Consider the following 56099-nt stretch of genomic DNA (forward strand, 5'->3'; position numbering starts at 1 on the left):
CGCGCGAGATCGCCGATGCCGCGACCGAGGTGGAGATCTCGGTGGTCGTCGGCGGCGGCAACTTCTTCCGCGGAGCCGAGCTCTCGCAGCGCGGCATGGACCGCGGCCGGGCCGACTACATGGGCATGCTGGGCACGGTGATGAACGCCCTCGCCCTCCAGGACTTCCTCGAGCAGGCGGGCGCCGAGACGCGCGTGCAGTCCGCGATCGCGATGACGCAGGTCGCGGAGCCCTACATCCCCCGCCGGGCGATCCGGCACATGGAGAAGGGCCGCGTCGTCATCTTCGGCGCCGGCGCCGGACTCCCTTACTTCTCGACCGACACGGTCGCCGCGCAGCGCGCGCTCGAGACGCACGCCGACGTGGTCCTCGTCGCCAAGAACGGCGTGGACGGCGTGTACGACGCCGACCCGCGGACGAACCCCGACGCGAAGAAGCTCGACGCGCTGACCTACCAGGAGGCGCTCCAGCGGGGCCTCAAGGTGGTCGACTCCACCGCGTTCAGCCTCTGCATGGACAACGGCATGCCGATGCAGGTCTTCGGCATGGAGCCCTCGGGCAACGTCGCGAAGGCCATCCGCGGCGCCGAGCTCGGCACGCTCGTCTCGAACTAGACTGACCACTTCCCTCTCTTAAGGAGCTCCCTGTGATCTCGGATGTACTGGCCGACGCGAAGACCAAGATGGGCAAGGCCGTCGAGGTCGCCAAGGAGGACTTCTCCACGGTCCGCACCGGACGCGCGAACCCCGGCATGTTCCAGAAGGTGCTGGTGAGCTACTACGGCACCCCGACGCCGCTGTCCCAGCTCGCCTCGATGCAGAACCAGGAGGCCCGCACGCTCGTCCTGACGCCCTACGACAAGGGCTCGCTGCGCGACATCGAGCAGGCCATCCGGGACATGCCGAACCTCGGCGCCAACCCGACCAACGACGGCACGATCATCCGCGTGACTCTGCCCGAGCTCACCGCCGAGCGCCGCAAGGAGTTCGTCAAGATCGTCCGCACCAAGGCCGAGGACGCCAAGATCGCGGTGCGCAACATCCGCCGCAAGGGCAAGGACGACCTCGACGCGCTGAAGGGCGACGTCGGAGACGACGAGCTCGCCCGCGGCGAGAAGGAGCTCGAGGCGCTCACGAAGCAGCACGTCGACGCGATCGACGAGGCGCTCAAGCGCAAGGAATCCGAACTGCTCGAGGTGTAGCGGTGCCCGAGATCCCCGAAGGACCCGAGGGCGGCGAGAAGAGACCGTCTCCGCACGTCCCGGGTGCCCGGGGATCCCGGATGGTCACCCGCGACGCGCTGCGTGCGCGTGCCCAGCAGGGCCGGGCCGACGTCGAGCGCCAGCTCGAGGCGACCCGCGCCCAGCTCGAGGCGACGAACGACCGTCTGACCGCGCGCAGCGGCCGGAACCTCGTGTCCGCGACCGCGATCGGCCTGCTCGGCGGCGGCGCGATGGTCGTCAGCCTGCTGCTGGTCAAGGAGCTCTTCATGGTGCTCGCGGGGGTGGTGGTGCTGCTCGCGGCGCTGGAGCTCTCGAACGCCCTGCGTCACGCCGGCCGCGACATCCCGCGCATCCCGACCGGGATCGTCGCGGTCGTCGCCGTTCCCGCCGCCTATTACGGCGGCCTGGGCGCCGCGTGGGCCACGGTCCTCGGCGGATCCGTCCTCGTCGGCCTCTGGCGCCTGGGCGAGCAGCTCTTCCGGCGCACGGCCTCCAGCCGCAGAGACCTCGCCCTCGACATCGGCCTCGGCGCGTTCGTCCAGGGCTACACGACCTTCCTCGGCGCCTTCGCGATCCGCCTCGTCGCCGAGCCCGGCGGCCAGCTCTGGGCGTTCGCGTTCCTGGTGCTCGTGATCGTCGTCGACACCGGCGCCTACGTGAGCGGACTCACCTGGGGCAAGCACCCGATGGCACCTCGGATCAGCCCGAAGAAGACCTGGGAGGGCTTCGCCGGTGCGGCCGTCGCGGGGATCGTCGTCGGGGTCCTGCTCGCCCTGCTGATGCTGGGCCAGCCCTGGTGGGTCGGCGCGGTGTTCGGGGTCGTGGTGCTGCTCACCGCGACGCTCGGCGACCTCGCGGAGTCGCTGATCAAGCGCGACATCGGCATCAAGGACATGAGCTCCTGGCTGCCCGGCCACGGGGGAGTCCTCGACCGGCTGGACTCGATCCTGCCGTCGGCCGCCGCGGCCTACGTGCTCTACTTCCTCTTCGCCCACTGAGCAGGCGCCTCCCGGGGCGTGCCGATTCCGCTCCCGGCGCGCGGCTTGGCATGATGTCGGGATGACCGCTCCCTTCCCCCGAGCCCGCGAGTCCCGTCCCGGCTACGACACCGCCGAGGTCGACTCCTTCCTCGCGTCGGCGCGCGAGGCCTACTCGCAGCTCTCCGGGGGGCCGGCGGACCTGCGCGCCGCCGACCTGCGTCACACCGCCTTCACCCTGCGCAAGGGCGGCTACTCCGCGCCCCACGTCGATGCGGCGCTCGAGCGCCTCGAGGACGCCTTCGCCCTGCGGGAGCGCCAGTACGCGATCGCGGCCCGGGGCGAGGAGGCGTGGCTCGCCGACGCGCGGGCGACCGCCCAGGAGATCGTGAACCGGCTGGCCCGTGCTCCCCGCGAGCGCTTCACCCGGGCCGGCGCTCTCACGACGGGCTACAACATCCGCCAGGTCGACGCCTTCGCCGACAGGATCTCGGGCTACTTCCGCGACGGATCAGTGCTGACCGTCGACGACGTGCGGACCGTCTCCTTCGCCCCGCAGCGCGGAGGCTACGCCGAGGCGCAGGTCGACCTGCTGCTCGACACGGTCGTCGACGTCATGCTGGCGGTCCGCTGACCGGAGCCGGATCTGCTGGCCGATCAGGTCATCGTCCGTTATGCTTTCGTAATCGTGGCTCAGCATCCTCAGACCTCCGTCGCCCACACGCCCGCGAACCGCACCAGCGGTCGCCCGGCGGTCCCGCACCAGACCCCGGTGCGGCGCTCCTGGGCTCGGATCCCGGTGACGGTGCTGGCCTTCACGGCCTCGATCGCGTTCGCCATGGTGAACGTCGTCGATCCCTCCAGCGGCGCTGTCGCGTCCCCGTACTACCAGGCGCCGGCGCGCTTCAACGGCGACTCCGCACAGCGGCTCGTGGTCGCGGACGCCGTCGAGCGGACCGTCCAGCGCGACTCGTTCGGCGCCGAGGCGAAGCCGACGCCCACTCCCACCCCGACGCCCACCCCCACCGAGACGCAGACCGCCTCCGCAACGGCCGACGAGGTGGAGTCGGGCTCCGCCGAGGCCGAGACCGCCGCTCCCGTCCAGCGCGCCGCTGCTCCGGATCCCGGCTCGGCGAAGGCCATCGCGTACGACATGATCGTGCAGCGCGGCTGGGCCGACAGCGAGTACGACTGCCTCGTCCTGCTCTGGAACCGCGAGTCCGGCTGGAACGTCTACGCCGAGAACAAGTCCAGCGGCGCGTACGGCATCCCGCAGGCGCTCCCCGGCAGCAAGATGGCCACGGCCGGCGCCGACTGGGCGACCAACGCGAGCACTCAGATCACCTGGGGCCTCGGCTACATCTCCGGCCGCTACGGTTCGCCCTGCGGCGCTTGGGCGCACTCCGAGTCGGTCGGCTGGTACTGATCGGTCCCCTCCGCTCGGCACCGCGTCCGGCGGGCTGAGCGTCTCGCTACCCTGGTGCCGTGGATTACGCGCTGCTCGGGGTCGTCGGGATCATCACTGTCGTCACCGTCGCGCGGTTCTCGAGCCGCCTCGGGATCGCCGCACCGCTCCTCCTCGTCGTCATCGGGATCGGCGCGTCGTATCTTCCCGGTGTCCCGGACATCGAGGTCGAGCCGGAGCTGATCCTCGCGGGCGTGCTGCCGCCGCTGCTCTACTCGGCGGCCATCCAGGTGCCGCTCACCGACTTCCGTCGGAACCTGCGCTCGATCTTCGGGCTCTCGGTGCTGCTGGTCGTGGTGACCGCGCTCGTGGTCGGCGGCTTCCTCTACCTCGTGTTCCCCGATCTGAGCCTGCCCGCGGCGATCGCCCTGGGCGCCGTCGTGAGTCCGACCGACGCGGTGGCGGCGACCTCGATCGGCAAGAAGCTCGGACTCCCGCCCCGCCTGGTGACGGTGCTCGAGGGCGAGAGCCTCGTGAACGACGCGTCGGCGCTGGTGCTGCTGCGGGCCGCGACGGCCGCGGCGGCCGTGGTCGGCGCCACCGTCACGACCGACGCGATCGACGTGGGCGAGGTGGGCGTCCTCTTCGTCTACTCCGTCCTGATGGCGATCGCCCTCGGACTGGTGATGGGCGTGCTCACCGTCTTCGTGCGCTCGAAGCTGCGGGATCCGGTGCTGGACACCGCCGTGTCCTTCGCCGTGCCGTTCCTGGCCTACATCCCGGCCGAGGAGCTGGGCGCGTCCGGAGTGCTCGCCGTCGTGGTCACCGGGATCTACACGGGGCACAACAGCGCGCGCTTCCTCTCGCCGCAGTCGCGGATCAGCGAGCGGGTGAACTGGCGGACGGCGCAGTTCCTGCTCGAGAACGGCGTCTTCCTGCTGATGGGCGCCGAGATCAAGGCGATCGTCTCGGGGGTCGTGGACCCGGGCGAGTTCGGAGTGGGCACCGCCGTGCTGCTGGGTCTGGCGACGGTGGTCATCCTGATCGTGCTGCGGACCCTCTTCGTGTGGCCGCTGCTCCTGTGGCTGCGCAGCTCCGGTCGGCGGGCGGAGCGGATCAACCGGCGGCTGGCGGTGGGGCTCATGCGACTGCGCAACAGCGCCACCAGCGACGAGCGCTTCCGGCGGCGGCAGGTGCGAGCGGAGCGGCTCTACCTCCGGCGCGAGACCGATCTGGCCGCGACCACGAGCGAGGCGTTCGGCTGGCGCGGCGGAGTCGTCCTGTCCTGGTCGGGGATGCGCGGCGTGGTCACGCTCGCCGCGGCCCAGTCGCTGCCGGACGAGACTCCCTACCGCTCCCAGCTGATCCTGATCGCCTTCACCGTCGCCGTCGTGACGCTGCTCCTCCAGGGTGCGACGCTCCCCGCCCTGATCCGGCTCACCGGCATCCAGGGCACCGACGGCGAGGCCGACCGCCGCGAGCTCGCGACGCTGCTCGACGAGGTCGCGGCCACGGGCATCCAGGCCCTCCCCGAGGCGGTGGCGGAGCTGCCCGACGGCGAGGCGGGCGAGCGCGTCCTCGAGCGCGTGCGCCGCGACACTCTGACGCGCTCGCAGGTGGCGTGGGAGCAGGTCGGGCGCGCGGAGGACGCGCCCCTCGGCCCGCACGCGCAGTACCTGCGGCTGCGCCGGGCGGTCCTGCTCGCCGAGCGGGAGGCGCTGCTGGACGCCCGCGGGCGCGGCGTCTACTCCTCGCGGACGCTCCGGCGGGCACAGCTGATGCTCGACGCCGAGGAGACCCGGCTCGAGATGGACGACAGCTCCCACTGACGGGAGGGGCCCGGCGGCGGCCTCCTAGACTGGGGGGATGCCGCGCAGCAACAGACCCCGGGGCAGCCGCCGAGACGACGACGACGAGCAGCGCGACCTCTCGCAGATGCTCGCCGGCTTCCGGCGCACCGAGTCCCACGCCGGCCGGGAGTGGAACGTCCAGCCCGTCTCCGCCGCACGGGCCGTGAAGAACTACCTCTGCCCGGGCTGCGGGCTCACCATCGACATCGGCCAGCCGCACCTGGTCACCTGGCGCGCCGACGGCGCCCTCGGCGACGCGGCCGACCTGGCCGGCCGCCGCCACTGGCACACGCACTGCTGGAGAATCCGAGGAGCACGATGACCCACGAGATCCGCGGAGGCGTCGTCCTCCCCGCCCGCCGCGAGGACGTCGAGCTGCACACCTCCGACGGGCTGACCCTGGTGGGGGAGCTCGCGCTGCCGCTGGAGCGCGAGCCCGTCGCGACGCTGGTGACTCTGCATCCGCTGCCCACCCACGGCGGCTTCATGGACTCGCACATCCTGAGGAAGGCCGCCGCTCGGCTGCCCGCCCTCGCCGATCTGGCGGTCCTGCGCTTCAACACCCGCGGGACCGCGTCCCCGCGTGGGACGAGCGAGGGCGCGTTCGGGCACGGCACCGACGAGCGCGCGGACGTCGCCGCCGCGATGACGCTGGTCGCGGAGCGCGGGCTGCCGCACCCGTGGCTGGTCGGCTGGTCCTTCGGGACGGAGCTGGCGCTGAAGTGGGGGAGGGAGCACCCGGTCGAGGGAGCGATCCTGCTCTCACCGCCCCTGCACCGCACGAGCGCGGAGGAGGTCGCCGCCTGGGGCGAGGACGGCCGCCCGCTCGTGGCGCTCGTCCCGGAGTTCGACGACTACCTGCGTCCCGAGGCGGCCGCCGAGCGCTTCGCGAGCGTGCCGCAGCTGGACCTCGTGGCCGTGGAGGGCGGGAAGCACCTCTGGGTCGGCGAGGCGCAGACCCGCCGGGTCCTCGACGAGATCGTGCGCGTGGTCGCGCCCGCCTCGTCCCCGCTGCCGACGGAGTGGGCGGGCGAGCTCGGCTGAGCCCGACCGCCCAGCGACCGCCTAGCGACCGCCTAGCGACCGCCTAGCGGCCGGACGAGTCGCCGTCGGATCCGCTGCCGCCGTCCGAGCCGCTGCCGTCGGAGTCGTCGCCGTCGCTGTCGTCCGCGAGCCCGTCGATGTGGCCGATGAGCCCACGCAGTCCGGACACGTAGCCGGCGATCGCGTCGCGCTCGGTGCGGATCTCGTCGAGGCGCCGCTCGGCGGTGTCCATCAGCTCTCGGCTGCGGCGCTCCGCGTCCGCGACCAGCTTCTGCGCCTGGTCGCGCGCGTCGTCGAGGAGGGCGTCGGAGTCGTCCTGGGCCTTCCGGCGCAGTCGCGTGGTGTCGTCGAGGGCGTCGCTGCGGAGCGCGTCCGCCTCGAGGCGCTTGTCGTTCGCGCGTCGGATGGCGTCGGCGAGCTGCAGGTTCGACTCGTCGAGGTAGCGCTGCGTCTGCGCGACGGCCTCCTGGTGGCGGAGCAGGTCGTCGCGGTCGGCCTCCTCGCGGCGCGCGGCGAGCTCGACCACCAGGTCGATCCGGGCCTGCTCGACCTCGCGCGAGAGCGCAGCGGCCTCGTCGGCGGACGCGGCGCGCAGGCCCGCCAGCTCGGCGTCGAGCACGGCGACGGCCTCGGCGCGCTCCTGGGTGAGCCGCGTGCGCTGGTCGGCGATCTCGCGCGCGCCCTCGGCGCGGACGGCGGCGACCTCGGCGTCGAGCGCGGCGCGGGTCGAGAGCACCTCGGCCTCGACCGCAGCGCGGGCCTGGGCGACCTCGGCCTCGACGGCCGCCCGGAGCCGGTCGACCTCGGAGGCGACCTCGGCCCGCAGGAGCTCGTTGGCCTGAGCGAGACGGGCGGCCTCGGCACGGGCGACCTCGATCTCGCGGGCGGCGACGGCGCGCATCTCCGCGGCCTCGCGCTCGGCCTCGGAGCGGATCGCGGCGGCCTCGCGCTTGGCGGTGGCGCGGGTCTCGGCGGCCTCGGTCGCCACCGTTCCGCGGATCGCGGCGGCCTCGCGGACGGCGTCCTGGGTCATCACGTCGCGGTCGTCGGCGGCCTTGCCGAGCGTCGCCGCGGCCTGCGCCTCGGACTCGTCGCGGGTCCGGTCCGCACGGCGGCGCGCCTCGGTCACCAGGCGCTCGGCCTCGTCGCGCGCCTCCTGGAGCAGGCGGTCGCCGTCGTCGCGGGTGGAGCGGCGCAGGGCGGAGGCGTCGTTCTCGGCCTGGGCGATGATCCGCTCGGACTGCTCCTCGGCCACGCGCAGGGTGTGCTCGAGCTTGGCGCCCAGGCCCGCGTAGGTGGGAGTGCCGACCTGCTGGAGCTCCTTCTCGAGTCCCTCGATCCGGGAGGAGAGGCGCTTCACCTCGCGGCCGCTCTCGGCCGCCTGGGTGTTCGAGTGGATGAGCTCGCGGCGCAGGCCCTGGACGGCCTTGTCGACCTCGTCCCGGTCGTAGCCACGGAACACCTGGGTGAATTCGGCCTCGTCGTTCGCCACGTCGTCTCCTTCAGAGCAGGACCGCGGTGGGGCTCGCGGCACTCGGAAAGTGTATTCAGCGCGGAGGCCGCGGCCGGGGCGACACCCGCACCGCGCGCCTCTCGGCCCGCACTCTCGGCTTCTCCCGGGCATCGGAGCGAGGGCATCGGCTATCGTTGATTGTCTTTGTCTGTTGCCGTCGCGCCCCGGTCCGGCTGCGTACCCCGAGCCGGCCCCGGCCGTCACCCCGATCCGGCAACGCAGGAGGAGTTCTTTCGTGCGGTTCGTCTTCGCCATCATCGCCACCGTCATCGCTGCCGCGATGATCGTGCTCGGCATCGGTCAGCGGACGGTCTGGGCTCCTCCGGAGTCCCTCACCGCCGAGACCGCGCTCGACTCGTCCGCTCCCTACGCGGTGATCGACGGCAGCACCCTGGGCGCCAACCCGGGCCGCCAGACGATCACGGTCGAGGGCGGCGGCGACCTCGTCGTCGCCTACGCCCCCACCTCCGACGTGCTGGGCTGGGTGGGCGGTTCGAGCTACGACGCCATCGGCTACGAGCGCGCCGACGACACCCTCACCTCCGCGGAGGAGACGGGGGAGCGCGTCCAGCTCTCCTCGGACGTCGAGACCGCCGATGCGGCCGTCGTCGACCCCCGCGGCTCCGACCTCTGGCTCGAGCAGTTCGAGGGCAGCGGCAGCGTGACCCTGGCGCTCGACGTGCCGGAGGACGTCTCCATCCTCATCGCGAGCGACGGCACCGCGCCGGCCGCCGACTCCGTCCGGGTCAGCTGGCCCGTGGACACGGCGACGCCCCTCGCCGGCCCGCTGCTCCTCGGAGGCGCCGTGTTCCTCCTGCTCGGACTCGTCCTCTACATCTGGGCCTTCGTCCACCTGCGCCGCCAGCACGGCCCGCGTCGGAAGGGACCGCAGGGCCGGATCCCGCGCGGGGCCCGCCGCCCCCGGCCGCGAGCCGGGATCCAGGCCTCCACGGCGTCGCCGGCACCCTCGCGGCGCAGGGCGGCCCTGGTGCTGCCCGTCGTCCTCGGGACGACCGTCCTCCTCTCCGGCTGCAGCTCCGACTACTGGCCGGATCTGGCCGCGGGCGCGAGCGAGGCGCCGACGGCGTCCGCCACGGCGACCGCGGGGGCCGAGCCGGTCTCGGCCGAGCCGACGCCCGTGGTCACCACGCAGCAGGCGGAGGCCATCGTCGCCGAGGTCGCCGACGTCGCGTCGCGTGCCGACGCCGCCCGGGACGCCGGGATCCTGGCCGAGCGCTTCCAGGGCGAGGCGCTGACGGAGCGCACCACCAACTACGACGTCGTCACCAAGGGCGGGACGATCGACCCGCCGCAGACGATCCCGGCCTCCCCGGTGAGCCTGGTGCTCCCGCAGGACACGGAGTCGTGGCCGCGCCTCGTGACCGCCGTCGTGCAGAACTCGTCGGACACCACCCAGGCCCCGATCGCGCTGATGATGAGCCAGGCGAGCCCGCGCGTCGACTACAAGGTCGACTACGCCATCTCGCTCGAGGCCAACGCGCGCATCCCCGATGTCGCGCCGGTCACCGTCGGCACGTCGATCGTCGCGCCGGACTCGCGCCTGATGAAGCTCGCCCCGCAGACGGTCGGCTCCGCGTACGCGGACGTGCTCGCCAACGGCGACTCGAGCCAGTACGCCGAGCTCTTCGCGGCCGACGGCGACACCCTCCGGGGCCAGGTCGGCGTCGACAAGAAGAACGCCGACCGCGAGGCGCTGCCGGACACCGCCTCGATCGAGTTCTCGAACGCCGCCGGCACGTCGCCGACGATCGCGCTCGCGACGAACGACTCGGGGGCCCTCGTCGCGGCGAGCATCGCCGAGACGTCGACCGTCCGCCCCACCGCCGAGGGCTCGACCGTCTCGACCTCCGGCGCCTCGCAGACCCTGCTGGGCACGGACAAGTCGACGACCGGCATCGAGACCACCTACGGCTACCAACTGCTGTTCTACGTACCGCCCGTCGGATCGGAGGAGAAGATCGTGATGCTCGGATGGAGCCAGGGACTCGTCTCGGTGGTGCAGCTGCCGTGAGCACCGTCCCGCCCCTGCCCGGAAACCTCCGCGGCGCCGTCGACCTCTCGTCGCTGGTGAACCGCCGGACCCCGCCTGCCGCCGGGGCCGGCGCGTCTGCCGCACCCGCCGCTCCCGGAGGCGCGCCCGGCGCGAATCCGCTGCTGCTGACCGCCGGCGACGCCGAGTTCGACCAGGTGGTCCAGCTCTCCTCGCGCGTGCCGGTGCTCGTCGACCTGCGCGGCTCCTGGTCGGACCAGAGCCAGAGCATGACCGCGCTGCTCGAGAAGGTCGTCGTCTCGTACGCCGGCGCGTTCGTGCTCGTCGGGGTCGACGTGGAGTCGAGTCCGCAGCTGGCGCAGGCGTTCCAGGTGCAGTCCGTGCCGACGGTCGCCGCGATCATCGGCGGCCGCCCGGTGCCCCTGTTCAGCGGTCTCGTCGCCGAGGAGCAGCTGCGCGACCTGCTCGAGCAGGTCCTCCAGCTCGCCGCTCAGAACGGCGTCACGGGCACGGTCCCGGTGGAGGGAGCCGCTGCCGCCGAGGGCGCGGAGCCCGAGCCGGAGCCGCTGCCGCCGCACCACCAGGAGGCCTACGACGCGATCGACCGGGGCGACTACGCCGCGGCGATCACCGAGTACGAGACCGCCATCGCGCAGAACCCGCGCGACGACCTCGCCGTCGCCGGGCTCGCCCAGGTGCGGCTGCTGGCCCGCCTCCAGGGCCGCACGCTCGACGACATCCGCTCGACCGCCGCGGCCGAGCCGTCGAACCTCGACGCGCAGCTCGCCGTCGCCGATCTGGACGTCTCGGGCGGACACGTCGAGGACGCCTTCGATCGGCTGCTCTCGATGTTCCCGCGACTGGACGCGGACGGGAAGGCCGCTGTCCGGGCGCGACTCCTGGAGCTCTTCGAGATCGTCGGCCAGACCGACCCGCGCGTGAACAAGGCGCGGGCGCGCCTCACCGGCCTGCTCTACTGAGCCCGGCCGGAACGCCGAGAGGCCGCCCGCTCGCGACGATCGTCGCGGCGGGCGGCCTCTTCCGTGCAGGGACCGGTCAGTCGGCGGGGCGCAGATAGAGCACGGCGAGCGGCGGGAGCACCAGCTCGGCGGACGCGGGGCGGCCCGCCCACGGCTCCTCGCGCGCCTCGACCGCTCCGAAGTTCCCCACTCCGCTGCCGCCGTAGATCTCGGCGTCCGTGTTGACGAGCTCCTCCCAGCGGCCGGCCGTGGGCAGGCTCACGCGGTAGCCGTGCACGGGCGATCCCGAGAAGTTGGCGATGACGGCGATGGGGCGCCCCTCGCTGTCCTTCCGCAGGAACGAGACGACGTTGGCCGCCGCCGCGCCGCCGTCGATCCACTCGAAGCCCGACTGCTCGTGGTCGAGCTCCCAGAGCGACGGGGAGTCGCGGTACACGCGGTTCAGCTGCCCGACGAGGCTCCAGAGGCCGCGGTGGCTCGGCTGGTCGAGGATCCACCAGTCCAGACCCCGCTCCTCGCTCCACTCGGAGTACTGGCCGAACTCCTGGCCCATGAAGAGCAGCTGCTTGCCGGGGTGCGCCCACATGAAGGCGAGGTAGGCGCGCACGTTGGCGAGCTGCTGCCAGTGGTCGCCCGGCATCTTCTGGATCAGCGAGCCCTTGCCGTGCACGACCTCGTCGTGGCTGATCGGCAGGACGAACTTCTCGCTGAAGGCGTAGACGAACGAGAAGGTGATCTCGCCCAGGTGGTACTGGCGCCAGAGCGGGTCGTTCGCCATGTAGTCGAGCGAGTCGTGCATCCAGCCCATGTTCCACTTGAGCCCGAAGCCGAGGCCGCCGGAGCTGGTGGGCTGGGTGACGCCGGGCCAGCTCGTCGACTCCTCGGCGATCATCATGATGCCCGGGTGGAGCTTGTAGGCCGTGGCGTTGACCTCCTGGAGGAAGCTGATCGCCTCGAGGTGCTCGCGTCCGCCGTACTGGTTCGGCAGCCACTCGCCCTCCTTGCGGGAGTAGTCGAGGTACAGCATCGAGGCGACGGCGTCCACGCGCAGGGCGTCGACGTGGAACTCCTCGAGCCAGAACAGGGCGTTCGCGACGAGGAAGTTGCGCACCTGGGTGTGCCCGAAGTCGAAGACGTAGGTGCCCCAGTCCATCTGCTCGCCGCGCCGCCAGTCCGGGTGCTCGTAGAGCGGCTCGCCGTCGAAGCGGGCGAGGGCGAAGTCGTCCTTGGGGAAGTGCCCGGGCACCCAGTCGACGATGACGCCGATGCCGGCCTGGTGCAGGCGGTCGATCAGGTACTTGAGGTCGTCGGCCGTGCCGAAGCGGCTCGAGGCGGCGTAGTAGCCGGTGACCTGGTAGCCCCAGGACCCGCCGAACGGGTGCTCGGCGAGCGGCATGAACTCGACGTGCGTGAAGCCGAGCTCGGTGACGTACTCGATCAGCGGGTCCGCGAGGTCGCGGTAGCCCAGTCCGGGACGCCAGGAGCCGAGGTGCATCTCGTAGACGCTGAGCGGCTGTGTGTGCGGATCGACGGAGGCGCGCTTCTCCATCCAGCCGGAGTCGCCCCACTGGTGGTGCGAGACGGGGACCTTCGAGGCGGTCGCGGGCGGCACCTCTGTGGCGCGGGCCATCGGGTCGGCCTTGCGGACCCAGTGGCCGTCGCGCGACAGCAGGTCGAACTTGTAGGAGGCTCCGGGCTCGACGCCCGGCACGAAGATCTCCCAGACCCCGGTCGTGCCGAGGTTGCGGAGGGAGTGGCCCTCGCCGTTCCAGTCGTTGAAGTCGCCGACGACCCGAGCGGCCTGGGCGTGCGGGGCCCAGACGGCGAAGCTCGTGCCCCAGACCCCCTCGTGCTCGCGGTGGCGGGCGCCGAGCGCCTCCCAGAGCCGCTCGTGGCGGCCCTCTCCGATGAGGTAGAGGTCGAAGTCGCCGACCGTCTTCGAGAAGCGGAAGGGGTCCTCCGCGGTCCACTCGCCGCCGCCGTCGTAGCGGGCCTCGACGGTGTAGGCCTGCGGACCGAGGACGTGGAAGCCCTGCCAGATCCCGTCGCTGAGGTGGCTCAGCTCGACGCGCGCGCCGGTGGAGAGCACCACGGCGACCTTCTCGGCGAGCGGGCGGCGCACGCGGACGACCGTCACCGGGTCGGAGACCCCGGGGGCTGCGACGAGGTGCTGGCCCAGGACGTCGTGGGGGAGCGCGTTGCTACCGGTGGCGAGCTGCTGGAGCACCCACTCGGGGATGTCGGGCAGCGCGATCGCCGCGGTGCCGTCGACGGGGCCCCAGGCGGACGCGGGATCCGCGGTCGACTCGACGCTGCCGGCGGTCCTCTCGACGGGAGCGGCGCTGTCGGCGGCGACGGAGTTCGTGTCGTCGTGGACCGCGTCCTCGGCGGCGCTGCCGACCGGAGCGGAGACCGCGTCCTCGTCGGCGTCGGGCTCCTCGCCCTCGGCGTCGTCGGCCGCGACCGGCTGCGGCGCCTCCGGGACCGTCTCGACCGCGTAGCTCCGCGCGTTCTCGCCGTCCGCTCCGGGGTGCTGAGGAGCGTCCGGCGCCGCATCGGCGACGTGCGCGCCGTGGCCGGAGGTGGTCGCCGAGCTGGTGCCCGTCGTCGGGACCGTCTCGGCGTGCGCGCCGAGGCCCGCCTCCTCGGCGGGGTTCGTGCCCTCGGGAGTGTTTCCGCTCATCGCTCGTCCGCCTTCACGCTCAGGATGTGCACGGGCTCGACGAACGAGTCGAGCCGCACGTAGTCGTCGCTGCCCCAGGTCCAGACGGCGCCGGTGATCAGGTCCTCGACCTCGAAGGTCGCGCTCCAGTCGAGGCCGATCGCGGGCAGGTCGAGGTGGACCGTGGTCTCGCGCGCCGAGTGCGGGTCGGTGTTGACGACGACGATGATCGTGTCGTCGGTCCCGGTGCCCGTGAACGCGGCCTGCAGGTGCTTGGAGTAGACGAGGATCGCGTCGTCGTCGCTGCCGTGCACGTGCAGGTTCCGCAGCTGCCCGAGCGCGGGGTGCGAGCGCCGGATCTCGTTGAGGCGCGTGATGTACGGCGCCAGCGAGCGGCCCGACTCCTCGGCGCCGGCCCAGTCGCGCGTCTTGTACTCGTACTTCTCGTTGTCGATGTTCTCCTCGGCGCCGGGCCGAGCGACGTTCTCGACCAGCTCGTAGCCGGCGTAGACCCCCCACAGCGGGGACGCGGTCGCGGCCAGGGCCGCCCTCACCTTGTAGGCCGAGCGGCCGCCGTACTGGAGGTACTCGGTGAGGATGTCCGGGGTGTTCACGAAGAGGTTCGGCCGCATGTAGTCGGCCGTCTCGTGGGAGATGCTCGTGAAGAACTCGCCGAGCTCCTCCTTCGTGTTGCGCCAGGTGAAGTACGAGTACGACTGCTGGAAGCCGACCTTGCCGAGCGCGCGCATGATCGCGGGGCGCGTGAACGCCTCCGCGAGGAAGACGACCTCGGGGTGCTCGGCGTTGACCTCGTGGATGATCCACTCCCAGAAGTCGAGCGGCTTCGTGTGGGGGTTGTCGACGCGGAAGATGCGCACGCCCAGGTCGATCCAGTGGCGCAGGACCCGCAGCGACTCCTGGCGGATGCCCTCCGGGTCGTTGTCGAAGTTGATCGGGTAGATGTCCTGGTACTTCTTCGGCGGGTTCTCGGCGTAGGCGATCGAGCCGTCGGGGAGTGTCGTGAACCACTCGGGGTGGCTGGTCACCCAGGGGTGGTCGGGCGAGGCCTGCAGGGCGAAGTCGAGGGCGAGCTCGAGGCCCGCGTCCTCGACCGCGGCGTGGAAGGCGCGGAAGTCGTCCTCGGTGCCGAGGTCCGGGTGGATCGCGTCGTGCCCGCCCTCGGCCGAGCCGATCGCCCACGGCGAACCGGGGTCGCTCTCGCCGGCGTCGAGGGTGTTGTTCGGGCCCTTGCGGAAGGAGCGGCCGATGGGGTGGATCGGCGGCAGGTAGAGCACGTCGAAGCCCATCGCGGCCACGGCGGGGAGGCGGTCGATCGCGGTGCGGAAGGATCCGCTGGTCACGGTCCCGTCCTCGTGGCGCACCGCGCCCTCGGAGCGGGGGAAGAACTCGTACCAGGCGCCGACGCCGGCGCGGGTGCGCTCCACGTGCACGGTGCGCGGCTCCGAGACGCTGCTGAGGCTCATCACCGGGCGGGCGTCGAGCGCGCCGTGGACGGCGGGATCGGTCGCCGCAGCGAGGCGCTCCTCGGCGCTCAGGGAGTTGTCGCCGACGCGGGCGGCGGTGTCGGAGAGCAGGCCGCGCTCGCCGTCGGGCCGCGAGGCGTCGTCGGCGCCGCTGCGCAGCAGGCCCTCGCCGATGGCGAAGGTGACGTCGATGTCCAGGCCGGCCGGGATCTTGACCTCGGCGGTGTGCAGCCAGGTCGCCCAGTCGTCGGCGTAGGCGCGGATCCGGTAGCTCCAATCGCCCTCCTCGTCGAGGGCCACGAGACGCCCGTAGCGGTCGGTGCCGGTCGCGAGGAGCGACATGCGGTGCTCCGACTCGGCCCCGGACGGCGAGCTCAGCAGGAGGTCGACACCGATGAGGTCGTGCCCCTCCCGGAAGGCCGTGGCGGCGAACGGGACGACCTCGCCGACGAACGCCTTCGCGGGCCAGCGGTCGTCCTCGAGCCGCGGCTGCGGGTCGATGATCGGCAGGCGCTCGGCGCGGACGCGGTAGCCGCTGCCGGTCGTCGCGGGCGCCGGCGACGCGTCGGGTGCGTCGGCGGTCACCGGGGCGGCCGGTGCGCTGTCGGCCGCCGGGGGAGCAGGAGTCGCCTCGGGGGCGGCAGCGGGGGCCGGAGCGGCCGTCTCGGGAGGCGCCGACGCCTCCTGGGGTACGCGTCCGCGACCCGCTCGCCGTGCGTCCTTGCCGTTCTGAGCCTTGCCGAAAGGTATCTGAGCCACGTCACGACAGTAGCGACCGGCGGCGGCTCGCACACGACGCTTGCGCCCGCGCTCGGGCCTGTGCGAACGGACCAGGGGAGCGCGTCCCGGAGCGTCGGGGCGGGTCCGCGTCCCGCCGATCCGCGGTGGCCGGGGTCCGCTAGGGTGACCGAGCGCGACCGCCCCGGTGCTCCGCGACCGGGCGCTCCGGGGTCCGCAGAGAGTCGAGGGGTGCCGTGAAGGCGATCCGCCGCTTCATCGTCCGCTCCGTCCTCCCGCCCGAGCTCTCGGCTCTGGGCGATCTGGCGGGCAATCTGCGCTGGGCCTGGCACGAGCCCGCCCGGCGGCTGTTCGAGCGGGTCGATCCCGAGCTGTGGCGGCGCGGGGGAGCGGACCCCACTGCTCTGCTCGGAGCGGTGAGCCCGGAGCGCCTCTCCGAGCTGGCGGGGGACCAGGGCTTCGTCGACGAGGCGTGGCGCCTCCGCGACGAGCTGGAGCGCTATCGCACCGAGTCGCGGTGGTATCAGTCGCTCGCGGAGTCGGCCCCGCGCTCGATCGCCTACTTCTCGCCGGAGTTCGGCATCGCGGCGGCGCTGCCGCAGTACTCCGGCGGACTCGGCATCCTCGCCGGCGACCACCTGAAGGCCTCCTCGGACCTGGGCGTGCCGCTCACCGGCGTGGGCCTCTTCTACCGGTCGGGCTACTTCTCGCAGAAGCTCTCCGCCGACGGCTGGCAGCTCGAGTCCTACCCCTCGCTCGACCCCGACGGGCTGCCGCTGCGCGTCGTCCGGCTCGCCGACGGCTCGCCCGCCCGCATCGTGCTGGCGCTCCCCGAGGGCCGCGCGCTCTACGCCCGGGTCTGGCGCGCGGAGGTCGGCCGGGTGACCCTCCTCCTGCTCGACACCGACATCCCCGAGAACGAGGACTCGCTCCGCTCCGTCACCGACCGCCTCTACGGCGGCGGGGGCGAGCACCGCCTGCTGCAGGAGCTGCTGCTGGGCATCGGCGGGGTCCGCGCGCTCGAGCTCTGGGCAGAGGTCTCGGGAGGCGTCCTTCCGGAGGTGTTCCACACCAACGAGGGGCACGCCGGCTTCCAGGGGCTGGAGCGCATCTCCGGTCTGATCGGGGCGGGCCTGGACTTCGATCAGGCTCTCCAGGTGGTGCGGGCGAGCACGGTCTTCACCACGCACACTCCGGTTCCGGCGGGCATCGACCGCTTCGACCGCGGGATGATCGAGGAGTACTTCTCGACGGAGCTGCTGCCGGGCGTGCAGGTCGAGGACGTGCTCGCGCTGGGCGCCGAGCCGGGGGACTCCGGGACGGCGTTCAACATGGCGTACATGGGCCTGCGGCTCGCGCAGCGCTCCAACGGCGTCTCGACGCTGCACGGCGAGGTCAGCCGCTCGATGTTCTCGAGCCTCTGGCCCGGCTTCGAGACGGCGGAGGTGCCGATCGGCTCGGTCACGAACGGCGTCCACGCGGCGACCTGGACCGATCCGATCCTCCGGCGGCTCGCGGAGGAGCGGCTCGGCACCGACGACACGACGCGGGCCGACTGGGCCTCGGGGGCGCTCGGCGACACCGAGCTGTGGGCCGCTCGCCGGGCGATGCGGGAGCAGCTGGTGCAGGACGCCCGCCGCCGGGCCGCCCGCTCCTGGCGCGAGCAGAATCCGGGCGGCCTCCCGCCGGCCTGGCTCGACGAGCTGCTGGACCCGGACGTGCTCACCATCGGCTTCGCGCGGCGGGTGCCGACCTACAAGCGGCTGACCCTGATGCTCCACGACCCCGAGCGGCTGCGAGCGCTGCTCACCCACCCGCAGCACCCGATCCAGATCGTCATCGCGGGCAAGTCCCACCCGGCCGACGAGGAGGGGAAGCGCCTGATCCAGCGGCTCGTCCGCTTCGCGCAGGAGCCGGACGTGCGCCGCAGGATCGTCTTCCTCCCGGACTACGACATCGCGATGGCCCAGCTGCTCTACCCGGGCACCGACGTCTGGCTCAACAACCCGCTGCGCCCGCTCGAGGCGTGCGGCACCTCCGGGATGAAGGCGGCGCTCAACGGCTCGCTCAACCTCTCGATCCTCGACGGCTGGTGGAACGAGTACTTCGACGGCGAGAACGGCTGGGCGATCCCCTCCTCCGACCGCGCGCTCGACCCGGAGGCCCGCGACACGCTCGAGGCCGAGGCGCTCTACGAGCTGCTCGAGACCGAGGTGGTGCCGCGCTACTACGAGCGCGATCACGACGGAGTGCCCCGGCGGTGGGTGCGCTCGATCCGGCACACCCTCGCGACCCTCTCGCCGGAGCTCTCCGCCGAGCGGATGGTGCGCCAGTACGTCGAGGCGCTCTACTCGCCGGCCGCCGAGGCCGGGCGCGCCGTCGCCGCCGACCACTTCGAGCCGGCCAAGGAGCTGGCGGCGTGGAAGCGGCGGGTCCGCGCCGGCTGGCCCGGGGTCGCGGTGGCCTCTGTCGAGTCCGGCGGGATCGATGCGGTGCCCCAGCGCGGGGACCGGCTGGCCGTGCGGGCGGGCGTGCGCCTGGGCGAGCTCTCGCCGGAGGACGTCTCGGTCGAGGTCGTCTACGGGACGACGTCCGCCGACGGCTCGCTCACCGAGGTCGGCCATCACGAGCTCGAGGTGGTCGAGGAGTCGGGCGCCGTGGTGCCGGCCGACGCGGTGGGGCGCGTGCCGTACGCCGGAGTGGTCACCCTCGACCGCAGCGGCTCCTTCGGCTACACCGTCCGCGTCGTGCCGCGGCACCCGCTCCTCGCCCGCTCCGCCGAGCTCGGGCTGACCGCCGCCGCCGGCTGACCCCGCACCATCCCTCTCCGCGAGATGCCACTCCGGCACGCGTTCGTCGGCGTGTCGCGTACTCAAGTGGCATCTCGCGAGCGGAGGACAGGGGCGGGGCCGCGGAGGCGGGGCGGGCGGGCGTCAGCGCGCGATGTCGGCGAGCAGGGCGGCCGTCGCGGCGACGAGGTCGGCGGGGGTGAGCTCGATGTCGAAGCCCCGGCGCCCGCCCGAGACGAGCACCGTGTCGTGGAGCTCGACGGTCTCGTCGATCACCGTGCGGTGCCGCGTCCTCTGCCCGAGCGGCGAGATGCCGCCGAGCACGTAGCCGGTCCGGCGCTGGGCGAGCGTTGGATCGGCCATCGCCGCCCGCCTGCCCCCGACCGCGGCCGCGAGCTCCTTCAGCCCGAGCGAGCCGGTGACGGGCACGACGCCCACCACGAGCTCGCCGTCCACGTCGACCATCAGCGTCTTGAACACGCGCTCCGGCTCCACGCCGAGCGCCTCGGCCGCCTCGAGCCCGTAGCGCGTCGTGGCCGGGTCGTGCCGGTACTGGCGGGGAGTGAAGGGGACGCCCGCCGCCGTCAGCGCGACGGTCGCCGGAGTCCCCGGTCCGCTCCGCGCCATCAGGCGTCCAGCTCGGCCGCCGGCCCGTGCGCGGCGAAGAGCTGCATCGAGGTGCCGGCCACGCGGATGACCTGCCCGGGCTCGAACGACTCGCCGTGCTCCAGCGGCTCCGCCTCCTCGCTGTTCCACAGGCGCGTGTAGCCGGTGACCCCCTCGCCCTCGGCGAGCACGACCGTGGTGTCCTGCTCGACGCCGTGCACCACCAGCAGGACGCGGTCCGGCTCGCCCTCGACCGGGGTCGAGGCCGCGAGGTACTGCAGCGTCCGGTTGGCGGCGGAGGCCCAGTCGTGCTCGCTCATCCCGCGCCCGTGGGCGTCGAACCAGGACATGGTCGTGGCGCCCGGCTCGCTCGCGTCGCCGCTGCCGTAGCGGGAGGGACGCAGCGCCGGGTGCTCGCGCCGCAGGCGCAGCAGGGTCCGCGTGTGCGCGCGGAGCGCGAGCTGCCAGTCGGCCAGGCCCTCCCAGCGCACCCAGGTCAGGTCCGAGTCCTGGCAGTAGGCGTTGTTGTTGCCGCGCTGGCTGCGCCCGGTCTCGTCGCCCGCCGTGATCATCGGCACGCCGGCCGACAGCAGCAGGGTGCCGAGGAGGTTCCGCATCGCCTTGCGCCGCGCCAGCGTGATCCGCTCGTCGGTGGTGGGGCCCTCGAAGCCGTGGTTGAAGGAGCGGTTGGTGTCGGCTCCGTCGCGGTTCGACTCGCCGTTGCCGATGTTGTGCTTGACGTTGTACGAGACGAGGTCCGCGAGCGTGAAGCCGTCGTGCGCGGTGACGAAGTTGACCGACGCGAGGGGTCCCCGCTCCGGCGAGAAGGTGTTGGAGGAGCCCGAGAGCCGGGTGGCGAAGCCGCCGATGCCGACGGGGGCCGTGCCGGCGCGGCGGGCGTAGTCGATGTCCGAGAGCCAGAAGTTGCGGGCGCGGTCGCGGTAGCGGTCGTTCCACTCCGACCACCCGGCCGGGAAGTTCCCGGTCTGCCATCCGCCCATGCCCACGTCCCAGGGCTCGGCGATCATCTTCACGCCGGCCAGCGCCGGGTCCTCGACCGCGGCCCGCAGCAGCGGGTGGTCGCTCCGGAAGTGCGCGATCTCGTCCCGGCCGAGGGTCGCGGCCAGGTCGAGCCGGAAGCCGTCGATCCCGACCTCGCCGGACCAGTAGCGCATCGAGTCCAGAGCGAGGCGCTGCGCCGCGGGCCGGCCGAAGTCGATCGTGTTGCCGCAGCCGGTGACGTCCACGTAGTGGCCCTCGGGCGTCTGGCGGTACCAGCCGGCGTCGTCGATGCCGCGCAGGCTCGACATCGGCCCGCCCGGCCCCTCCTCGGCGGTGTGGTTGTAGACCACGTCCAGGATCACCTCGAGGCCGGCCTCGTGCAGGAGCTTCACCATCCCCTTGAACTCGCGGAGCACCGCGGTCGGTCCGCCGCGCTGCGCGGTCGAGGAGGCGTAGGCGGCGTGCGGCGCGAAGAAGTTCAGCGTGTTGTAGCCCCAGTAGTTGGTCAGGCCCTGCCGCAGCAGGCGCTGCTCCGACACGAACGCGTGCACCGGCAGCAGCTCGACCGCCGTCACGCCCAGCTCGAGCAGCGCCGAGACCGTCGACTCGTGCGCCAGGCCGGCGTAGGTGCCGCGCAGCTCCACGGGGAGCGCCGGGTTCAGCCGGGTCAGCCCCTTCACGTGCGCCTCGTAGATCACGGTGCGGTCCATCGGGGTGCCGGGCCGGGAGGAGGAGCCCCAGTCGAACGAGTCGTCCACGACGACCGAGCGCCACTCGTTCTCCGCCACCCGGTGCAGGCCCCGGGAGTACGGCTCCAGCAGGGGCCGGCGGGGGTCGAAGCGGTGGCGGGGGCCGGTCGGCCCGTCGACGCGCAGGGCGTAGCGGCGGCCGGGGGCCAGCAGATCGGAGCGCGCGGACCAGACCGCGTCGTCGTCGCGCGCCAGCGGGACCGTGCGGGTCACCCAGGTCGAGTCCTTCTCGTCGTACAGCAGCAGATCGACGGCGCTCGCGCTCTCGGACCAGACCCGCAGCTCACCGCCCTGATCGTCCACGGTCACGCCGAGCCGGGCCAGGGGATCGTGAGAGGTCATGCGACTTACAGTAGTGACGGGCACCGGCTCCCTCCGTGCCCCCGACGCGGGACGAAGGGCTGCTGTGATCTACCTCGACCACGCCGCGACCACCCCGTTGCGCGCCTCGGCGCTCGCCGCGTTCGCCGAGGCGTCCGCCCATGCCGGCAACCCCTCCTCCGTGCACGGCTCCGGCCAGGAGGCGCGCCGCCGCCTGGAGGACGCCCGCTCGGCGCTCGCCGGAGTGCTCGGCTGCGAGCCGATCGAGGTGATCCTCACCGCAGGCGGGACCGAGGCGGTCAACCTCGGCGTCAAGGGCCTCTACTGGCAGCGCCGGAGCGAGGATCCGGCCCGCGTCCGGGTCCTGGTCGCCGAGGGGGAGCACCACGCGACCCTCGACTCCGCCGCCTGGCTCGCCGAGCACGAGGGCGCCGTCCTCGAGTGGCTGCCGCTCGACGACGAGGGAAGCCTGCGACCGGAGGCGCTCGCCGCGGCGCTGGAGGAGGACCCCGGCTCGGTCGCCCTGGTCACGGTGCTCTGGGTCAACAACGAGATCGGCACGATCAACCCGATCGGCGAGCTCGCGGCTGTCTGTGCGCGCGCCGGCGTCCCCCTCCACGTCGACGCGGTCGCCGCCCTCGGGCACGTGCCGCTGCGGATCGCCGAGATCCGCCGAGCCTCCGGCTCCGGGCGCGGCGCGGGACTGGCCGCAGTCAGCGTCTCGGGTCACAAGGTCGGCGGGCCGATCGCGACCGGCGCCCTCGTCCTCGCCCGCGACGCCCGCGCGGTTCCGGTGCTGCACGGAGGCGGACAGCAGCGGGGCGTCCGCTCCGGCACCCAGGACGTCCCCGGTGCCGCGGCCTTCGCCGCCGCCGCGGTCGAGGCGGACGCCGAGCTGTCGGCGGAGGCGCAGCGCCTGGCCGCCCTGCGCGACCGGCTCGTCGCGGGCGTCCTCGCCGCCGTGCCGGGTGCGACCCTGACCGGGCCCGCCCTCGACTCCGGGCGCCGGGTCGCCACCAACGCGCACCTCGCCTTCCCCGGTGCGCAGGGCGACTCCCTCCTCTTCCTCCTCGACACCGCGGGCGTCTCCGTCTCGACCGGGTCCGCCTGCACGGCGGGGATCCCGGAGCCCTCGCACGTGGTCCTCGCGCTCGGCCGGAGCGAGGACGAGGCCCGCGGGGTGCTCCGGATGACGCTCGGCCACACCTCGACCGACGAGGACGTCGACGCCTTCCTGACGGCGCTGCCCGGCGCCTACGCCCGCGCCGCCCGCGCCGGACTCTCGAACCGTGCGGTGCTGCGCGCCTGAATCCCTGCCGGCCGCGCCCGCGGGAAACGTAGACTCGCACGGTGAAGGTTCTGGCGGCGATGAGCGGTGGAGTGGACTCGGCGGTGGCCGCGGCCCGCGCGGTGGAGGCGGGGCACGACGTGGTGGGCGTGCACCTCGCCCTGAGCAGGATGCCCGGCACGCTGCGCACCGGCAGCAGGGGGTGCTGCACGATCGAGGACTCGATGGACGCGCAGCGCGCCGCGAACGTCCTCGGCATCCCGTACTACGTGTGGGACTTCTCCGAGCGGTTCAAGCTGGACGTCGTCGACGACTTCGTCGCCGAGTACTCGGCGGGCCGCACCCCGAACCCCTGCATGCGCTGCAACGAGCGGATCAAGTTCGCCGCCCTGCTCGAGAAGGCTCTCGACCTCGGCTTCGACGCCGTCTGCACCGGCCACTACGCCTCCCTCCGCACCGCCGCCGACGGGACCCCGGAGCTGCACCGCGCGAGCGATGAGGCGAAGGACCAGTCCTACGTCCTCGGCGTGCTGACGGAGCAGCAGCTGCGGCACTCGATGTTCCCGCTCGGCTCCACGCCGTCCAAGGCGATCGTGCGCGCGGAGGCGGCGGAGCGCGGCCTCAGCGTCGCGAGCAAGCCCGACAGCTACGACATCTGCTTCATCCCCGACGGCGACACCCGCGGCTGGCTCGCCGAGCGCGTCACCCCCGAGACCGGAGCGATCGTCGACCGGGACGGCGCGGTGGTCGGCTCCCACGAGGGCGCCCACGGGTACACGGTGGGCCAGCGCCGGGGCCTGCACCTCGGCGTCCCTGCGCCCGACGGACGGCCGCGCTTCGTCCTGGAGGTCCGGCCGGTGAGCAACGAGGTCGTGGTCGGTCCGCGCGAGGCGCTGCGCATCGGCGAGATCGCCGGCGAGCGGTTCACCTGGGCGGGCGCCGCTCCCGAGGACGCGGACGCGCCCTTCCGCTGCGACGTCCAGATCCGGGCCCACGCCGACCCGGTCCCCGCCTCCGCCGTGGTGTCGCAGGTCGATGGCAGGGTGGAGCTCGTGATCACTCCGGACTCGCCGCTCGACGGCGTCGCCCCCGGCCAGACGGCCGTCGTCTACCTCGGCACCCGCGTGCTGGGCCAGTGCACGATCGACCGCACGGTCGCGGCCGACGCCGCGGTGCTCCGATGAGCGCCGTCGAGCCCGCCGCCCGCGTCGAGGCGCTTCGCGCGCGGATCCGGTCGGCGAGCGACGACTACTACGCGGCCGACTCGTCGCCGCTGTCCGACGCCGAGTACGACGCCCTGGTGCGCGAGCTCGCCGCGCTCGAGGCCGAGCACCCCGAGCTCGCCGCCGAGGACTCGCCGACGCAGACCGTCGGCGGGATCGTCGGAGCGGGCCTCGCTCCGATCGACCACGCCGAGCGGATGCTCTCCCTCGACAACGTGTTCTCGGCCGAGGAGCTGCGCGAGTGGTGCGAGAAGACGGTGGCCTCGGCCGACCGCCCCGTCGCCTGGCTCACCGAGCTCAAGATCGACGGCCTCGCGATCTCCCTCCACTACGAGAACGGCCGCCTCACCACGGCGGCGACCCGCGGCGACGGCCGCACCGGCGAGGACGTCACCGTCAACGCGCTCCGCGTCGCGGGAATCCCCGAGCGACTCTCCGGCGAGGGCCACCCGGCGCTCGTCGAGGTGCGCGGCGAGGTCTTCATCCCCGTGGCCGCCTTCGCCGAGCTGAACGCCCTCCAGGAGACTCTGCGCGACGAGGCGGTCGAGGAGGCGCGGACCCGGTGGTCGTCCCGCCCCGCCGCCACCCGCGGCGCCTTCGAGGAGGAGAAGGCGCGCACGAGCGCGCTCCGGCGCTTCCCGACCTTCGCCAACCCGCGCAACGCGGCGAGCGGCGGCCTCCGCCAGCAGCTCGACAAGAAGTCGGGTCTCGACCTGCGTGCGGGCGAGGCGCGCGTCGGCTCCCTCGCGCTCTACGTGCACGGCATCGGCGCCTGGCCGGACCCGCCGGTCTCGACCCAGTCCGAGGTCTACGGCCTGCTCTCCTCCTGGGGACTGCCGGTCAGCGGCCACAACCGCGTCTCGGCCTCGATGGAGGAGGTGCTCGCCTTCGTCGAGCGCTACGGCCGCGAACGGCACTCGGTCGAGCACGAGATCGACGGCGTGGTCGTGAAGGTGGACGAGCTCGAGCTGCACGACGAGCTCGGCGCCACCAGCCGGGCGCCGCGCTGGGCGATCGCCTACAAGTACCCGCCCGAGGAGGTGCACACGACGCTCCTCGACATCGTCGTGAGCGTCGGGCGCACCGGCCGGGCGACGCCGTTCGCCCAGATGACCAAGGTGAAGGTCGCGGGGTCCGAGGTGCGCCAGGCCACGCTGCACAACGCCGACGTGGTGAAGGCGAAGGGCGTGCTCATCGGCGACACGGTCGTGCTGCGGAAGGCCGGGGACGTCATCCCCGAGGTGCTCGGCCCGGTGGTGGAGCTCCGCGACGGCACCGAGCGCGAGTTCGTGATGCCGACGCAGTGCCCCGAGTGCGGCACCACGCTCGCTCCGGCCAAGGAGGGCGACGTCGACCTGCGCTGCCCCAACGCGGAGTCCTGCCCCGCGCAGGTCCGCGGGCGCGTCGAGCACATCGGCAGCCGCGGTGCGCTCGACATCGAGGCGCTCGGCGAGGTCAGCGCCGCCGCCCTGACCCAGCCCCTGGTCCCCGCAGAGCCGCCGCTGCGGACCGAGGCCGGCCTGTTCGAGCTCACGGTGGCCGATCTCTTCCCGATCGAGGTCGTCGTCCGCGACTCCGAGACGGGTCTGCAGAAGCTCGACGCGAAGGGCGATCCGAAGGTCGTCACGCCCTTCAAGCGCAAGCGGCAGCTCGCCAAGGACGGCGCCGTCGACCCGGAGGCGGGAGCCTTCGCGGGGGACGCCTCCTCCGTGCCCTCCACCAACGCGCTCCGGCTGATCGAGAACATCGAGCGGGCGAAGACCAAGGAGCTGTGGCGCCTGCTGGTCTCGCTCAGCATCCGCCACGTCGGCCCGGTCGCGGCGCGCGCGCTGGCGGGATACTTCGGCTCGCTCGACGCGATCCGCGGAGCGAGCCGCGACGAGCTCGCCGCGGTCGACGGGGTGGGCGGGATCATCGCCGACGCCCTGATCGCCTGGTTCGAGGTCGACTGGCACGTCGAGATCGTCGACCGCTGGGCCGCGGCCGGAGTGCGCTTCGCCACGCCCGGCCACCCCGGTCCCGGTGCCGCGGACGCCGCTGGTGGGGTGCTCGCGGGCCTCACGGTCGTGGCGACCGGCAGCCTGGAGGGGTACTCCCGCGAAGGGGCCCAGGAGGCGATCCTCGCGGCCGGCGGCAAGGCCGGCTCGAGCGTCTCGAAGAAGACCGACTACGTCGCCGCCGGCCCCGGCGCCGGCAGCAAGCTCGGCAAGGCCGAGGCCCTGGGGCTCCGGATCATCACCGCGGCCGAGTTCCACCTCCTGGTGACCGAGGGACCGGCCGCGATCGCGCTGCCGGAGGAGGCGTCCGCCGACGCGCCGGAGGACGACGCCGTCCCGGAGATCGACGCCGTCCCGGACACGGCCGCCCCGACCACGGAGGAGTCGACCGGGCCCGATGCCTGACGCGGGCGGCGAGGAGCGGCGCGCGTTCCTGCGCCGCTCCCTCGCCGACGCCGCGTCGCTCGCACTCGACGCCGCGGCTCGGCCCACGGCCGCCGAGCGCCGGAGCGCCGAGGCGCTCGGACGGATCGACCACCTGGTCGTGCTCTCCTTCGCCGGCCGCAGCCGCGACCAGGTCCTCGGCGCGCTCGACGATCCGGACGGCCCGGTGTTCGCCGGCGGCACGGACGCCGTGATGACCGCGCCCGGCCCGGACGATCCTCCGGGCGCGCGCTTCGCCCCCGAGATGCTGCCGGTGCACGCGCTGCTCGCCACGGCCTTCGCCCGGGCCGACGACTGGCGCGCCGACGGCCGCGATCCGCTGCCGGCGGCCCTGCACGCGGCCCGGGAGACCGGCACCGGCTGGGCTCTCGCGATCGACGAGCGGCAGGGCGTCTCGACCACGCTCCTCGCCGATCCGGAGTGGCCCCACGGCGATCCGGGTGCCGCCGGCTCCCGCGGCGGGCGCCTCCTGGCCGTCGACGCGCTGGCCGCCGAGGCCGCCGCCGGCACCCTGCCTCCGCTCGTCCTGGTCGAGCCGCGCTCCCTCGTCGATCCGGCCGACTTCGCCGACGCCGCAGCCGCCGGCACCGATCGATCCGCCGATGCGCGGCTCGCGGAGCAGCTGCTGCACGTCGTGGCCGACGCCGTCCGCGCCGGGGAGGGAGCGGGGCGGCGGATGCTGCTCCTCGTCACCGCGCGGGGGAGCGCGGACCGGCCCGGCACCGTGCCGGCGCTCGTGCTGGCCTCTGCGGTCCCCTCGGGCGCACGGATCGGCGTGCCGCTCGGTCCGGAGGCTCCCGCGCAGCTCGTCCGCGCCCGGGCGGGCGTGCGCCGCGCCCTCGTCGATCCGCAGGTCCGAGAGCTGGCCGCACTCCTGAGCGGTCCCGACCGGCCCCTCGCGCGCTGGCCCCGCACGGCACCGGCGTTCGCGCCGCCCGCGCCGGTCGGGCGGCGCCTCCGCGACGCGGCCCGCCGCGCCCGCGTCGACCTCGAGCCGGAGGCCGGACTGCTCGCCCGACTCCGGGCCGCCGCCCCGGGCGCGTCGCTACACTCCGAGCAGGCGCAGGCGGCGCAGGAGAGGCGGCGGAGATGACCAGCGAGCGGACTCCCTCGGAGCACGACGACGCAGCGCCCCGCTCCCGCTCCCGCCGCCGCTTCCTGGCCGGAACCGCCGCCGCCGGAGTCGGAGCCGGAGCCCTCGCCGGCGGCGCGATCGGCGCGGCCGTCGCCTCCGGTCGACGTCGCGAGGAGGAGCCGCGACTGCCCGCCCGTGCGGAGCCGGGTTTCGACCACGTCGTCGTGATCATGTTCGAGAACCGCTCCTTCGACAACGTTCTGGGGCGCCTCTACGGACCGGACGACCTGCCCGCGGGCGAGAGCTTCGAGGGCCTCCTCCCCGACGAGCGGACGAACACCAGCGCCGGGGGCCTGACCGTCGGCACGCACGTCTACGAGGGCGCCACCGACTCCGTGATGCGCCAGCCCGACCCGGATCCCGGCGAGGAGTACCCGCACGTCAACACCCAGCTCTTCGGCACGGTGGATCCGCCCGAGAACGCCGACCGCACCGTCGGCGCCATGATCGCGCCCTTCAACGCGCCCGCCGACGCCTCCGCCCCGACGATGAGCGGCTTCCTCGAGGACTACGTCCAGCACCTGCGGGTGATGAAGAAGGGGCAGGAGCCCACGGCGGAGGAGGCGCGGACGATCATGGGCGGCTTCTCGCCGGAGATGCTGCCCGTCTTCTCCACCCTCGCCCGCGAGTTCGCCGTCTTCGACCACTGGTTCTGCGCCGTCCCCTCCCAGACCTTCTGCAACCGCTCCTTCCTGCACGCGTCGACCTCGCACGGCTTCGTCACGAACAAGCAGGGCGGCGGCTACGAGAAGTGGCTCGCCGACGATCTGGCCGACGCGCCGACCGTCTTCAACCGCCTCGAGGAGGCGGGGAAGACCTGGCGGGTCTACTTCGACGCGCTGCAGGTGGTCTCGTACACCGGGTTCCTGCATGCGCCGGTGCTCGAGAAGTACTGGAAGACGCACTTCTCGACGATGGACCGCTTCTACGCCGACGTGGAGAACGGCGAGCTGCCCGACTACGCGTTCCTCGAGCCGCGGCTCGTCTTCGACCACAACGACATGCACCCGCCGACCGGCGTCCTGCACGAGGACGAGGTCGACGGCACGCCCGTCTACGACAGCGCTCTGTCCGACGTCCGCGCCGGTGAGCTGCTGCTGCACCAGGTGTACTCGGCGATCCGGGAGAGCGCGAGCACGACCGGCTCGAACGCGGTGAACACGCTCCTGCTGGCGACCTTCGACGAGCACGGGGGCCTCTACGACCACGTCCCCCCGCCGCCGGCGACTCCGCCGGGCGACGGCCGCGAGGGCGAGATGGGCTTCGCCTTCGACCGGCTCGGCTGCCGCGTACCGGCGATCGCCGTCTCGGCGTACACGAGGGCCGGCACGATCGTGCACGACGAGCTGCACCACGGCGCCGTGATCCGGACCCTCAGCGCCCTGCACGGCCTCGAGCCGCTGACCGCTCGCGACGCCTCCGCCCCCGACCTCTTCGGGGTGCTGACCCTCGACGAGCCGCGGCAGATCGGCGACTGGCCGACCACGGTGCCGCAGTACCTGCCCCCGAACCCCGAGGCGGCACCCGCGCATCCGGCGCACGTGAACCGCGACAAGCCGCTGAGCCCGCCCGCCGTCGGCCTGATGGGACTGCTGCTGGCCCGGTACGGCGAGCCCGGCGAGGACCTGCCGACCACCTACGAGGGGGCGTACGACGCGCTCCTGAAGCACGGCGCCAGCCTCTTCGGCGGCTCCTGACGGGCGGGCGGCGCGGGCGGAGGCGGTGCGGGTGCGCCGAGTAGACTGGCGGCCGGAAATCCCCCCGAACCACCAGACGGAGACGCATGTCCGAGATCACGGCCGACACGGTCGCCCATCTGGCCCAGCTGGCCAGGATCGACCTCACTTCCGACGAGATCGGGAGCCTCACCAGGGAGCTCGGCCAGATCGTCGACTCCGTGCGCGCGGTCCAGGCCGTCGCCACGCCCGAGGTGCCGGCGACCAGCCACCCGATCCCGCTCGAGAACGTCTTCCGGCCCGACGTGGTCGGCGAGACCCTCACGCTCGAGCAGGCGCTCTCCGGCGCGCCCGAGCACGACGGCAGCCGCTTCCAGGTCTCCGCGATCCTGGGGGAGGAGCAGTGAGCGCGCACGGCGACGAGCTCGTCCGCCTCAGCGCGTCCGCCCTCTCCGAGAAGCTGGCCGACGGCTCGGTCTCCTCGGTCGAGGCCACCCGCGCCCACCTCGAGCGCATCGACGCGGTCGACGGGGCGGTCCACGCCTTCCTCCACGTCGCGCGCGAGGGCGCCGTCTCGTCCGCCGAGGCGATCGACCGCCGGCGCGCCGACGGCGAGTCGCTGCACCCGCTCGCCGGAGTGCCTCTCGCGGTCAAGGACGTCATCGTCACGAACGACATGCCGACCACGAGCGGCTCCCGCATCCTCGAGGGCTGGCGCCCGCCCTACGACGCGACCGTCATGCGCAAGGTCCGCGAGGCCGGGCTGGTCCCGATCGGCAAGACCAACATGGACGAGTTCGCGATGGGCTCGACGACCGAGCGCAGCGCCTACGGTCCCACCCACAACCCGTGGGACCTCGACCGCATCCCCGGCGGCTCCGGCGGCGGGTCCGCCGCGGCCGTCGCGAGCTACGAGGCGCCCCTGGCCCTCGGCTCCGACACCGGGGGATCGATCCGCCAGCCCGCGCACGTGACGGGCACCGTCGGCGTGAAGCCGACGTACGGCGGAGTCTCGCGCTATGGAGCGATCGCGCTCGCCTCGAGCCTCGACCAGATCGGCCCCGTCTCCCGGACGGTCCTCGACTCCGCCCTGCTGCACGACGTCATCGCGGGCCACGACCCGCGCGACTCGACGTCGCTGCGCGACTCCTGGCCCTCCTTCGCCGACGCGGTGCGCCGCGCCGACGTGACGGGCCTCCGGATCGGCGTGGTCAAGGAGCTCGACGGCGGTGAGGGCTTCCAGCCCGGCGTGCTCGCGCGCTTCCACGAGGCGCTCGAGATCCTGCAGGGCGCCGGCGCGGAGGTCGTCGAGGTGAGCCTCCCGAGCGTCGAGCACGCGGTCGCCGCCTACTACCTGATCCTCCCCGCGGAGGCCTCCAGCAACCTCGCCAAGTTCGACTCGGTCCGGTTCGGACTCCGCGTCACGCCCGAGGGCGGCGGCACGGTCGAGCAGGTCATGTCCGCGACCCGCGAGCAGGGCTTCGGCCCCGAGGTCAAGCGCCGGATCATCCTCGGCACCTACGCCCTCTCGGCCGGCTACTACGACGCCTACTACGGCAGCGCGCAGAAGGTCCGGACGCTGGTGCAGCGGGACTTCGACGCGGCCTTCGCGAACGTCGACGTGATCGCCTCGCCGACCGCGCCGACCACCGCCTACCGCCTCGGCGAGAAGCTGGACGACCCGCTGGCGATGTACCGCGGCGACGTCGCGACCATCCCGGCGAACCTGGCCGGAATCCCCGGCATCTCCGTCCCCGCCGGCCTCGCCGACGAGGACGGGCTGCCCGTCGGCGTCCAGTTCCTCGCCCCCGCCCGGGAGGACGTGCGCCTCTACACCGTGGGCGCCGCGCTCGAGGCGCTGCTCGAGGAGAAGTGGGGCCGGCCGCTGCTCGCGCAGGCCCCCGACCTGACCCACTCCGTGCTCTCCGCGACCGAGGAAGGTGCCGTCTGATGGCCTCCGCGCACACGTCCGCTCCCGAGCTGATGGACTACGACGAGGTCTTCGAGACCTTCGAGCCGGTGCTCGGCTTCGAGGTGCACGTCGAGCTCAACACGAAGACCAAGATGTTCTCGGACGCGCCGAACGAGTTCGGGTCCGAGCCCAACACGAACACGACCCCGGTCGATCTGGGCCTCCCGGGCTCGCTGCCGGTCGTGAACGAGCAGGCCGTCCGCTACTCGATCAGCCTCGGCCTCGCCCTGGGCTGCTCGATCGCTCCGTCCAGCCGCTTCGCGCGCAAGAACTACTTCTACCCGGACCTGGCGAAGAACTACCAGATCTCGCAGTTCGACGAGCCGATCGCCTTCGAGGGCTCGGTCGAGATCGAGCTGGCCGACGGCTCGCTCGTGCAGATCCCGATCGAGCGCGCGCACATGGAGGAGGACGCCGGCAAGCTCACGCACGTCGGCGGCGCCACCGGCCGCATCCAGGGCGCCGAGTACTCGCTCGTGGACTACAACCGCGCGGGGGTCCCGCTCGTCGAGATCGTCACGAAGCCGATCCACGGCGCGGGGAAGAGCGCGCCCGAGTACGCGAAGGCCTACGTCGCCACGATCCGCGACATCGTGCTGGCGCTGGGCATCTCGGACGCCAAGATGGAGCGCGGCAACCTCCGCTGCGACGCGAACGTCTCGCTCCGCCCGATCGGCCAGGAGAAGCTGGGCACCCGCACCGAGACCAAGAACGTCAACTCGCTCCGCTCGGTCGAGCGCGCCGTCCGCTACGAGATCCAGCGCCAGGCGGCGATCCTCGCCGCGGGCGGCACGATCACGCAGGAGACGCGCCACTGGCACGAGGACACCGGCCGCACCTCCGCGGGCCGGCCCAAGAGCGACGCCGACGACTACCGCTACTTCCCGGAGCCCGACCTGCTCCCGGTCGTGCCGAGCCCCGAGCTGATCGAGGAGCTGCGCGCCGCGCTCCCCGAGAAGCCCGCCGACCGCCGTCGCCGCCTCACGACCGAGTGGGGCTTCACCGACCTCGAGTTCCAGGACGTCGCCAACAGCGGCCTGCTGGTCGAGATCACCGAGACCGTCTCCGCGGGAGCCGCTCCGCAGGCCGCCCGCAAGTGGTGGACCGGCGAGATCGCACGCCTCGCGAACGCGGCGGGCGAGGACCCGGCCTCCCTGGTCACCCCGGCCCAGGTCGCCGAGCTCGCCGGTCTGATCGAGAGCGGCACGCTGACCGACCGCCTCGCCCGGGAGGTCCTCCAGGGCGTCATCGCCGGAGAGGGCACCCCGCAGGAGGTCGTCGACGCCCGCGGACTCGCGGTCGTCTCGGACGACGGAGCGCTCATCGACGCGATCGACGCGGCACTGGCCTCGCAGCCCGACGTGCTCGCGAAGATCCGCGACGGCAAGGTGCAGGCCGCCGGCGCCGTGATCGGCGCCGTGATGAAGGCCATGAAGGGGCAGGCCGACGCCGCCCGCGTCCGCGAGCTCGTCCTGGAGCGCGCGGCCGGCTGAGCCGGTGCGCGGGGAGGTGGGGTCATGAGCGGTGGAACCGGTGGCGCGCTCCTTCCCGCGCGGCTCGAGCTGCCGGCGGGAGCGCTCCTGCGACCGCTCGTCTCGAGCGACGCGGACCTCCTGCACGCGGTGATCGGCGAGCAGCGGCCGTGGCTCGCGGCTCTCCTCCGCGCGGACGATCCGGCCGCCCTTCCGTCGGCGTCCCTCGGCGACGACGTGCGCGGACTCCTCCGCCTCGAGGAGGAGTCGCGTGCGGGCAGAGCGCACGCGTTCCTGCTCGTCGGCCCCGACCGCACCGAGGCGCTGGGCGCTGTGAGCGTCCGACCCGGCGGCGGCGACTCCGCCGAGGCCTCCTGGTGGGTCGTCCCCGCCGTCCGCGGGTCGCGGCTCGAGGAGGAGCTCGACGCCTACGCGCGCCGCTGGCTCCAGCAGCACTGGCCCTTCGACACGGTCACCACGCCCGACAACCACCCCGACGATCCCGCCTCCCTGGCCGGGGCCAACATCGTCGCGCTCGTGCCCGCCGCGCCGGAGCGCACGGCCCTTCCCGAGACCGACGGCGCCTCGGCGGCGCTCCTCTGGGCGGAGTACCGCTCCGCGCACCCGGGCGTCGACGAGGCGCTCCCGCCGGTCGAGGCGTTCGGCGACAGCACGGCGATGGCGGACGAGCTGCTGGGCCTCGTGCGGCGGGGAGTGAAGACGGCCACGGCGTCGCTCGCCGAGGAGGGGGCGCCCGCCGCGGGCGACCACTGGATCGTCTGCGACGGCACGGGAGCGGCGCGCATCGTCCTCGTGACGGACGAGGTGCGGACCGGTCCGCTCGACTCCGTCGACGACGCGTTCGCCTGGGCCGAGGGCGAGGGGGACCGCACGCGCGCCTCCTGGCTCGACGGGCACCGGCGCTACTTCTCCCGCGTCTCACCGGGCGGCATCGGCGACCTGGTCTTCGAGCGCTTCCGCGTGGTCTGGCCGGAGGCCGACGCCGAGCGGGCGGCCTCCTTCGCCCGCTCGGTGGGGGCGTCCCGGCCCGAGGAGCTCGACGGGACTCCCGCCCAGGACTAGGGGGTTTCCCGGATGTCCCGCTCAGGCGCCCTGCGCCAGAGTGGAGGCATGGCTACTCTCGTGCGCCCCCGTCGGGGCAGGATCATCGCCGGCGTCTGTGCCGGTCTCGCCCGCCGTTTCGGCTGGAGCCCCTTCGTGGTGCGTCTCCTGTTCGTGCTCTCCTGCCTCCTCCCGGGGCCGCAGATCATCGCCTACCTCGTGATGTGGGTGGTCATCCCGAAGCAGAAGTGACCGCGGCCTCCGCTCCGAGCAGCCTCTGAGAGAACGCTCAGCACCTGGAGCGGCGGGAGGCCTACGGTGGCGGTGTGCGTCCGCGGGGCGCCGAGGAGGAGATCATGGGATTCCTGGACCGACTGCTGGGCCGCGACGAGCAGCCCGAGAGCGCACGCCGCTCGACGTACGCGCCGCCGCAGGCCGCGGACCGCAGGCCCGAGTACGGCTCCCCGCCGGCGACGTCTCCGCGCAGCGACGATGAGCGGGCCATCGAGCGCTACCGGTACCTCCTCCGCACCGCACCGCCCGAGGCGATCGAGCAGGTGCACCGCGAGGCGTTCGAGCAGCTGACCCCGGAGCAGCGCCAGCAGGTCTTCCGGGAGCTCAGCGAGGGCGCCCCCGTCGGCGACGCGCCGAAGGACGACGACCCCCGCACGCTCGCCCAGTCCGCCACGCGGAGCGAGCTGCGCCAGCCCGGATTCATGGAGCGGCGCTTCTCCGGCGGCGGAGGCATGGGCTTCGGCGGCGTCCTCGCCTCCTCGATGCTCGGAACGATCGCCGGGTTCGCGATCGGCTCGGCCATCGCGGGCGCGTTCCTCCCCGACGCGGGAGGCGACTACGCAAGCGGCGACGGCGGGGGAGACGCCTCGGCCGACGGCGGAGCGGACGCGGGAGGGGCGGACGCCTCCGGTGCGGACGCCGGAGACGGCGGCGGCTGGGGCGACTCGGGCGGAGGCGACTTCGGCGGAGGTGGCGACTTCGGCGGCGGAGGCGACTTCGGAGGCGGCGACTTCGGCTTCTAGCCTCGATGAGAAGGGCCCCCGATCACGGACAGTGGTCGGGGGCCCTCCGCTCGTTCCGGGCTAGTCCTCGTCGGTGAGCATGGCCTTCACCTGGCGGCGGAGGACCTTGCCGATCATGCTGCGCGGCAGCTCGTCGACGACGGTGATCCGCTTGGGGACCTTGTAGGGGGTCAGCGCCTCCCGGACGGCCTTGCGGGCGGCCGCGACGTCGAGCTGCGCGCCCGGCTCCAGGACGACCGCCGCCGCCACGGACTCGCCGCTGCGCGGATCGGGCAGGCCGACCACCGCCACCTCCCTGATCTCGGGCAGGCGGAGCAGCACCTCCTCCACCTCGGACGGCGAGACGTTGAAGCCGCCCGTGATGACGAGCTCCTTGATCCGGTCGACGATGCGCACGAAGCCGTCCTCGTCGATCGTCGCGATGTCGCCGGTGCGGAACCAGCCGTCGCCGGTGAAGGTCGCGGCCGTCTCCTCGGGCTTGCGGTGGTAGCCGCGGAACACCTGCGGGCCGCGCACGACCAGCTCGCCCTGCTCCCCGGTCGCCATCTCCGTGTCGGGATCCTCGGGGTCGACGATCCGCACGTCGGTGCCGGGCAGCGGAAGACCGACCGTCCCGGCGCGTCGCGTCGGACCGACCGGGTTGGCCATCAGGACCGGAGAGGTCTCCGAGAGGCCGTAGCCCTCGACGAGCGTGCCTCCGGTCAGCGCCTCGAACGACTCGACCAGCGCCGGGTCGAGCGGCATCGCGCCGGAGATGGCGATCTCGATGCCGCGGAGGGAGACGCCCCGCTGCTGAGCGCTGCGCGCCAGGCGCTCCGCGATCGGCGGAACGGCCGGGAGGAAGGTGGCGGGGTGCTTCTCGACGACCTTCAGCACCAGTTCCGGGTCGAACTTCGGGAACAGCACCAGGCGCGCGCCCATGCTCATCGCGAAGGTGAGGCAGAGCGTCAGCCCGTAGGCGTGGAACATGGGGAGCACGGCGTAGACCACGCAGTTCCCGCGGCGGACCGTCGGCACCCAGGCGCGCGACTGGGCGGCGTTCGCCGTCAGGTTCGCGTGGGTCAGCTCGGCGCCCTTGGGCGTGCCGGTCGTGCCGCTCGTGTACTGGATGACCGCGAGGTCCTCCGCGCCCGGGCGCGGATGCGCAGGGTCGATCCGCCGGCGCAGCAGCGACTCCCACTCGATCGCACCGCGGACCGGCCCGGTCAGCGCGGCGCGCGACTCCCGGGCCTTCTTCAGCGGCAGGCGGAGGGCTGCGCGCATCGAGGCGGGCATCGCACGGGTGAGGTCGACGGCGACGACGGTCTCGACGCCGAGATCGGCCGGGAGATCCTGCACCGTCGGCACGACGCGGTTCCAGGCGATCGCGACGCGGGCGCCGTGGTCCTCGAACTGGTGGCGCAGCTCGCGCGGGGTGTAGAGCGGGTTGTGCTCGACCACCACTGCGCCGAGCCGGAGGACGGCGTAGAACGCGACGACGTGCTGCGGGCAGTTCGGGAGGACGAGGGCGACCGGGTCGCCCGCGCGGACGCCCAGGCGGCGCAGGCCCTCGGCGGCCCGCTCCACCTCGTCGGCGAGCCGGGAGTAGCTGGTCGAACGGCCGAAGAACTCGAGCGCGACCTGGTGGGGATAGCGCTCGGCAGACTCGGTGACGATGTCGACGAGCGAGCCGGTCGGGAGCTCGAGCTCCGTCGGCACGCCGGGCGCGTAGCTGCGGATCCAGGGGCGGGGCGGGTGGGTGCTCACCCGCCCCACTCTAGGAGGAGGTGCCGGGGCTCAGGCTCCCTGAGCCACCGCGTCCTCGATCGGGGTGGGACCGGAGACGATCTCCCACGTCTTCGCGATGGAGGTCGGCTGAGCCAGGGCGGCGATCACCGTGGCGGCGACGTCCGCTCGCGGGATGCTCCCCCTCTCGACGGAGGTGCCGAGCGTGATCGTGCCGGTGCCCTCGTCGTCCGTGAGTCCTCCCGGCCGCAGGATCGTGTAGTCGAGGCCGGAGTCGCGCAGAGCCGCGTCGGCGTCGCGCTTGGCCTCGACGTAGGCCTTCCAGCCCTCCTCGGTGTCCTCGGGGAGCGGCTCGTCCACTCCGATGGCGCTGACCTGGACGAAGTGCTGGACCCCGACGATCGCGGCGGCCTTCTGGCTGAGGACGGACGCCCCCAGGTCGACGGTGCGCTTGCGCTCCGGGCCCGAGTCGGGTCCGGCACCGGCGGTGAAGACCATGCCGTCGACGTGGCCGAGCGCCTCGGCGAAGGCCTCGGGCGTGGTGTCCTCGAGGTCGTGCACGAGCGGCTCGCCGCCCAGGCGGACGATGTCCTCGGCGTGATCGGGGTTGCGGATCACTCCGACCGACTCGTGGCCGGCGTCGTAGAGCAGGTGCAGGATCTGCTGCCCCACCTTGCCGTGGGCTCCGATGACGGCGATGCGTGTCATGGATGTTCCTCTCCTCGTCGGGGCGGGTCGCCCCGTGTTCGTGGTCACTCCCATCCTGCCGCGACGTCCCTGGACGCCCCAGGCCTTGACGGCGCTCGGGGGGCCGGGCCGTCAGGCGGCCAGGCGGTCGTCGCGTCCGGTGATGGCGAGCAGGCGGCTCTGGAGGGAGGCGGCGTCGTCGACCGGCACGGGCGCGGCGTAGAGGCCGCTCGCGCGCAGGGTCTCCTCCTGGGGCGCGAACAGCTCCCAGACCGCTGCGACGAGCTCCTCGTCGAGCCGCTCGTCGCTGCCGGTGGCGCGGGCGAGGTCCCAGGTGTGGACGGTCACATCGGCCGTCTGCTCCTGCAGCAGCTCGACGGCGCTGACAGTGTCGCGCCCCAGCTGCACGGTCGCGGCCGGGTCGACGGTGCGGACCGCGACGCGCAGGCGGTCGGTCACGCGGCGCCATTCGCTCCGCAGATCGGTGGCGACGGACTCGAGGCGCAGCGCCGACTCGTCTCCGCCGGAGAGGAGCGTGTGCGCGCGCTGCTGCTCGCGGACGACGTGCAGCACCAGGGCGCGCGTGTCCCACTCGGTGTCGGGCGTGGGGGCCGACCAGTCCTCGACGGCGCCCAGCCGGAGCTCGAAGGCGCGGTGGGCGCGGTCCTGCAGATCGAGCCAGCGGCTCATCTCGGAGCCGGCGCCGGTCTCGGTGGCGGTGGGGGAGTCGGGCTGCTCGTGCGTCATGGTCTCTCCGGAGCGTCGTGGTGCTCGGGTCAACCGCGAGTGGTCGGCGCTCATTCCCGGCCGGCCCGGGGTCGGTGGTCGAGCGGCCGATGTCGGTGGTGCGTGCGAGCATGGCAGGAATCGTGTGCGAGCAGGACGGAGCGGCGTGAGCAGGCAGGACGGCACGGCGTGAGCGAGCAGGACGGCACGGCGTGAGCGAGCAGGACGGCACCGCATGAGCAAGCAGGACGGAAGCGGGCGCCAGGTCACGACGGAGCCCTTCGACGACCCTCGCGCGAGCATCATGCACATCGACATGGACGCGTTCTTCGCCTCCGTCGAGCTGCTCGACCGGCCGGATCTGCGGGGGAGGCCGGTCATCGTCGGCCACCACGGGGCGCGCTCGGTCGTCACGGCGGCGACCTACGAGGCGCGCCGCTACGGCGTCAACTCGGCGATGCCCATGGCGGTCGCCCTCCGCCGCTGCCCGCAGGCCGTGGTCCTCGAACCGCACATGGAGCGCTACCGCGAGGCCTCTCGCCGCGTGATGGCGATCTTCGACTCCTTCACGCCGCTGGTCGAGCGCCTGAGCATCGACGAGGCGTTCCTCGACGTCGCGGGGGCTCGCCGCATCTCCGGCTCCCCGTTCGCGATCGGCACCGAGATCCGCCGCCGGGTGCACGCCGAGCTCGGGCTGACGTGCTCGGTCGGGATCGCCAGCACCAAGTTCGTCGCCAAGCTCGCCTCCGGCCGCTCCAAGCCCGATGGCCTGCTGGTCGTCCCTGCCGACGGCGTCCGCGAGTTCCTCGATCCGCTGCCCGTGAGCGCGCTGTGGGGAGTCGGCGCGAGCACGGAGGAGGCGCTCGTCCGCCGCGGTCTGCGCACCGTCGCCGACGTCGCGACCACTCCGCTGCCGTCGCTGGTGTCCGCCCTCGGCGAGGCGACCGGGAGGCGCCTGCACGCCCTGGCGAACGGGGTGGACCCGCGGCCTGTCGACACCCGCCAGATCGAGAAGAGCGCCGGACACGAGATCACCTTCGCCGACGACGTGGCCGATCCGGAGCTCGTCCGCCGCGAGCTGCTGCGGCTCTGCGACAAGGTCGCCGTGCGCCTGCGCCGATCCGGAGTGCGGTGCCGCACCGTCGCGGTGAAGGTCCGCTTCGGCGACTTCAGCACCCTCACCCGCTCCCGCACGCTCGTCGAGGCGACGGACGTGGCCCGCGTCCTCTACGAGGCCTCCTCCGCGCTGCTCGACGCGGCCAACCCGATGCGGCGGCCCGTGCGGCTGATCGGCGTGCGCGGCGAGCAGCTCGTCGAGGGCGACGACGTCGCGTTCTCCCTGTGGAGCGACTCCGACGACTGGCGCGACGCGGAGCTCGCGGTCGACGGAGTGGCCGCCCGCTTCGGCTCCGGAGCCGTGCGTCCCGCCTCGCTCCTGTCCCGGTCGGCTCCCGAGTCGGCCAAGGGGATCGACCTCAGCGACACGCTCGCTACGCGGAGCCGATCGTCAGACTGATCGGGCGGTGGTCCGAGCCGTTCGGCGGCAGGACCGCGACGGTCGCGGCGGTGACGCCGTCGGCGAGCGCGTGGTCGAGCGCGACGAGCGGCAGCAGCGACGGCCACGTCGCCGGGAAGCCGACTCCGCCCGTGCGGACGAGGCCTGCCTCCGCCAGTACCGGAGCGAAGAGGTGGTCGTCCGTCGGCGTGTTGAAATCGCCGATGACCAGCGTCCGCTCCGACTCGTCGTCGCGGAGAGCGGTGGCGAGGTTCGAGAGCATGGTGTCACGCTCCTCGTGGTCGCCCGGCCGGAACGAGGCCAGGTGCACCACGAACAGGCGTGCGCTGCCGACCGGTGTGTCGACGTCGACGGCGAGCGCGCGCTCCCAGCCGAGACCGAGGTCGAGCGGCTCCTGCGCGGTCAGCTCGGTGCGGCTCCAGACGCCGACGGTGCTCGAGACGGACGAGTACGGGTACTCGTCGGCCAGCTCGGCGTCGACCGCGTCCACGGCGTCTCCGTCGAGCTCCTGCAGCGCTATCACGTCGGGGCCGCGGGCGGCGAGCGAGGCGGCGAGCTCACCCGCGTCGCCGCTCGTCTCGATGTTCTGGCTGACGACGGTGAAGGAGCCGGACCGCACGGCCGGCGCCGGCAGCGCGACCGGCAGCACCAGCACGCCGTAGACCATCGCCAGCACGGTGACCGCGGCCGCCGTCCTGCGCGATCGGAGGGCCGCCGCGGCCGCGATGAGGAGCAGCACGACCAACCCCGTCCACGGGATCCCGACCTCGAGGACCGACAGCCAGCCGATCGGATCGGGCAGCGCGCGGTGGAAGGCGAGGAAGGCGGCGAGCACGAGGCTCGCGACCGCCACCACGGCCGAGCGCACGGGGCGGCGGCGGGTGCGGGCGGACATCCGTCGATCATGACAGCAGGTCCCCGGAGGTCCATGGACGAGTCCTGTGCGCCGCGGCGGGCCGCTTGTCGCCGCGGAGAGCCGCGGAGTACCGTCGCACCATGCCCAACATCGCAGTCTCCCTGGCCGACACCGTCACCACCGCGGGTACCGCGACGATCTACGGCGAGCCCGTCACCGTCGACGGCGTCTCGCTCGTCCCCGTCGCCCTCCGCTGGTTCGGCTTCGGCGGAGGCAGCGGCTCCGAGGACGGCCAGGAGGGCGGCGGCGGAGGCGGCGGCGCCACGGTCATCCCGATCGGCGCCTACATCAAGGACGACCTCGGCCTGCGGTTCCAGCCGAACGTGATCTCGGTCCTCGCCGTCGGCATCCCCTTCGTGTGGGTGACCGGCAAGGCCCTCGCGCGCATCATCCGCGCCCTCAAGAAGTAGTCGGAGCGGCCCCGCGTCAGCTGGCGCGCTGCTGGCGCGCGGGGTACCACTTCTTCTTCGTCCGGCCGAAGCCGACGATCAGCCGCTCGGCGTCGTCCGGCCGGCGGGGGTCGTAGATCACCGCGGCGGGCTCGCCGGCCATCCATGCGTCGCCGCGCTTCAGCGGATACTTCTGCGCGCGCTTCTCCACACCCTCCGCGGTCCGGTAGACGACCAGGAGCCGGCCCAGATCCCGCGCCGAATCACGGTCGCCGCGCGACGGATCCGGCCCGACGACGCGCGCCGGCACCCGCGTGCCGTAGCTGAGCAGCTCGCGCCGGATCCGCGCACGGCGCTGCCAGAGCAGGGCCTGCAGCAGGACGATCAGCAGCACGGCCAGGACGACGACCACCGACCACGACATGACGTCTATGATTGCGGACGAACACGGGAGTCCGGTGCACCGGGCTGAGAGGAAGGCAGCAGCCTTCGACCGTCGAACCTGATCTGGGTCATGCCAGCGAAGGAACGTTTCGATCTCCTCTTACCAACCCGTGCCCTCCATTCGCTTCCACGAAAGGGCACGTCAGTGCAGAACACGAACGCGCGAAACACGAACGCGCGAAACACGAACGCGCGAAACACGAACGCGCGAAACACGAACGCGCAGAATCTCACCTCCTCCGGCCCGGCCCGGCGCGATCTGCGCTGGCGGGTCGTCGACATCGTGGTGGCGAGCGTCGTCGCCGTCGCGAGCGGGATCGTCTTCTGGGCGTGGGGCCTGGCGACGAACGTCCTCGGCCTCGCCTTCGAGTTCCTGCCCGGACTCGGCGGTCTCCTCGGCGGCGGCTGGCTCTTCGCCGGTGTCCTCGGCGGCCTGATCATCCGCAAGCCCGGAGCGGCGCTCTACACCGAGCTGGTCGCCGCGGCCGTGTCGGCTCTCATCGGCACCCAGTGGGGCTTCACCGTGCTGATCTCCGGACTCGTGCAGGGACTCGGCGCCGAGATCGTCCTGGCGCTCTTCCTCTACCGCAGCGGCCGTCCGCTCGTCGCGATGCTGGCCGGCGCCGGTGCGGGGCTGGCCCTCGCGATCAACGACCTGCTGTCGTACTACGCCGTCAACGACGCGCTGTTCAAGACCGTCTACGTCGCCTCCTCGATCGTCTCGGGCGCGCTCCTGGCCGGGCTGCTGTCCTGGTTCGCGGTGCGGGGGCTCGCAGCCTCGGGAGCGCTGGACCGCTTCGCCTCTGGGCGCGAGGGCCGGACGGTCGAGGGAGCCGGCGCGGGCGCTCGATGAGCGGCGCCTCCGTCCGGGCGCGGGGCTGGAGCTGGCGGCACGCGGGACGCTCCCGCGACGCCCTCACCGGTCTCGATCTCGCGCTGGAGCCGGGGGAGCGCGTGCTGCTCCTCGGCCCGTCCGGCGCGGGCAAGAGCACGCTGCTGCACGCCCTGGCCGGCGTCCTCGGCGGGGAGGAGGACGGCTCCGCGGCCGGCGAGCTCGAGATCGACGGAGCGGCGCCGCTCACCCGGCGCGGTGCAGCAGGGCTCGTGCTGCAGGATCCGGACACCCAGGCGGTCCTCGCGCGGGTCGGCGACGACGTCGCCTTCGCCTGCGAGAACCTCGGCGTGCCGCGCGAGGAGATACCCGGACGAGTGCGGGAGGCGCTCGGCGACGTCGGACTCGACGTGCCGCTGGACCACTCCACCTCGGCGCTCTCGGGCGGGCAGAAGCAGCGGCTCGCCCTGGCGGGTGTGCTCGCCATGCGTCCGCGGCTCCTGCTCCTCGACGAGCCCACCGCCAACCTCGATCCAGACGGCGTGCGCGAGGTGCGGGCGGCGGTCGAGCGCACGGCCGCCCGCACGGGAGCGACGCTGATCGTCGTCGAGCACCGGGTCGACGTCTGGGTCGGCCTCGTCGACCGGGTCGTGGTGCTCGGGCGGGACGGCGCGGTCGTCGCCGACGGCGCTCCGGCGGAGGTCCTCGATCGGGCGCACGACGTGCTCCGCGCCTCTGGCGTCTGGCTGCCGGGAGACGTCCCCGCCCGGCGCGCCGCGAGCGCGCTGCCGTCGCCCGCCGCCCTGAGCGCCCAGGGCCTCGCCATCGGCCGGCCCGTTCTCGGGCGCCGCCGCGCGAGCGTCGTGGCCTCCGGGCTCGACCTCGCCGTCGACACCGCGCGGGCCACGGCCGTGCTGGGACCCAACGGCGCGGGGAAATCGACCCTCGCGCTCACGCTGGCCGGCCTCCTGCCGCCGGTCGCGGGGCGGGTGACCGCCTCCGAATCGCTCCGCGCCGGTGCGGGCCCCGAGCCGATCCGCTGGACCTCGGCCCAGCTCGCCGGACGGATCGCGATGGTGTTCCAGGAGCCGGAGCACCAGTTCCTCACCGCCCGTGTCCGCGCCGAGCTCGCGCTGGGCGCCCGCGACGAGGCGGAGCGGCATCGGGCGGAGGAGCTTTTGGAGCGGCTCGGCCTCGCGCACCTCGCCGACGCCAACCCCTTCACCCTCTCCGGAGGCGAGAAGCGGCGACTGGCCGTCGCGTCCGCTCTCACCCGGTCACCGTCCGTGCTCGTCCTCGACGAGCCGACGTTCGGGCAGGACCGCCTGACCTGGGAGGTGCTCGTCGATCTCCTCGCCGAGCAGCGCGACGCGGGCACGGCGGTGCTCGCCGTCACCCATGACGAGGCGCTGGTCGCCGCCCTCGCCGACTCGGTCCTCACCCTCGGCGTCCGCGAGGCGGTGTCGGGATGACGCTCCTCGACTCCGTTCCCGCGCGCAGCCGGATCGCCCGCGCCAACCCGGTCGCCAAGCTCCTCGCCAGCCTGGTGATCGCGTTCGCGCTCCTGCTCACGGTGGATGCGGTCTCCGCGGCGACCGCGCTGGCGCTCGAGCTGCTGGTTCTGCCCTTCGCAGGGCTCCGCGCGGGAGAGCTCGTGCGGCGGACGGCTCCCGTCTGGATCGCGGCTCCGCTCGCCGGCTTCTCGACGGTCCTCTACGGGCGCGACAGCGGCGCCGTCTACGCGGAGTTCCTCATCGTCTCGGTCACGGAGGGATCGGTCGCCCTCGGGCTGGCCATCGCGCTGCGCGTCCTGGCGATCGGCCTGCCGAGCGTGGTCCTGATCGCCACCACCGACCCGACCGACCTCGCGGACGGCCTCGCGCAGATCCTGCGCCTGCCCTCGCGCTTCGTTCTCGGCGCTCTCGCCGGCATGCGGCTCGTCGGCCTGCTCGTCGACGACTGGCGCACCCTGTCGATGGCCCGCCGGGCCCGAGGGGTCGCCGACGGTCGCGGGCCCGTCGAGGCGCTCCGCAGCCTCGCGGCCCGCACGTTCTCGCTGCTCGTGCTGGCCATCCGCCGGGGGAGCAGACTGGCGACGGCGATGGAGGCGAAGGGCTTCGGCTCCGGCATCCCGCGCACCTGGGCGCGGCAGTCGCGCCTCGGAGCCGGCGACGTCCTGCTGCTCGCGGGCGGGGTGCTCATCGCGGCCGTCGCCGTGACCGCCTCCGTCGTCACCGGCTCCTGGAGCTTCGTCCTGCATGGCTGAGCGGATCCCGCCGCTCACGGATCGGACGGCGCGCGACCTCGCCCGCTCCGTGATCGCCCGGCGCCGGCGGACGGTGCTGCTGGACGGACCGAGCGGCTCCGGCAAGTCCACGTTCGCGCGCGCGCTGGTCGAGCAGCTCCGTCTCGTGCCGGCGGCACCGTCCGTCGTGCTCGTGCGGATGGACGACCTCTACCCCGGCTGGACGGGCCTGGACCGGGCGTCGCGGGAGACGGCCGCGACGCTCGTCCGCCCCCACGGTCTCGGCCTCGCAGCGCACTGGCGGCCCTGGAACTGGGCCGCGGAGACGACGGCCGGGTGCCGCGTCGTCCGCGAGACGCTTCTGGTGCTGGAGGGCTGCGGGTCGGCCGGCGCCGCCGCGCGCCGTCACGCCGATCTGGTGGTCTGGCTCGAAGCCGACGACGACGTGCGGCGGACGCGTGCGCTCGACCGCGACGGCGAGCTCTTCGCTCCGCACTGGGACGCCTGGGACCGCGACTTCCGCTCCTACTGCGCTCGGGAGCAGCCCCGGGACCACGCCGACCTCGTGCTGGACACGGGCGGCGCGGGAGCGGTGCGCGGCTGAGGGGTCCCCTCCCAGCGCGGCGACGCGCGGGGGCCGGTGGGAGGCTCTCCTTCGGCGGCGGTCAGGCCCAGCCGAGCTCGTGCAGCCGGTCGTCGTCGATGCCGTAGAAGTGCGCGATCTCGTGGACGAGCGTGACGTGGATCTCGTCGCGCAGCGCGTCCAGATCGTCGCACGCGGCGAGGTGCGGCTCGCGGAACAGCACGATGCGGTCGGGCATCTCGCCGAAGCCGTAGCGCTCGCGCTCGGTGAGGGCGACGCCGTCGTAGTAGCCGAGCAGATCCAGAGTCCCGTCCTCGGGCCGGTCCTCCACGACGAACACGACGTTGTCGAGCCCGTCGACCATGTCGTCCGGGAGCGCGTCGAGCTCGGAGACGACCAGGGCTTCGAAGGCGTTCTCGTCCAGCTCGAGCATCCGGGACCTCTCTGCGACGGCGATCGCTGCCGGTCGCCGGATGTGCGAAGAGGCCCGGAGTCGGAACTCCGGGCCTCTTCCGCTGCATGCACAGCCACTGGGGTGAGTAACGGGGCTCGAACCCGCGACCTCCTAGACCACAACCAGGCGCTCTGCCAACTGAGCTATACCCACCAGGAGCGTGTTCCGACGGGGCGACCCGCCGAAGCAACTGTACGAGAGTACTACATCCGCGAGGCGAACTCGTCCACGACGGCGGCCGACACGGCCTGCACCTCGGCGGTGCTCGGCCCCGGCTGCTCCACGAACACGGCCCGGCGGTAGTACTGCAGCTCGCGGATGCTCTCGAGGATGTCGGCGAGGGCGCGGTGGCCGCCGTGCTTCTGGGGCGCGTTGAAGTAGATGCGCGGGAACCAGCGGCGTGCCAGCTCCTTGATCGTGCTGACGTCGACGTTGCGGTAGTGCAGGTGGCCGTCGAGGCGCGGCATGAACTTCGCGAGGAAGGCGCGGTCGGTGCCGATCGAGTTGCCAGCGAGGGGGGCCTGCTGCTCCGCCGGGACGTGCTTGAGCACGTACTCGAGCACCTCGTACTCGGCCTCCGCGACGCTGACGCCGGAGGGGATCTCGACCAGCAGGCCGGAGGTCTCGTGCATCGACCGGACGAAATCGCCCATGTTCTCGAGCGCCGTCGCGTCGGGCCGGATGACGAGGGAGAGCCCCTCGTCGAGCGGGTTCAGCTCGAAGTCGGTGACGACGACGGCGATCTCGACGAGCTCGTCGACGGAGAGGTCGAGCCCCGTCATCTCGCAGTCGATCCAGACAAGACGGTCGGGGGCGCTACTCATGCGGGGCAGTCTATCGGCGGCCGCCGACACCCGGTCCGGCCGCCCCGCTCCTCCTACACTGGATCCTCGTGATCACGCTCGCCTGCTGCCTCCTGATCGTCAACGCCGTGTGGAACGCGATCGTCTGGCCGCCCTTCCTCCGCCGCGTCCGCAAGGACCCGCGGGCGCGGGACGCGGACGGCCGCGCCACGACCTTCCTCCGCGTGCACACCGTCCTCATCGGCGTCTCGCTCGCCCTCGCCGTCGTCTCCCTGGTCGTGGGAGTGCTGGGACTCGTCCGGGGCGCCTAGACCCCGGCGGGCGTGGCCCCCGCGCTTCGGTATCGTGGTCGGAGTCCGCCCCCGTAGCTCAGCGGATAGAGCAGGAGCCTTCTAATCTCTTGGTCGCAGGTTCGATTCCTGCCGGGGGCACCATCGGATCGGGAGCGCGCCGGTCGCCGTCCCGGGTCCTCTTCCGCGATGGCCCGTCGATCATCGACGACGCGTCGCACTCGTCTTCGGGCCGCGTCTCGGGCGGCCCCGCGCGCCTTCGAGGAGTGACGCCCGGCACCCACGGGGTTTTCCTCCGCTCCGGTGCCCCTCGGACGAGGACTCGCGGTCGCTGCACCAGTAACACACCGGCAAATCGGAGGCAACACCGGCGTGTTTCCCACCCGATGTCGTTTGAGTGTCAGTCAGGCACCTAGTCTTGGGGTGTCCGGAATTACAACGACGTAACGAACGGAGGTACGACCATGCTGCTCCTCGCCATCCTCGGTGGAATCGCCGTCGCGTGGACGATCGTCGCGGCGCCACTCGCCGTACTGGTCGGCCGAGTCGCCCGTGCACGTGATGCACACAGCTAGTCAGTACACGCACCGCCCGCACCACGGAGAAGGCCCCGATCGCACTCGCGATCGGGGCCTTCTCTCGTCCGCCGGGGCGGCTCAGACCGACGTGTGCTCCTCGCGGCGGTCGTCGTCCGAGGCGGGACGTTCGAACCGGGCCTCGTCGGCTCGCACCACGGCGTCGTCGTCGGCTTCCGCCGGTACGACCGGACGGTCCCCGTTCTCCTGCGCAGAGGGAATCGCGTCGGGCTCCGCGTCCGAGGACTGCGGCTGCTCCGCGGACGGAGCCGAGCGCTGCGGGTCGACGGGCGGCAGCTCCTCGACAGGGCGCTCGCGCGAGGGCACCTCCAGGCGGTCGACGTCGGCGAGCAGGCGGCGGGTCTCCTCCTGCGAGGCGTCCCCGGCCGACGCGGGGAGGACGATCGTGGGCGTCTGCGGGGCTGCGCCGGACGCGGAGCCCGCACCGACGACGACCGGCGCGACGGCGGTCGGCGGAGCGGCCGCGGGAGCGGTGCGCTCCGGCGCGGACTCGCCGGCGCTCGCGGCCCGATCGGACGACGGTGCGGACTCGGCGGAGCGGTCGCGACCGGTCTCCGAGAAGCGCCAGCGCTCGAGGTCGGCGAGGAAGGCCTTCCGGGCGCGTCCGGGCTTGTCCCGCCACTGCACGAGACGGTCGCGGAACTCGCCCACGCTGGCCTGCGTCTGGTAGCCGCCGGTGCTCGACGTGTGCTTCAGCTCGGCGAGCTCGTGAGCGGCCCAGTTGGCCGCGACTCCGGAGCCCTTGACGGGCAGGAGGCGCAGATGCGTCTCGGCCTGCGCGGACGCGCGGTCGCTGAGGACGCGCTCCGGGCTGCTGAGGACGTTCCAGGCGGAGGCGTCGACCGCGGCGTCGACGAGCGTGGCGATGACCGCGTTCTTCCGCTCGTGGTCCTGCTGGCGGATCAGTCGCGCGATCGACGCGCGGAAGACGGAGCCGATCACGATCGCTCCGACCACCACGGCCAGCAGGACCACAGCGGCCGTGAAGACCGCCTGGTGCCCGTCGCTCGTGCGGATCCAGGACATGAACTCGTTCCACCACTGCATGGGGCGAACGCTATCCGGGGCGGTCGCCGCGGCCCGGTCGGCACGCCGCCGACCGGGCGGATCGGCGCGTCAGGCGACGCGGAAGACCTCGATCGCGTCGTCGACGCTCCAGAACTCGCCGAGCTCGGCGCCGGCGGGCATGCCCGCTCTCAGCAGCCGGGCGCGGTACCGCTCGCCGAGCGGATCCTCGACCAGCTCGATGTGACCGACGACGGCGCCCGAGCCGGTGCTCACGCGCCACAGCCGGGCGTTGACCCGGGTGAGCGTCGGCGGGGTGCGGGTGGCGTGCAGCGTGGACAGGGACATCGGTTCCTCCTGCTCGAGTCTCGGAGCACCCACCGGCCGAGTGCTGTCGCAGACTACGGCGGACCACCGACATCCCCGCCCGCGCGTCAGCGCAGGGTCGTGCCGTGCACCGCGAACTCCTCGATCGCGTCGGTCTCCTCCTGCGAGAGGGGGCCGGCGTCCAGCGCGGCGACGTTCTGCTCGAGCTGCGCGACGCTCGACGCGCCGATGATGGCGCTCGTGACGGTGGGCACCCGGAGCACCCAGCTCAGGGCGAGCTGGGCCAGCGACTGGCCGCGCTGCTGCGCGATCGCGTTCAGGCCGCGGGCCCGCGTCAGGTACGCCTCGTCGATCCGGTCGGAGGAGAGGAAGCGCGACGTCGCCGCACGGGACCCCTCCGGCACGGTGCCGTCGAGGTAGCGGTCGGTCAGGAGCCCCTGCGCCAGCGGCGAGAAGACGATGCAGCCGGTGCCGAGCTCGTCGAGCACCGGGAAGAGGCCGTCCTCGGGTCCGCGGTCGAAGAGCGAGTAGCGGGGCTGGTGCAGGAGGAGCGGGACTCCGCTGCCCGCCAGAGCCGCCTGCGCGGCCCGGGTCTGCTCGGGCGAGTAGTTGGAGATGCCGGCGTAGAGCGCCTTGCCCGACTCCACCGCCGAGACGAGAGCGCCCATCGTCTCCTCGATCGGAGTCTCCGGGTCCGGCCGGTGCGAGTAGAAGACGTCGACGTAGTCGACGCCGATCCGCTGCAGGCTCTGGTCGAGCGAGGAGAGCAGGTACTTGCGCGAGCCGCCGTCCCCGTACGGGCCGGGCCACATGTCGTATCCGGCCTTGGACGAGATGACGATCTCGTCGCGGTACGGGCGGAGGTCCTCCGCGAGGATGCGGCCGAAGGCCGTCTCGGCGGCACCGTACGGCGGTCCGTAGTTGTTCGCGAGGTCGAAGTGGGTGACGCCCAGGTCGAACGCGCGGCGGAGGATCGCGCGCTGCGTGTCGAGGGAGCGGTCGGATCCGAAGTTGTGCCAGAGGCCCAGCGACAGGGCGGGCAGCAGCAGACCGCTCCGTCCGGTGCGTCGGTAGTCCATGCGGTCGTAGCGGGCGGCGGCGGCGTCGTAGCTCACGCCGCGACTCTATTGCAGGGGGAGGATCCGCGGAATGCAGGGGGCGGGGAGCGTGTTGGACCGACTGACGCCTCCGGCACCCCGGACGCGTCGACGCGACAGGAAGTGAGTCACACGCAATGCGAACATTCGTACTCGCCGGAGGATGCTTCTGGTGTCTGGACGCCGTCTACCGCGTCCTCGACGGCGTGACCGACGTCGTCTCCGGCTACACCGGCGGCCGCACGACCGAGCCCGACTACGAGGACGTCTGCTCCGGGCGCACCGGTCACGCCGAGGCCGTCGCCGTCACGTTCGACCCGGACGTCATCCCCGAGCAGGTGATCCTCGACGTCTTCTTCACCCTGCACGACCCGCGTCAGCTGAACCGCCAGGGCAACGACGTCGGCACGCAGTACCGCTCGGCGATGTTCTACTCCTCCGACGAGGAGAAGGAGCTGTTCGAGTCGGCGCGCGACCGCGCGTCCGAGTGGTGGGACGGACCGATCGTCACCGAGATCTCGCCGCTGGGCGTCTACTACCCGGCCGAGGACTACCACCAGGACTTCTTCGCGAAGAACCCGGGCCAGGGCTACTGCATGGCGGTCGCGCTGCCCAAGGTGAACAAGATCCGCACGTCCTACTCGAGGTACATCACCGCGTCGTGACGTTCCTCCACAGGGGACGATCCGCTCGTCCCCTCCCCAGAAGGGCCCGCCTCCACCTCGGAGACGGGCCCTTCGTCGCGACACTGGCCCTGCGGCGCCCGAGCGGTACCAGCCCCCTCCGCCCGGGCGCCGTCCCCGTCGCAGCCGTGGCGGGGCAGGAGTAGAGAGGACACGACCATGACCGACACCCTGACCGTCATCGGGACCATCGGCACCGAGCCCCGGAGCATCGACACCTCGAGCGGGACCGCGATGACCAGCTTCCGGCTCGCTTCGACGCAGCGGCGCTACGACCGCTCGGAGCAGCGCTGGGTCGACGTCTCGACCAACTGGTACACCGTCACCGCCTTCAACGGCCTGGCCGGCAACGCGCTGTCCTCCCTCTCGCGCGGCGACCGGATCCTCGTCACCGGGCGGCTCGGTGTGAGGGCCTGGGAGGCGGGAGGCAAGACCGGCACCGACGTGGTCCTCACCGCCGAGGGCATCGGGCACGACCTCGCCTGGGGGACCAGCAGCTTCACGAAGACCGTCGGGCGCGCCTCCGCTCCCGCCCCCGCCGCCGAGCCGGCGTGGAGCGAGGAGGCGCCGCGCGAGGGCGCCCCGGCGGCGGACTGGGGAGCGGCGGGCCACGACCGCGGCGATGCGGCACCCGAGCCGCCGGTGGCGGTGGGCGTCGGCGGAGGCGCTCCCGGTCTCTCGGTAGGATCCGGGGAGACCCCGTTCTGATCCGGGGGACCGGAGCGAGAGCCGTCCCGGTCGGGAGGAGCCGGGCGTGACACGGAACCGAGCGGCCCGCATCGCGCTCGCGCTCGGCGGTCTCGCCGTCTGCCTCGCCGTCTGCCTCGCCGGCTGCACGTCGCCGTCGGCGCCGGACCCCGTGGTCTCCTCCTCCGCGGCCGAGGCGCCGGCACCCGTGGAGTCCACCGCACCCGTCGCCTTCGTGCCGGGCGGGACGACCGAGCAGAACCTCCCGGTCTTCGAGCAGACCCTCCGAGCTGCGGCCGAGCCCGATCCGGAGGTGAGCGGCTCGAGCGTCGTCGACGCGCTCGTGGCAGCGGGGTTCTCCCGCGAGTCGATGCAGCTGACGGCCGACGAGACCTCGGTCGGGCTCGACGCGGACTCGGTGCAGGTCTCCGTCAAGCTCGGCGAGTCGTGCCTCATCGGCCAGTACGGCCCGAAGAGCGGCGGGGTGCGGGCGGTGATCGCGGCACCGATCGCGACCGGTGCGTGCCTGGTCGGCCGGACCGTCCCGATCGAGGGCTGACGCGCCGGCGTCGATCGACAACGGTTCGACCCGCGCCCCGGTCGGGGACGGAAAGGGCGAAAGGATCCTCGACACCGTCCCCCTCCCTCGGTCGCGAAGGGGTCGAGGCGCCGTCCGCCATGCCCGGAGGACCACGTCGACCGGTGCGGATCCGAGCATCGACGCCCACTCTCATGACGGGGCGGCCGGCGGGGGAGGCGGTCGGCGCCGTCCCGCCCTCCCCTGAAGGCTGCTCCGCACGGTTAGGCTGCCCGGACCGACACGTGTGCCCCGGCGCGGGCACAGGGTCGGACGTGCCGACGGGAGCGCTCGGCACGAGGACCACGACGAGGGGGAACTCGCCATGACCACATCCCGACCGCAGACGACGACGCGAGCGAGGTGGATGCGCACCGCCCTCGCGGTAGCGAGCACGGCAGCCGTCGTCCTCGGAGTGACGACAGGAGCCGGAGCGGCCGCCGCCGCGGAGAGCCGGATGGTCGCTCTGACGAGCCCCTACAACTGGTCGACCACCGAGACGTTCTCGGCCGCCCAGATCAGTCCCGTCGCGGGCGACGTCACCGGGCTCGACGTCACGCTGTCCGACTCCGCTCGGCCGACGGGTTCCTACCCGGCGTTCACGACCTACAACTGGGCGATCGGGGACTACGACCTGGTCGGCTCGGCGAACCTCGCATCCGGGAGCCGCAGCTTCCGCATCGACCTGAAGCAGCCCCTCGCCTCGTTCGGCGGCGGGACCGTCGCTCTGCAGATCACCGCGCAGAAGCAGCCGATCAAGAACCCCCGGGAGCCGATCGGCCAGCCGGTCGACAGCGGTTACGAGCTGACCACGTCGGCCACCCTCTCCGTCGCCGGAGCCTCCGGCAGCGGCGGCGTCGGCGGGGTCGACCTCAGCGGGACCGCGCAGACGCTCCAGCGCAGCGCCGCGTACTTCGCGTACAGCAACGCCGCCGAGGTGCCGGAGGTCAAGGGCGGCGACACCGTCGTCCTCGAGTCCAACCAGCCCGGCTTCTACGACCTGCAGGGACTCGCCGCGTACGTCGGATCCAGCAGGACCGAGCGGATCCCCGCCCAGGTGACCGCGGACAACGACCAGTCCAAGGTCACCGTGACGATCCCCTCCAGCGCCTACGACGCCTACAAGGACCGCGCGAGCAGCCTGCTCCAGGTCACCGGCGTCAGCAACGGCAGGGTGCAGCAGCCCCGCGGAGCGACCATCACATCGGACGCCGCGGTCCGCGTCACCGGAAGCGGACCCACCACCCCGCCCGTCACCCCGACGCCCACGGCCACCGCGACCACCCCGCCGGTGACGCCCGCGCCGACCACCACTCCGACGGCTCCGCCCGCCGGCTCGCCGGCCGTCTCGCGCATCTCGGGCACCGACCGTCAGGGCACCGCGGTCGAGGTGTCCAAGCGCACCTTCCCGGCGAACGTCCCCGTCGTCTACGTCGCCACCGGGCAGAACTTCCCGGACGCTCTCAGCGCCGGACCCGCCGCGGCCACGGCGGGCGGGCCGCTGCTCCTGGTCGACCGCGACTCGATGAGCCAGGTCGTCCGCACCGAGCTGACGCGTCTCAAGCCCGCGAAGATCGTCGTCGTCGGCTCCGAGCTCAGCGTCGGCAGCCAGGTCTACAGCGACCTGGCCGCGTATGCGCCGAAGGGGAAGATCACGCGCATCGGCGGAGTCGACCGCTACGACACCTCGAAGCTGATCCTCCAGGACGCCTTCAGGGGCGGCTCCTCGATGGCCTGGCTGGCCACGGGCGAGAAGTTCCCCGACGCCCTGAGCGCCAGCGCCGCAGCCGGCGCGAATCGCGCTCCGGTGGTGCTGACCAACGGAACCGGCTCCACGGTGGACCCCCTCACCCAGCAGATCATCAGCGGCCTCAAGGTCAGTAGCTTGACGATCGCGGGCTCGACGCTCTCGGTCAGCGCCGGCATCGAGCGCTCGATCACGGGCCCCGTGATCACCCGCATCGGCGGGACCGACCGGTACGACACCTCGGAGAAGCTGAACAAGGCGGCCTTCACCTCGGCGACGACCGTCTACCTCGCGACCGGTGAGAAGTTCCCCGACGCCCTGGCCGGAGCCACGGCGGCGGGCTACACCCGGAGCCCGCTCTTCGCGGTCCAGCCCACCTGCGTGCCCCGGGCGGTCCTCGCCGACATCACCGCGTCCAAGGCGACGCAGGTGATCCTGCTCGGCAGCACGGACACGCTGTCCGAGGCGGTGGAGCGCCTGACGCCCTGCAGCTGATCCGCACCGTCGGCCGCTGACGCGATCCGCCCTCCGCACCGGCCCGGCCGGAGCGGAGGGCGGTCCGCGTTCAGACGCTCCCTCCGACGCGGACCGGCGAGTTCCCGTTATCCTCGTCTGGTGCGGACGGTCCCGCGGCCCGCGCACCGCGTCGGCCGGGGCCCGGCGTCCCGCCCCGGTCCGAGCCTGCGTCAGCGCCTCCGCGCGGAACAGGGGACCGGCGGGCGAGGCGACTCCGCGCAGACCGACGGACTTGAGGACTGGGTATGGCTGAATACATCTACTCGATGGTGCGCGCGCGGAAGGCGGTCGGTGACAAGTTGATCCTGGACGACGTGACCATGTCGTTCCTTCCGGGAGCGAAGATCGGCGTGGTCGGGCCCAACGGCGCCGGCAAGTCGACGATCCTGAAGATCATGGCGGGGCTGGACACGCCGAGCAACGGCGAGGCGCGGCTGAGCCCGGGCTACACCGTCGGCATCCTGATGCAGGAGCCCGAGCTCGACGAGACCAAGACGGTGCTCGAGAACGTCCAGGAAGGCGTGGGCGAGATCAAGGGCAAGATCGACCGCTTCAACGAGATCTCGCTCGCGATGGCCGACCCGGACGCGGACTTCGACAGCCTCCTCGCCGAGATGGGCACCCTGCAGGAGGCGATCGACGCCGCCGACGCCTGGGACCTGGACTCGCAGCTCGAGCAGGCGATGGACGCCCTGCGGACCCCGCCGGGGGACTCCCTCGTCACCAACCTCTCGGGTGGCGAGAAGCGCCGCGTGGCGCTCACCAAGCTCCTCCTGCAGAAACCCGACCTGCTGCTGCTCGACGAGCCCACCAACCACCTCGACGCCGAGAGCGTGCTCTGGCTCGAGCAGTTCCTCTCGAAGTACCCCGGCGCCGTGCTCGCCGTCACCCACGACCGGTACTTCCTCGACAACGTCGCGGAGTGGATCGCCGAGGTCGACCGCGGCCACCTCTACCCCTACGAGGGCAACTACTCGACGTACCTCGAGAAGAAGAGCGCCCGCCTGGAGGTCCAGGGCAAGAAGGACGCCAAGCTCGCCAAGCGCCTCACCACCGAGCTCGACTGGGTGCGCAGCAACGCCAAGGGCCGCCAGGCCAAGTCGAAGGCGCGCCTGGCGCGCTACGAGGAGATGGCAGCGGAGGCCGAGAAGACGCGCGTGCTCGACTTCGAGGAGATCGTCATCCCCGTCGGCCCCCGCCTGGGCTCCCAGGTCATCGACGCGAAGAAGCTGCACAAGCAGTTCGGCGAGCGCGTCCTGATCGACGACCTGAGCTTCACCCTGCCCCGCAACGGCATCGTCGGCGTCATCGGCCCGAACGGCGTCGGCAAGACCACGCTCTTCAAGACGATCGTCGGCTTCGAGTCGCTGGACTCCGGCGACCTCAGGATCGGCGAGACGGTCGACATCTCCTACGTCGACCAGAGCCGCGGCGGCATCGACCCGCAGAAGAACCTGTGGGAGGTCGTCTCCGACGGGCACGACTACATCACCGTCGGGAAGACCGAGATCCCCTCCCGCGCCTACGTCTCGCAGTTCGGCTTCAAGGGCCCGGACCAGCAGAAGAAGGCCGGCGTCCTCTCCGGCGGCGAGCGGAACCGCCTCAACCTCGCGCTGACGCTCAAGCAGGGCGGCAATCTGCTCCTGCTCGACGAGCCCACCAACGACCTCGACGTCGAGACCCTGGGCAGCCTCGAGAACGCGCTCCTCGAATTCCCGGGCTGCGCCGTGGTCATCACGCACGACCGGTGGTTCCTCGACCGGATCGCGACCCACATCCTCGCCTACGAGGGCACCGAGGAGGATCCGGCCAACTGGTACTGGTTCGAGGGCAACTTCGAGGCCTACGAGGAGAACAAGATCGAGCGCCTCGGCCCGGACGCGGCGAAGCCGCACCGCTCCGCCTACCGCAAGCTCACCCGCGACTGATGCGCCTGCACGTCGCCATCCCGCTGCGCTGGTCGGACTTCGACGCCTACGCGCACGTGAACAACGCCGAGATGCTGCGCCTGCTCGAGGAGGCGCGCATCCAGGCGTTCTGGAAACCGGACTCGCCGCAGCCCGGCGGGATGGCGACGGCGGTCCTCGACGCCCGGCCGGGCGCCGAGTCGATCAGCCTCATCGCCCGGCAGGAGATCGAGTACCTCGCGCCCATCCCGTACATGCGCGCGCCGATCGACGTGGAGCTGTGGATCGGGCGGATCGGCGGCGCGAGCCTCGAGGTCTGCTACGAGCTCTACTCGCCCGCCGGCGTCGTCCCGCGGGTGCTCTTCACGAAGGCGGCCACCACTCTGGTACTGGTCACCGCCGCGACGGGCAGGCCCCAGCGCATCCCCGAGGAGCTCCGCGAGGCGTGGGGCCCCTACGTCGAGGAGCCCATCACCTTCTCGAAGCGGGGCTGAGCTCAGCCCAGGGGGACGCGGACCATGCCCTCCTGGGCGACGCTCGCCACGAGCACGCCCTCCTGGGTGTAGATCCGCCCGAGCGAGAGTCCGCGTCCGCCGGACGCGCTCGGCGCCTCCTGCACGTAGAGGAGCCACTGGTCCACGCGCGCGGGGCGGTGCCACCACATCGCGTGGTCGAGGCTCGCGATCCG

At 72.9% G+C, this 56099-nt stretch carries 51 protein-coding genes, 2 tRNA genes and 1 riboswitch (2 of these 54 running past the window's edge); of the genes, 36 read left to right on the top strand and 17 right to left on the bottom strand.

Going from position 1 to position 56099, the window contains the following annotated elements; genetic code table 11:
- From pyrH to C5D44_RS00340, 8 genes are all read left to right on the top strand, one after another.
- Positions 1 to 614, top strand: partial view of a UMP kinase gene (pyrH, locus tag C5D44_RS00305; RefSeq protein ID WP_374952923.1) — the 3' portion only. It extends 100 nt beyond the left edge of the window; 614 of the gene's 714 nt are visible here — the last part of the coding sequence; its start codon lies beyond the left edge, outside the window; its stop codon occupies positions 612 to 614.
- A gap of 32 nt (positions 615 to 646) precedes the next feature.
- The gene (gene frr, locus C5D44_RS00310) at positions 647 to 1201 is read left to right on the top strand and encodes a ribosome recycling factor (RefSeq protein ID WP_104267270.1); all 555 of its coding nucleotides are present in this window, start codon (positions 647 to 649) and stop codon (positions 1199 to 1201) included.
- An 80-nt stretch (positions 1202 to 1281) separates the two neighbouring features.
- On the top strand, positions 1282 to 2220 hold the full coding sequence (locus tag C5D44_RS00315) for a phosphatidate cytidylyltransferase (protein ID WP_104276001.1): 939 nt from the start codon (positions 1282 to 1284) through the stop codon (positions 2218 to 2220).
- Positions 2221 to 2281: 61 nt separating this feature from the next.
- Positions 2282 to 2833: a DivIVA domain-containing protein gene (locus C5D44_RS00320; RefSeq protein WP_104280524.1), complete on the top strand. Its 552-nt coding sequence runs from the start codon at positions 2282 to 2284 to the stop codon at positions 2831 to 2833.
- 54 nt (positions 2834 to 2887) lie between these two features.
- Positions 2888 to 3625, top strand: coding sequence for a lytic transglycosylase domain-containing protein (locus C5D44_RS00325; RefSeq protein WP_258067296.1), 738 nt, complete (start codon positions 2888 to 2890; stop codon positions 3623 to 3625).
- Positions 3626 to 3684: 59 nt separating this feature from the next.
- Positions 3685 to 5433 (top strand): sodium:proton antiporter, encoded by a 1749-nt coding sequence (locus C5D44_RS00330; protein WP_104280525.1) that lies wholly within the window; start codon positions 3685 to 3687, stop codon positions 5431 to 5433.
- 37 nt (positions 5434 to 5470) lie between these two features.
- Positions 5471 to 5776, top strand: a complete 306-nt coding sequence (locus C5D44_RS00335; protein ID WP_181110258.1) for a hypothetical protein — start codon at positions 5471 to 5473, stop codon at positions 5774 to 5776.
- Entirely contained in the window at positions 5773 to 6498 is a 726-nt protein-coding gene (locus tag C5D44_RS00340) for an alpha/beta hydrolase (RefSeq protein WP_104280526.1), read from the top strand. The genes C5D44_RS00335 and C5D44_RS00340 overlap by 4 nt, the downstream gene beginning before the upstream one ends.
- 43 nt (positions 6499 to 6541) lie before the next feature.
- Here the strand turns inward: C5D44_RS00340 and C5D44_RS00345 are convergent, their stop codons facing one another.
- On the bottom strand, positions 6542 to 7990 hold the full coding sequence (locus C5D44_RS00345) for a DivIVA domain-containing protein (RefSeq protein WP_104280527.1): 1449 nt from the start codon (positions 7988 to 7990) through the stop codon (positions 6542 to 6544).
- A 256-nt stretch (positions 7991 to 8246) separates the two neighbouring features.
- Here C5D44_RS00345 and C5D44_RS00350 point away from each other — a divergent pair, with 256 nt between their 5' ends.
- Positions 8247 to 10043, top strand: a complete 1797-nt coding sequence (locus C5D44_RS00350; protein ID WP_104276007.1) for a hypothetical protein — start codon at positions 8247 to 8249, stop codon at positions 10041 to 10043.
- Positions 10040 to 11002: a tetratricopeptide repeat protein gene (locus tag C5D44_RS00355; protein ID WP_104280528.1), complete on the top strand. Its 963-nt coding sequence runs from the start codon at positions 10040 to 10042 to the stop codon at positions 11000 to 11002. Before C5D44_RS00350 ends, C5D44_RS00355 begins: the two co-directional genes overlap by 4 nt.
- Before the next feature lie 76 nt (positions 11003 to 11078).
- On the opposite strand, the gene glgB is transcribed toward C5D44_RS00355, so the two are convergent.
- Positions 11079 to 13685 (bottom strand): 1,4-alpha-glucan branching protein GlgB, encoded by a 2607-nt coding sequence (gene glgB, locus C5D44_RS00360; RefSeq protein ID WP_104280529.1) that lies wholly within the window; start codon positions 13683 to 13685, stop codon positions 11079 to 11081.
- Positions 13682 to 15652 carry an alpha-1,4-glucan--maltose-1-phosphate maltosyltransferase gene (locus tag C5D44_RS00365; protein ID WP_258067843.1) on the bottom strand — a complete coding sequence of 657 codons (1971 nt, stop codon included), beginning with the start codon at positions 15650 to 15652 and terminating at the stop codon, positions 13682 to 13684. The genes glgB and C5D44_RS00365 overlap by 4 nt, the downstream gene beginning before the upstream one ends.
- A gap of 470 nt (positions 15653 to 16122) precedes the next feature.
- On the opposite strand from C5D44_RS00365, the gene glgP reads away from it, so the two are divergent.
- Positions 16123 to 18696, top strand: coding sequence for an alpha-glucan family phosphorylase (gene glgP, locus C5D44_RS00370; RefSeq protein WP_104280531.1), 2574 nt, complete (start codon positions 16123 to 16125; stop codon positions 18694 to 18696).
- Positions 18697 to 18819: 123 nt separating this feature from the next.
- Here glgP and ybaK read toward each other — a convergent pair whose 3' ends face one another.
- Both ybaK and glgX read right to left on the bottom strand, forming a co-directional pair.
- Positions 18820 to 19302 (bottom strand): Cys-tRNA(Pro) deacylase, encoded by a 483-nt coding sequence (gene ybaK, locus C5D44_RS00375; RefSeq protein ID WP_104276011.1) that lies wholly within the window; start codon positions 19300 to 19302, stop codon positions 18820 to 18822.
- Positions 19302 to 21374, bottom strand: coding sequence for a glycogen debranching protein GlgX (glgX, locus tag C5D44_RS00380; protein WP_104280532.1), 2073 nt, complete (start codon positions 21372 to 21374; stop codon positions 19302 to 19304). Before glgX ends, ybaK begins: the two co-directional genes overlap by 1 nt.
- Between glgX and C5D44_RS00385 the strand changes: the two genes are divergently transcribed.
- The 11 genes from C5D44_RS00385 to C5D44_RS00435 all read left to right on the top strand — a co-directional run bounded on the left by C5D44_RS00385 (position 21373) and on the right by C5D44_RS00435 (position 34659).
- Positions 21373 to 22662, top strand: a complete 1290-nt coding sequence (locus tag C5D44_RS00385; RefSeq protein ID WP_104280533.1) for a cysteine desulfurase family protein — start codon at positions 21373 to 21375, stop codon at positions 22660 to 22662. The two genes, glgX and C5D44_RS00385, sit on opposite strands and share 2 nt — an antisense overlap.
- A gap of 41 nt (positions 22663 to 22703) precedes the next feature.
- Positions 22704 to 23825 carry a tRNA 2-thiouridine(34) synthase MnmA gene (mnmA, locus tag C5D44_RS00390; protein ID WP_181110256.1) on the top strand — a complete coding sequence of 374 codons (1122 nt, stop codon included), beginning with the start codon at positions 22704 to 22706 and terminating at the stop codon, positions 23823 to 23825.
- Positions 23822 to 26266, top strand: coding sequence for an NAD-dependent DNA ligase LigA (gene ligA / locus C5D44_RS00395; RefSeq protein WP_104276015.1), 2445 nt, complete (start codon positions 23822 to 23824; stop codon positions 26264 to 26266). The genes mnmA and ligA overlap by 4 nt, the downstream gene beginning before the upstream one ends.
- Positions 26259 to 27398, top strand: a complete 1140-nt coding sequence (locus C5D44_RS00400) for a hypothetical protein (RefSeq protein WP_104280534.1) — start codon at positions 26259 to 26261, stop codon at positions 27396 to 27398. The genes ligA and C5D44_RS00400 overlap by 8 nt, the downstream gene beginning before the upstream one ends.
- Complete coding sequence (locus C5D44_RS00405; protein WP_104276017.1) at positions 27395 to 29137, top strand: alkaline phosphatase family protein; 1743 nt, start codon at positions 27395 to 27397, stop codon at positions 29135 to 29137. Before C5D44_RS00400 ends, C5D44_RS00405 begins: the two co-directional genes overlap by 4 nt.
- A gap of 86 nt (positions 29138 to 29223) precedes the next feature.
- A complete protein-coding gene (gatC, locus tag C5D44_RS00410) occupies positions 29224 to 29523 on the top strand; it encodes an Asp-tRNA(Asn)/Glu-tRNA(Gln) amidotransferase subunit GatC (RefSeq protein ID WP_104226848.1) in 300 nt (99 codons plus the stop codon).
- On the top strand, positions 29520 to 31067 hold the full coding sequence (gatA, locus tag C5D44_RS00415) for an Asp-tRNA(Asn)/Glu-tRNA(Gln) amidotransferase subunit GatA (RefSeq protein ID WP_104276018.1): 1548 nt from the start codon (positions 29520 to 29522) through the stop codon (positions 31065 to 31067). The genes gatC and gatA overlap by 4 nt, the downstream gene beginning before the upstream one ends.
- Positions 31067 to 32581 carry an Asp-tRNA(Asn)/Glu-tRNA(Gln) amidotransferase subunit GatB gene (gene gatB, locus C5D44_RS00420; RefSeq protein WP_104280535.1) on the top strand — a complete coding sequence of 505 codons (1515 nt, stop codon included), beginning with the start codon at positions 31067 to 31069 and terminating at the stop codon, positions 32579 to 32581. The genes gatA and gatB overlap by 1 nt, the downstream gene beginning before the upstream one ends.
- A gap of 24 nt (positions 32582 to 32605) precedes the next feature.
- Positions 32606 to 33643 carry an ASCH domain-containing protein gene (locus C5D44_RS18235; RefSeq protein ID WP_219815313.1) on the top strand — a complete coding sequence of 346 codons (1038 nt, stop codon included), beginning with the start codon at positions 32606 to 32608 and terminating at the stop codon, positions 33641 to 33643.
- Between the two features lie 48 nt (positions 33644 to 33691).
- The gene (locus tag C5D44_RS00430) at positions 33692 to 33874 is read left to right on the top strand and encodes a PspC domain-containing protein (RefSeq protein ID WP_104223873.1); all 183 of its coding nucleotides are present in this window, start codon (positions 33692 to 33694) and stop codon (positions 33872 to 33874) included.
- A gap of 104 nt (positions 33875 to 33978) precedes the next feature.
- A complete protein-coding gene (locus C5D44_RS00435; RefSeq protein ID WP_104280675.1) occupies positions 33979 to 34659 on the top strand; it encodes a hypothetical protein in 681 nt (226 codons plus the stop codon).
- 60 nt (positions 34660 to 34719) lie between these two features.
- Here the strand turns inward: C5D44_RS00435 and C5D44_RS00440 are convergent, their stop codons facing one another.
- From C5D44_RS00440 to C5D44_RS00450, 3 genes are all read right to left on the bottom strand, one after another.
- On the bottom strand, positions 34720 to 36405 hold the full coding sequence (locus C5D44_RS00440) for a long-chain-fatty-acid--CoA ligase (protein WP_104280536.1): 1686 nt from the start codon (positions 36403 to 36405) through the stop codon (positions 34720 to 34722).
- 30 nt (positions 36406 to 36435) lie between these two features.
- On the bottom strand, positions 36436 to 37092 hold the full coding sequence (locus C5D44_RS00445; RefSeq protein ID WP_104276022.1) for an SDR family oxidoreductase: 657 nt from the start codon (positions 37090 to 37092) through the stop codon (positions 36436 to 36438).
- 111 nt (positions 37093 to 37203) lie between these two features.
- On the bottom strand, positions 37204 to 37818 hold the full coding sequence (locus C5D44_RS00450) for a TIGR03086 family metal-binding protein (RefSeq protein WP_219815314.1): 615 nt from the start codon (positions 37816 to 37818) through the stop codon (positions 37204 to 37206).
- Positions 37819 to 38032: 214 nt separating this feature from the next.
- On the opposite strand from C5D44_RS00450, the gene dinB reads away from it, so the two are divergent.
- On the top strand, positions 38033 to 39313 hold the full coding sequence (gene dinB, locus C5D44_RS00455) for a DNA polymerase IV (protein ID WP_104276023.1): 1281 nt from the start codon (positions 38033 to 38035) through the stop codon (positions 39311 to 39313).
- On the opposite strand, the gene C5D44_RS00460 is transcribed toward dinB, so the two are convergent.
- The gene (locus tag C5D44_RS00460) at positions 39288 to 40208 is read right to left on the bottom strand and encodes an endonuclease/exonuclease/phosphatase family protein (RefSeq protein ID WP_104280537.1); all 921 of its coding nucleotides are present in this window, start codon (positions 40206 to 40208) and stop codon (positions 39288 to 39290) included. The genes dinB and C5D44_RS00460 overlap by 26 nt on opposite strands.
- 101 nt (positions 40209 to 40309) lie before the next feature.
- Between C5D44_RS00460 and C5D44_RS00465 the strand changes: the two genes are divergently transcribed.
- Positions 40310 to 40639 (top strand): hypothetical protein, encoded by a 330-nt coding sequence (locus tag C5D44_RS00465; protein ID WP_104223724.1) that lies wholly within the window; start codon positions 40310 to 40312, stop codon positions 40637 to 40639.
- Between the two features lie 16 nt (positions 40640 to 40655).
- Here C5D44_RS00465 and C5D44_RS00470 read toward each other — a convergent pair whose 3' ends face one another.
- Positions 40656 to 41042, bottom strand: coding sequence for a DUF3592 domain-containing protein (locus tag C5D44_RS00470; protein WP_104276026.1), 387 nt, complete (start codon positions 41040 to 41042; stop codon positions 40656 to 40658).
- Positions 41043 to 41056: 14 nt separating this feature from the next.
- A riboswitch (TPP riboswitch) is annotated at positions 41057 to 41164 on the top strand.
- A gap of 157 nt (positions 41165 to 41321) precedes the next feature.
- Here C5D44_RS00470 and C5D44_RS00475 point away from each other — a divergent pair.
- Genes C5D44_RS00475 through C5D44_RS00490 form a run of 4 tightly spaced genes read left to right on the top strand, consistent with a single transcriptional unit; the run spans position 41322 to position 44743 of the window.
- Positions 41322 to 41915: an ECF transporter S component gene (locus C5D44_RS00475; protein ID WP_104247316.1), complete on the top strand. Its 594-nt coding sequence runs from the start codon at positions 41322 to 41324 to the stop codon at positions 41913 to 41915.
- Positions 41912 to 43366: an ABC transporter ATP-binding protein gene (locus tag C5D44_RS00480; RefSeq protein ID WP_104280538.1), complete on the top strand. Its 1455-nt coding sequence runs from the start codon at positions 41912 to 41914 to the stop codon at positions 43364 to 43366. Before C5D44_RS00475 ends, C5D44_RS00480 begins: the two co-directional genes overlap by 4 nt.
- Complete coding sequence (locus C5D44_RS00485) at positions 43363 to 44160, top strand: energy-coupling factor transporter transmembrane protein EcfT (protein WP_104280539.1); 798 nt, start codon at positions 43363 to 43365, stop codon at positions 44158 to 44160. Before C5D44_RS00480 ends, C5D44_RS00485 begins: the two co-directional genes overlap by 4 nt.
- On the top strand, positions 44153 to 44743 hold the full coding sequence (locus C5D44_RS00490) for an AAA family ATPase (protein WP_146082489.1): 591 nt from the start codon (positions 44153 to 44155) through the stop codon (positions 44741 to 44743). The genes C5D44_RS00485 and C5D44_RS00490 overlap by 8 nt, the downstream gene beginning before the upstream one ends.
- 61 nt (positions 44744 to 44804) lie before the next feature.
- Here C5D44_RS00490 and C5D44_RS00495 read toward each other — a convergent pair whose 3' ends face one another.
- From C5D44_RS00495 to orn, 3 genes are all read right to left on the bottom strand, one after another.
- Positions 44805 to 45155 (bottom strand): metallopeptidase family protein, encoded by a 351-nt coding sequence (locus C5D44_RS00495; protein WP_104276029.1) that lies wholly within the window; start codon positions 45153 to 45155, stop codon positions 44805 to 44807.
- Between the two features lie 98 nt (positions 45156 to 45253).
- Positions 45254 to 45329 (bottom strand) — tRNA-His (locus C5D44_RS00500).
- 50 nt (positions 45330 to 45379) lie between these two features.
- A complete protein-coding gene (gene orn / locus C5D44_RS00505) occupies positions 45380 to 46000 on the bottom strand; it encodes an oligoribonuclease (RefSeq protein ID WP_104276030.1) in 621 nt (206 codons plus the stop codon).
- 68 nt (positions 46001 to 46068) lie between these two features.
- On the opposite strand from orn, the gene C5D44_RS00510 reads away from it, so the two are divergent.
- A complete protein-coding gene (locus C5D44_RS00510) occupies positions 46069 to 46290 on the top strand; it encodes an SCO4848 family membrane protein (protein ID WP_104223717.1) in 222 nt (73 codons plus the stop codon).
- Positions 46291 to 46337: 47 nt separating this feature from the next.
- Positions 46338 to 46413, top strand: a tRNA-Arg gene (locus C5D44_RS00515).
- A gap of 512 nt (positions 46414 to 46925) precedes the next feature.
- On the opposite strand, the gene C5D44_RS00520 is transcribed toward C5D44_RS00515, so the two are convergent.
- The 3 genes from C5D44_RS00520 to C5D44_RS00530 all read right to left on the bottom strand — a co-directional run bounded on the left by C5D44_RS00520 (position 46926) and on the right by C5D44_RS00530 (position 49276).
- Positions 46926 to 47912: a hypothetical protein gene (locus tag C5D44_RS00520; RefSeq protein WP_104280540.1), complete on the bottom strand. Its 987-nt coding sequence runs from the start codon at positions 47910 to 47912 to the stop codon at positions 46926 to 46928.
- A gap of 69 nt (positions 47913 to 47981) precedes the next feature.
- Entirely contained in the window at positions 47982 to 48218 is a 237-nt protein-coding gene (locus C5D44_RS00525) for a hypothetical protein (protein ID WP_104223715.1), read from the bottom strand.
- A gap of 86 nt (positions 48219 to 48304) precedes the next feature.
- Positions 48305 to 49276 carry an aldo/keto reductase gene (locus C5D44_RS00530; protein ID WP_104280677.1) on the bottom strand — a complete coding sequence of 324 codons (972 nt, stop codon included), beginning with the start codon at positions 49274 to 49276 and terminating at the stop codon, positions 48305 to 48307.
- A 155-nt stretch (positions 49277 to 49431) separates the two neighbouring features.
- On the opposite strand from C5D44_RS00530, the gene msrA reads away from it, so the two are divergent.
- From msrA to C5D44_RS00560, 6 genes are all read left to right on the top strand, one after another.
- Positions 49432 to 49959, top strand: a complete 528-nt coding sequence (msrA, locus tag C5D44_RS00535; protein ID WP_104276033.1) for a peptide-methionine (S)-S-oxide reductase MsrA — start codon at positions 49432 to 49434, stop codon at positions 49957 to 49959.
- A 177-nt stretch (positions 49960 to 50136) separates the two neighbouring features.
- Positions 50137 to 50685: a single-stranded DNA-binding protein gene (locus C5D44_RS00540; RefSeq protein WP_104276034.1), complete on the top strand. Its 549-nt coding sequence runs from the start codon at positions 50137 to 50139 to the stop codon at positions 50683 to 50685.
- 46 nt (positions 50686 to 50731) lie between these two features.
- Positions 50732 to 51223 (top strand): DUF6993 domain-containing protein, encoded by a 492-nt coding sequence (locus C5D44_RS00545; protein ID WP_104280541.1) that lies wholly within the window; start codon positions 50732 to 50734, stop codon positions 51221 to 51223.
- A 343-nt stretch (positions 51224 to 51566) separates the two neighbouring features.
- A complete protein-coding gene (locus tag C5D44_RS00550; RefSeq protein ID WP_146087954.1) occupies positions 51567 to 53483 on the top strand; it encodes a cell wall-binding repeat-containing protein in 1917 nt (638 codons plus the stop codon).
- A 266-nt stretch (positions 53484 to 53749) separates the two neighbouring features.
- Complete coding sequence (gene ettA / locus C5D44_RS00555) at positions 53750 to 55432, top strand: energy-dependent translational throttle protein EttA (protein ID WP_104280543.1); 1683 nt, start codon at positions 53750 to 53752, stop codon at positions 55430 to 55432.
- Entirely contained in the window at positions 55432 to 55905 is a 474-nt protein-coding gene (locus C5D44_RS00560; protein ID WP_104223707.1) for a thioesterase family protein, read from the top strand. The genes ettA and C5D44_RS00560 overlap by 1 nt, the downstream gene beginning before the upstream one ends.
- A 2-nt stretch (positions 55906 to 55907) precedes the next feature.
- Here the strand turns inward: C5D44_RS00560 and C5D44_RS00565 are convergent, their stop codons facing one another.
- Positions 55908 to 56099, bottom strand: partial view of an acyl-CoA thioesterase II gene (locus C5D44_RS00565; RefSeq protein ID WP_258065003.1) — the final stretch only. Its footprint extends 675 nt past the window's final position; the window shows 192 of its 867 coding nt (coding positions 676-867); the start codon falls outside the window, past its right edge — the gene reads right to left on this strand; it ends in the stop codon at positions 55908 to 55910.

It is taken from the genome of Rathayibacter sp. AY1B5, assembly GCF_002932795.1.
Lineage (GTDB): Bacteria > Actinomycetota > Actinomycetes > Actinomycetales > Microbacteriaceae > Rathayibacter.

Excerpts from the sequence above, each read along its gene's own strand:
- C5D44_RS00315 (WP_104276001.1), top strand. The coding sequence starts at position 1,282 with ATGGTCACCCGCGACGCGCTGCGTGCGCGTGCCCAGCAGGGCCGGGCC.
- C5D44_RS00320 (WP_104280524.1), top strand. The coding sequence starts at position 2,282 with ATGACCGCTCCCTTCCCCCGAGCCCGCGAGTCCCGTCCCGGCTACGAC.
- C5D44_RS00335 (WP_181110258.1), top strand. The coding sequence starts at position 5,471 with ATGCCGCGCAGCAACAGACCCCGGGGCAGCCGCCGAGACGACGACGAC.
- C5D44_RS00340 (WP_104280526.1), top strand. The coding sequence starts at position 5,773 with ATGACCCACGAGATCCGCGGAGGCGTCGTCCTCCCCGCCCGCCGCGAG.
- glgB (WP_104280529.1), bottom strand. The coding sequence starts at position 13,685 with ATGAGCGGAAACACTCCCGAGGGCACGAACCCCGCCGAGGAGGCGGGC.
- ybaK (WP_104276011.1), bottom strand. The coding sequence starts at position 19,302 with ATGGCGCGGAGCGGACCGGGGACTCCGGCGACCGTCGCGCTGACGGCG.
- C5D44_RS00385 (WP_104280533.1), top strand. The coding sequence starts at position 21,373 with ATGCGACTTACAGTAGTGACGGGCACCGGCTCCCTCCGTGCCCCCGAC.
- glgX (WP_104280532.1), bottom strand. The coding sequence starts at position 21,374 with ATGACCTCTCACGATCCCCTGGCCCGGCTCGGCGTGACCGTGGACGAT.
- ligA (WP_104276015.1), top strand. The coding sequence starts at position 23,822 with ATGAGCGCCGTCGAGCCCGCCGCCCGCGTCGAGGCGCTTCGCGCGCGG.
- C5D44_RS00400 (WP_104280534.1), top strand. The coding sequence starts at position 26,259 with ATGCCTGACGCGGGCGGCGAGGAGCGGCGCGCGTTCCTGCGCCGCTCC.
- C5D44_RS00405 (WP_104276017.1), top strand. The coding sequence starts at position 27,395 with ATGACCAGCGAGCGGACTCCCTCGGAGCACGACGACGCAGCGCCCCGC.
- gatC (WP_104226848.1), top strand. The coding sequence starts at position 29,224 with ATGTCCGAGATCACGGCCGACACGGTCGCCCATCTGGCCCAGCTGGCC.
- gatB (WP_104280535.1), top strand. The coding sequence starts at position 31,067 with ATGGCCTCCGCGCACACGTCCGCTCCCGAGCTGATGGACTACGACGAG.
- C5D44_RS18235 (WP_219815313.1), top strand. The coding sequence starts at position 32,606 with ATGAGCGGTGGAACCGGTGGCGCGCTCCTTCCCGCGCGGCTCGAGCTG.
- C5D44_RS00430 (WP_104223873.1), top strand. The coding sequence starts at position 33,692 with ATGGCTACTCTCGTGCGCCCCCGTCGGGGCAGGATCATCGCCGGCGTC.
- C5D44_RS00435 (WP_104280675.1), top strand. The coding sequence starts at position 33,979 with ATGGGATTCCTGGACCGACTGCTGGGCCGCGACGAGCAGCCCGAGAGC.
- C5D44_RS00445 (WP_104276022.1), bottom strand. The coding sequence starts at position 37,092 with ATGACACGCATCGCCGTCATCGGAGCCCACGGCAAGGTGGGGCAGCAG.
- C5D44_RS00450 (WP_219815314.1), bottom strand. The coding sequence starts at position 37,818 with ATGACGCACGAGCAGCCCGACTCCCCCACCGCCACCGAGACCGGCGCC.
- dinB (WP_104276023.1), top strand. The coding sequence starts at position 38,033 with ATGAGCAAGCAGGACGGAAGCGGGCGCCAGGTCACGACGGAGCCCTTC.
- C5D44_RS00460 (WP_104280537.1), bottom strand. The coding sequence starts at position 40,208 with ATGTCCGCCCGCACCCGCCGCCGCCCCGTGCGCTCGGCCGTGGTGGCG.
- C5D44_RS00465 (WP_104223724.1), top strand. The coding sequence starts at position 40,310 with ATGCCCAACATCGCAGTCTCCCTGGCCGACACCGTCACCACCGCGGGT.
- C5D44_RS00470 (WP_104276026.1), bottom strand. The coding sequence starts at position 41,042 with ATGTCGTGGTCGGTGGTCGTCGTCCTGGCCGTGCTGCTGATCGTCCTG.
- C5D44_RS00480 (WP_104280538.1), top strand. The coding sequence starts at position 41,912 with ATGAGCGGCGCCTCCGTCCGGGCGCGGGGCTGGAGCTGGCGGCACGCG.
- C5D44_RS00485 (WP_104280539.1), top strand. The coding sequence starts at position 43,363 with ATGACGCTCCTCGACTCCGTTCCCGCGCGCAGCCGGATCGCCCGCGCC.
- C5D44_RS00490 (WP_146082489.1), top strand. The coding sequence starts at position 44,153 with ATGGCTGAGCGGATCCCGCCGCTCACGGATCGGACGGCGCGCGACCTC.
- C5D44_RS00495 (WP_104276029.1), bottom strand. The coding sequence starts at position 45,155 with ATGCTCGAGCTGGACGAGAACGCCTTCGAAGCCCTGGTCGTCTCCGAG.
- orn (WP_104276030.1), bottom strand. The coding sequence starts at position 46,000 with ATGAGTAGCGCCCCCGACCGTCTTGTCTGGATCGACTGCGAGATGACG.
- C5D44_RS00520 (WP_104280540.1), bottom strand. The coding sequence starts at position 47,912 with ATGCAGTGGTGGAACGAGTTCATGTCCTGGATCCGCACGAGCGACGGG.
- C5D44_RS00525 (WP_104223715.1), bottom strand. The coding sequence starts at position 48,218 with ATGTCCCTGTCCACGCTGCACGCCACCCGCACCCCGCCGACGCTCACC.
- C5D44_RS00530 (WP_104280677.1), bottom strand. The coding sequence starts at position 49,276 with ATGGACTACCGACGCACCGGACGGAGCGGTCTGCTGCTGCCCGCCCTG.
- msrA (WP_104276033.1), top strand. The coding sequence starts at position 49,432 with ATGCGAACATTCGTACTCGCCGGAGGATGCTTCTGGTGTCTGGACGCC.
- C5D44_RS00540 (WP_104276034.1), top strand. The coding sequence starts at position 50,137 with ATGACCGACACCCTGACCGTCATCGGGACCATCGGCACCGAGCCCCGG.
- C5D44_RS00550 (WP_146087954.1), top strand. The coding sequence starts at position 51,567 with ATGACCACATCCCGACCGCAGACGACGACGCGAGCGAGGTGGATGCGC.
- ettA (WP_104280543.1), top strand. The coding sequence starts at position 53,750 with ATGGCTGAATACATCTACTCGATGGTGCGCGCGCGGAAGGCGGTCGGT.
- C5D44_RS00560 (WP_104223707.1), top strand. The coding sequence starts at position 55,432 with ATGCGCCTGCACGTCGCCATCCCGCTGCGCTGGTCGGACTTCGACGCC.